This window comes from Streptomyces sp. NPDC087845 (assembly GCF_044742755.1).
Taxonomy (GTDB): Bacteria; Actinomycetota; Actinomycetes; order Streptomycetales; family Streptomycetaceae; genus Streptomyces.
In genome coordinates, this window is sequence record NZ_JBIUVC010000002.1 from 113,830 (window position 1) to 170,098 (window position 56,269).

Annotated in this window: 54 protein-coding genes, 1 tRNA gene and 1 pseudogene (2 of these 56 running past the window's edge); 20 read left to right on the top strand and 36 right to left on the bottom strand. The window is 71.4% G+C overall.

Annotated features, from left to right (window positions below):
* Positions 1–9, top strand: a tRNA-Pro gene (locus tag ACIOMQ_RS06030) (it extends 65 nt beyond the left edge of the window).
* Positions 10–550: 541 nt separating this feature from the next.
* On the opposite strand, the gene ACIOMQ_RS06035 is transcribed toward ACIOMQ_RS06030, so the two are convergent.
* From ACIOMQ_RS06035 to ACIOMQ_RS06045, 3 genes are all read right to left on the bottom strand, one after another.
* Entirely contained in the window at positions 551–871 is a 321-nt protein-coding gene (locus ACIOMQ_RS06035) for a hypothetical protein (RefSeq protein WP_401262410.1), read from the bottom strand.
* Positions 862–1,131, bottom strand: a complete 270-nt coding sequence (locus tag ACIOMQ_RS06040; RefSeq protein WP_402188063.1) for a hypothetical protein — start codon at positions 1,129–1,131, stop codon at positions 862–864. The genes ACIOMQ_RS06035 and ACIOMQ_RS06040 overlap by 10 nt, the downstream gene beginning before the upstream one ends.
* A 118-nt stretch (positions 1,132–1,249) precedes the next feature.
* On the bottom strand, positions 1,250–1,498 hold the full coding sequence (locus ACIOMQ_RS06045) for a hypothetical protein (protein ID WP_362193308.1): 249 nt from the start codon (positions 1,496–1,498) through the stop codon (positions 1,250–1,252).
* Between the two features lie 73 nt (positions 1,499–1,571).
* Between ACIOMQ_RS06045 and ACIOMQ_RS06050 the strand changes: the two genes are divergently transcribed.
* Entirely contained in the window at positions 1,572–3,341 is a 1,770-nt protein-coding gene (locus tag ACIOMQ_RS06050; protein ID WP_402188065.1) for a TIGR02679 family protein, read from the top strand.
* Positions 3,342–3,566: 225 nt separating this feature from the next.
* Here the strand turns inward: ACIOMQ_RS06050 and ACIOMQ_RS06055 are convergent, their stop codons facing one another.
* The gene (locus tag ACIOMQ_RS06055; protein ID WP_362193303.1) at positions 3,567–3,806 is read right to left on the bottom strand and encodes a hypothetical protein; all 240 of its coding nucleotides are present in this window, start codon (positions 3,804–3,806) and stop codon (positions 3,567–3,569) included.
* A gap of 65 nt (positions 3,807–3,871) precedes the next feature.
* Between ACIOMQ_RS06055 and ACIOMQ_RS06060 the strand changes: the two genes are divergently transcribed.
* Entirely contained in the window at positions 3,872–4,030 is a 159-nt protein-coding gene (locus tag ACIOMQ_RS06060; RefSeq protein WP_362193300.1) for a hypothetical protein, read from the top strand.
* Positions 4,031–4,095: 65 nt separating this feature from the next.
* Here the strand turns inward: ACIOMQ_RS06060 and ACIOMQ_RS06065 are convergent, their stop codons facing one another.
* Positions 4,096–4,599 (bottom strand): FBP domain-containing protein, encoded by a 504-nt coding sequence (locus ACIOMQ_RS06065; RefSeq protein WP_362193297.1) that lies wholly within the window; start codon positions 4,597–4,599, stop codon positions 4,096–4,098.
* Between the two features lie 352 nt (positions 4,600–4,951).
* Between ACIOMQ_RS06065 and ACIOMQ_RS06070 the strand changes: the two genes are divergently transcribed.
* On the top strand, positions 4,952–5,125 hold the full coding sequence (locus ACIOMQ_RS06070; protein WP_401942305.1) for a hypothetical protein: 174 nt from the start codon (positions 4,952–4,954) through the stop codon (positions 5,123–5,125).
* A gap of 597 nt (positions 5,126–5,722) precedes the next feature.
* On the top strand, positions 5,723–6,529 hold the full coding sequence (locus ACIOMQ_RS06075; RefSeq protein WP_362193291.1) for an SGNH/GDSL hydrolase family protein: 807 nt from the start codon (positions 5,723–5,725) through the stop codon (positions 6,527–6,529).
* 331 nt (positions 6,530–6,860) lie between these two features.
* On the opposite strand, the gene ACIOMQ_RS06080 is transcribed toward ACIOMQ_RS06075, so the two are convergent.
* Positions 6,861–7,250, bottom strand: coding sequence for a nuclear transport factor 2 family protein (locus tag ACIOMQ_RS06080; RefSeq protein WP_401262399.1), 390 nt, complete (start codon positions 7,248–7,250; stop codon positions 6,861–6,863).
* A 53-nt stretch (positions 7,251–7,303) separates the two neighbouring features.
* Complete coding sequence (locus tag ACIOMQ_RS06085) at positions 7,304–8,140, bottom strand: class I SAM-dependent methyltransferase (protein WP_402188068.1); 837 nt, start codon at positions 8,138–8,140, stop codon at positions 7,304–7,306.
* Between the two features lie 71 nt (positions 8,141–8,211).
* Here ACIOMQ_RS06085 and ACIOMQ_RS06090 point away from each other — a divergent pair, with 71 nt between their 5' ends.
* Both ACIOMQ_RS06090 and ACIOMQ_RS06095 read left to right on the top strand, forming a co-directional pair.
* Positions 8,212–10,161: a S9 family peptidase gene (locus ACIOMQ_RS06090; RefSeq protein ID WP_402188070.1), complete on the top strand. Its 1,950-nt coding sequence runs from the start codon at positions 8,212–8,214 to the stop codon at positions 10,159–10,161.
* A gap of 94 nt (positions 10,162–10,255) precedes the next feature.
* Positions 10,256–11,122: an SURF1 family protein gene (locus ACIOMQ_RS06095; protein WP_401942297.1), complete on the top strand. Its 867-nt coding sequence runs from the start codon at positions 10,256–10,258 to the stop codon at positions 11,120–11,122.
* A gap of 171 nt (positions 11,123–11,293) precedes the next feature.
* Here the strand turns inward: ACIOMQ_RS06095 and ACIOMQ_RS06100 are convergent, their stop codons facing one another.
* The 9 genes from ACIOMQ_RS06100 to ACIOMQ_RS06140 form a co-directional block, all read right to left on the bottom strand.
* Positions 11,294–12,475, bottom strand: coding sequence for a hypothetical protein (locus ACIOMQ_RS06100; protein ID WP_362193278.1), 1,182 nt, complete (start codon positions 12,473–12,475; stop codon positions 11,294–11,296).
* A 107-nt stretch (positions 12,476–12,582) separates the two neighbouring features.
* Complete coding sequence (locus ACIOMQ_RS06105) at positions 12,583–13,158, bottom strand: SigE family RNA polymerase sigma factor (protein WP_362193749.1); 576 nt, start codon at positions 13,156–13,158, stop codon at positions 12,583–12,585.
* A gap of 359 nt (positions 13,159–13,517) precedes the next feature.
* Complete coding sequence (locus ACIOMQ_RS06110; protein WP_362193275.1) at positions 13,518–14,582, bottom strand: aspartate-semialdehyde dehydrogenase; 1,065 nt, start codon at positions 14,580–14,582, stop codon at positions 13,518–13,520.
* Complete coding sequence (locus tag ACIOMQ_RS06115) at positions 14,579–15,850, bottom strand: aspartate kinase (RefSeq protein WP_362193272.1); 1,272 nt, start codon at positions 15,848–15,850, stop codon at positions 14,579–14,581. The genes ACIOMQ_RS06110 and ACIOMQ_RS06115 overlap by 4 nt, the downstream gene beginning before the upstream one ends.
* A gap of 212 nt (positions 15,851–16,062) precedes the next feature.
* Positions 16,063–16,239, bottom strand: a complete 177-nt coding sequence (locus tag ACIOMQ_RS06120; RefSeq protein WP_401986095.1) for a hypothetical protein — start codon at positions 16,237–16,239, stop codon at positions 16,063–16,065.
* A gap of 35 nt (positions 16,240–16,274) precedes the next feature.
* Entirely contained in the window at positions 16,275–18,392 is a 2,118-nt protein-coding gene (locus tag ACIOMQ_RS06125; protein WP_402188072.1) for a LamG-like jellyroll fold domain-containing protein, read from the bottom strand.
* Positions 18,393–18,559: 167 nt separating this feature from the next.
* Positions 18,560–19,219, bottom strand: coding sequence for a DUF5063 domain-containing protein (locus ACIOMQ_RS06130; protein WP_401757245.1), 660 nt, complete (start codon positions 19,217–19,219; stop codon positions 18,560–18,562).
* 140 nt (positions 19,220–19,359) lie between these two features.
* Positions 19,360–19,959, bottom strand: a complete 600-nt coding sequence (gene recR / locus ACIOMQ_RS06135) for a recombination mediator RecR (RefSeq protein ID WP_362193263.1) — start codon at positions 19,957–19,959, stop codon at positions 19,360–19,362.
* A 75-nt stretch (positions 19,960–20,034) separates the two neighbouring features.
* Entirely contained in the window at positions 20,035–20,370 is a 336-nt protein-coding gene (locus ACIOMQ_RS06140) for a YbaB/EbfC family nucleoid-associated protein (protein WP_351086067.1), read from the bottom strand.
* Between the two features lie 371 nt (positions 20,371–20,741).
* Between ACIOMQ_RS06140 and ACIOMQ_RS06145 the strand changes: the two genes are divergently transcribed.
* A complete protein-coding gene (locus ACIOMQ_RS06145; protein WP_401262670.1) occupies positions 20,742–21,530 on the top strand; it encodes an SLATT domain-containing protein in 789 nt (262 codons plus the stop codon).
* A 147-nt stretch (positions 21,531–21,677) separates the two neighbouring features.
* On the opposite strand, the gene ACIOMQ_RS06150 is transcribed toward ACIOMQ_RS06145, so the two are convergent.
* From ACIOMQ_RS06150 to ACIOMQ_RS06160, 3 genes are all read right to left on the bottom strand, one after another.
* A complete protein-coding gene (locus ACIOMQ_RS06150; protein WP_401262385.1) occupies positions 21,678–22,328 on the bottom strand; it encodes a hypothetical protein in 651 nt (216 codons plus the stop codon).
* A gap of 165 nt (positions 22,329–22,493) precedes the next feature.
* A complete protein-coding gene (locus ACIOMQ_RS06155) occupies positions 22,494–23,243 on the bottom strand; it encodes a GntR family transcriptional regulator (protein ID WP_362193253.1) in 750 nt (249 codons plus the stop codon).
* A gap of 123 nt (positions 23,244–23,366) precedes the next feature.
* A complete protein-coding gene (locus ACIOMQ_RS06160) occupies positions 23,367–24,740 on the bottom strand; it encodes an aspartate aminotransferase family protein (RefSeq protein WP_362193250.1) in 1,374 nt (457 codons plus the stop codon).
* Positions 24,741–24,928: 188 nt separating this feature from the next.
* On the opposite strand from ACIOMQ_RS06160, the gene ACIOMQ_RS06165 reads away from it, so the two are divergent.
* The 5 genes and pseudogenes from ACIOMQ_RS06165 to ACIOMQ_RS06185 form a co-directional block, all read left to right on the top strand.
* Positions 24,929–25,522 carry a type 1 glutamine amidotransferase family protein gene (locus ACIOMQ_RS06165; RefSeq protein ID WP_401262381.1) on the top strand — a complete coding sequence of 198 codons (594 nt, stop codon included), beginning with the start codon at positions 24,929–24,931 and terminating at the stop codon, positions 25,520–25,522.
* A complete protein-coding gene (locus ACIOMQ_RS06170) occupies positions 25,519–25,980 on the top strand; it encodes a MarR family transcriptional regulator (RefSeq protein ID WP_362193244.1) in 462 nt (153 codons plus the stop codon). The genes ACIOMQ_RS06165 and ACIOMQ_RS06170 overlap by 4 nt, the downstream gene beginning before the upstream one ends.
* A gap of 131 nt (positions 25,981–26,111) precedes the next feature.
* Positions 26,112–28,010, top strand: a complete 1,899-nt coding sequence (locus ACIOMQ_RS06175; RefSeq protein ID WP_402188074.1) for a serine/threonine-protein kinase — start codon at positions 26,112–26,114, stop codon at positions 28,008–28,010.
* Between the two features lie 749 nt (positions 28,011–28,759).
* Entirely contained in the window at positions 28,760–29,452 is a 693-nt protein-coding gene (locus ACIOMQ_RS06180; RefSeq protein WP_401262690.1) for a TetR/AcrR family transcriptional regulator, read from the top strand.
* 136 nt (positions 29,453–29,588) lie between these two features.
* A pseudogene (locus ACIOMQ_RS06185) lies at positions 29,589–30,076 on the top strand (pyridoxamine 5'-phosphate oxidase family protein); the annotation flags it as partial.
* Positions 30,077–30,138: 62 nt separating this feature from the next.
* Here ACIOMQ_RS06185 and dnaN read toward each other — a convergent pair.
* Positions 30,139–31,266 (bottom strand): DNA polymerase III subunit beta, encoded by a 1,128-nt coding sequence (dnaN, locus tag ACIOMQ_RS06190; protein WP_402188076.1) that lies wholly within the window; start codon positions 31,264–31,266, stop codon positions 30,139–30,141.
* Positions 31,267–31,645: 379 nt separating this feature from the next.
* Here dnaN and ACIOMQ_RS06195 point away from each other — a divergent pair, with 379 nt between their 5' ends.
* Entirely contained in the window at positions 31,646–33,124 is a 1,479-nt protein-coding gene (locus tag ACIOMQ_RS06195) for a helix-turn-helix domain-containing protein (RefSeq protein WP_402188391.1), read from the top strand.
* Between the two features lie 84 nt (positions 33,125–33,208).
* Here ACIOMQ_RS06195 and ACIOMQ_RS06200 read toward each other — a convergent pair whose 3' ends face one another.
* Positions 33,209–34,093 carry a glycoside hydrolase family 19 protein gene (locus tag ACIOMQ_RS06200; RefSeq protein WP_362193232.1) on the bottom strand — a complete coding sequence of 295 codons (885 nt, stop codon included), beginning with the start codon at positions 34,091–34,093 and terminating at the stop codon, positions 33,209–33,211.
* A 324-nt stretch (positions 34,094–34,417) separates the two neighbouring features.
* A complete protein-coding gene (locus tag ACIOMQ_RS06205; RefSeq protein WP_401262373.1) occupies positions 34,418–35,011 on the bottom strand; it encodes a TetR/AcrR family transcriptional regulator in 594 nt (197 codons plus the stop codon).
* 96 nt (positions 35,012–35,107) lie between these two features.
* Between ACIOMQ_RS06205 and ACIOMQ_RS06210 the strand changes: the two genes are divergently transcribed.
* Complete coding sequence (locus ACIOMQ_RS06210) at positions 35,108–35,929, top strand: SDR family oxidoreductase (RefSeq protein ID WP_402188078.1); 822 nt, start codon at positions 35,108–35,110, stop codon at positions 35,927–35,929.
* A gap of 110 nt (positions 35,930–36,039) precedes the next feature.
* Here ACIOMQ_RS06210 and ACIOMQ_RS06215 read toward each other — a convergent pair whose 3' ends face one another.
* From ACIOMQ_RS06215 to ACIOMQ_RS06235, 5 genes are all read right to left on the bottom strand, one after another.
* Complete coding sequence (locus ACIOMQ_RS06215) at positions 36,040–36,957, bottom strand: glycoside hydrolase family 19 protein (protein ID WP_402188393.1); 918 nt, start codon at positions 36,955–36,957, stop codon at positions 36,040–36,042.
* A gap of 157 nt (positions 36,958–37,114) precedes the next feature.
* Entirely contained in the window at positions 37,115–37,579 is a 465-nt protein-coding gene (locus ACIOMQ_RS06220; protein ID WP_402188080.1) for a hypothetical protein, read from the bottom strand.
* Between the two features lie 128 nt (positions 37,580–37,707).
* Complete coding sequence (locus ACIOMQ_RS06225) at positions 37,708–39,129, bottom strand: ATP-binding protein (RefSeq protein WP_402188082.1); 1,422 nt, start codon at positions 39,127–39,129, stop codon at positions 37,708–37,710.
* 6 nt (positions 39,130–39,135) lie between these two features.
* Positions 39,136–39,921, bottom strand: coding sequence for a response regulator transcription factor (locus ACIOMQ_RS06230; RefSeq protein WP_362193220.1), 786 nt, complete (start codon positions 39,919–39,921; stop codon positions 39,136–39,138).
* A gap of 364 nt (positions 39,922–40,285) precedes the next feature.
* Positions 40,286–41,569, bottom strand: coding sequence for an adenylosuccinate synthase (locus tag ACIOMQ_RS06235; protein ID WP_362193217.1), 1,284 nt, complete (start codon positions 41,567–41,569; stop codon positions 40,286–40,288).
* 186 nt (positions 41,570–41,755) lie between these two features.
* Between ACIOMQ_RS06235 and ACIOMQ_RS06240 the strand changes: the two genes are divergently transcribed.
* A complete protein-coding gene (locus ACIOMQ_RS06240; protein WP_402188084.1) occupies positions 41,756–42,613 on the top strand; it encodes a diacylglycerol kinase in 858 nt (285 codons plus the stop codon).
* Positions 42,614–42,672: 59 nt separating this feature from the next.
* A complete protein-coding gene (locus tag ACIOMQ_RS06245; RefSeq protein WP_402188086.1) occupies positions 42,673–44,385 on the top strand; it encodes a hypothetical protein in 1,713 nt (570 codons plus the stop codon).
* A 21-nt stretch (positions 44,386–44,406) separates the two neighbouring features.
* On the opposite strand, the gene ACIOMQ_RS06250 is transcribed toward ACIOMQ_RS06245, so the two are convergent.
* Complete coding sequence (locus ACIOMQ_RS06250; protein WP_362193208.1) at positions 44,407–44,943, bottom strand: MarR family transcriptional regulator; 537 nt, start codon at positions 44,941–44,943, stop codon at positions 44,407–44,409.
* Positions 44,944–45,044: 101 nt separating this feature from the next.
* On the opposite strand from ACIOMQ_RS06250, the gene ACIOMQ_RS06255 reads away from it, so the two are divergent.
* The 3 genes from ACIOMQ_RS06255 (at position 45,045) to ACIOMQ_RS06265 (ending at position 48,053) form a co-directional block, all read left to right on the top strand.
* Positions 45,045–46,004 (top strand): ATP-binding cassette domain-containing protein, encoded by a 960-nt coding sequence (locus ACIOMQ_RS06255; protein ID WP_402188088.1) that lies wholly within the window; start codon positions 45,045–45,047, stop codon positions 46,002–46,004.
* The gene (locus ACIOMQ_RS06260; protein ID WP_402188090.1) at positions 46,001–47,641 is read left to right on the top strand and encodes an ABC transporter permease; all 1,641 of its coding nucleotides are present in this window, start codon (positions 46,001–46,003) and stop codon (positions 47,639–47,641) included. The genes ACIOMQ_RS06255 and ACIOMQ_RS06260 overlap by 4 nt, the downstream gene beginning before the upstream one ends.
* A gap of 82 nt (positions 47,642–47,723) precedes the next feature.
* On the top strand, positions 47,724–48,053 hold the full coding sequence (locus ACIOMQ_RS06265; RefSeq protein WP_401262354.1) for a hypothetical protein: 330 nt from the start codon (positions 47,724–47,726) through the stop codon (positions 48,051–48,053).
* A 132-nt stretch (positions 48,054–48,185) separates the two neighbouring features.
* Here the strand turns inward: ACIOMQ_RS06265 and ACIOMQ_RS06270 are convergent, their stop codons facing one another.
* From ACIOMQ_RS06270 to ACIOMQ_RS06305, 8 genes are all read right to left on the bottom strand, one after another.
* Entirely contained in the window at positions 48,186–49,424 is a 1,239-nt protein-coding gene (locus ACIOMQ_RS06270; RefSeq protein ID WP_401262351.1) for a cytochrome P450, read from the bottom strand.
* A gap of 242 nt (positions 49,425–49,666) precedes the next feature.
* Entirely contained in the window at positions 49,667–50,368 is a 702-nt protein-coding gene (locus tag ACIOMQ_RS06275; protein ID WP_402188093.1) for a response regulator, read from the bottom strand.
* Positions 50,365–51,702 carry a histidine kinase gene (locus ACIOMQ_RS06280; RefSeq protein ID WP_362193190.1) on the bottom strand — a complete coding sequence of 446 codons (1,338 nt, stop codon included), beginning with the start codon at positions 51,700–51,702 and terminating at the stop codon, positions 50,365–50,367. The genes ACIOMQ_RS06275 and ACIOMQ_RS06280 overlap by 4 nt, the downstream gene beginning before the upstream one ends.
* A gap of 105 nt (positions 51,703–51,807) precedes the next feature.
* Entirely contained in the window at positions 51,808–52,683 is an 876-nt protein-coding gene (locus ACIOMQ_RS06285; RefSeq protein ID WP_362193187.1) for an alpha/beta hydrolase, read from the bottom strand.
* A 194-nt stretch (positions 52,684–52,877) separates the two neighbouring features.
* Entirely contained in the window at positions 52,878–54,134 is a 1,257-nt protein-coding gene (kynU, locus tag ACIOMQ_RS06290) for a kynureninase (RefSeq protein ID WP_402188095.1), read from the bottom strand.
* The gene (locus ACIOMQ_RS06295; protein WP_401757223.1) at positions 54,127–54,975 is read right to left on the bottom strand and encodes a tryptophan 2,3-dioxygenase family protein; all 849 of its coding nucleotides are present in this window, start codon (positions 54,973–54,975) and stop codon (positions 54,127–54,129) included. The genes kynU and ACIOMQ_RS06295 overlap by 8 nt, the downstream gene beginning before the upstream one ends.
* Positions 54,976–55,195: 220 nt before the next feature.
* Positions 55,196–55,609, bottom strand: a complete 414-nt coding sequence (locus ACIOMQ_RS06300) for a DUF3151 domain-containing protein (protein WP_351084151.1) — start codon at positions 55,607–55,609, stop codon at positions 55,196–55,198.
* Positions 55,610–55,844: 235 nt separating this feature from the next.
* A protein-coding gene (locus ACIOMQ_RS06305) for a DHA2 family efflux MFS transporter permease subunit (RefSeq protein ID WP_362193177.1) crosses the window boundary here: on the bottom strand, positions 55,845–56,269 show its 3' end. Its footprint extends 1,093 nt past the window's final position; the window shows 425 of its 1,518 coding nt (coding positions 1,094–1,518); its start codon lies beyond the right edge, outside the window; its stop codon occupies positions 55,845–55,847.

A 56,269-nucleotide genomic window follows, 5' to 3' on the forward strand; every position in this document is an offset into this window, starting at 1 on the left:
CCACCCCGACAGCTGAAACACCAGGTCAGGGGCCTGATCCACTCAGTGGATCAGGCCCCTGAGTGGTTCCTGGAGATTGTTTGGGAGAAATCTGGGAGAAGATCTTGGTCGGCTTCTCCCGGCACGCGATCACCGCGTCATCATGGTGATCGTCGCTCATCACATCTCACACCTGCGCGTTTGCGAATCCGGACGCCGTTTGCCTGCGGCGCGGTGACGGACTACTGGCGGGTCGGTGACTGAGCCGTACTTTCCGTCCTCGATCTTGTAACGGCCACGCCAGTAGCCGGCACACTTCTCCGCGTACTCCGCGGGTACCTCTCTTCTGTCGTGTGGGGTGCGCTGGGCAGCTGGAGCGCATTGCGACGTGAGCAGCCGGTGTGGCGGCCATCGCCGACGCCGTGGCAAGACAGGCCACGTCTCCCAGGACTGCCACCCCCCGCGCAGGAGCAATTTCGTACGCCGGCACCGTTCTTCGTCGCCTCGTCGCTCCGTCGCTTCGTCGCTCCGTCGCTTCGTCGCTCCGTCCGAGATTCGGGGTCTCACTCAGTCATCGTGACGGTTGCGGCTGCTCGACGGAGGGAGCGGAACGGTCGGGATCCAATGCCTTGGCTTCCTGCGGATGCGCCATCTCGGTGGTGGCCGTGTTCTCGTCGGCGTGGAGGCGGATGGTTGAGCCAAGTGGCAAGCACAGCACGAGGATTCCGCCGGCCATGGCCAGTGCGAAGCTCCACAACCCCATCATGAGTGCGATGAAGAGGTGGAAAAGGAGACCGGCGCCCGGGGTCCACCAACGCAACCGCTGTGGAAGCAGCAGGGAGACCGCCAGCGAGCCTTCGATCACGAGGGGAAGCCAGGTCATCAGTGCCACGCCGAGCGCGCTGGTGATGCCTGGTCCGACGAGCGTGTCGAGCCATGGTGCGGGGCCGAAGCCGAGGGCAGTTTGGCGACGGCGGCCCGGAAATAGACGACGACCATCTGCAGGCGCAGCATGATCAGACCGCTGGTGCCGATGAGTGCGAGCAGCCGAGCCGTGAGTGTCTCCGGTATCTGCTCCTGGGGTTGTTCCCAGTGCCAACGGCGCTTGTCTCCGAGCGCCGGCAACACGAAGAGTGCCGAGAGAAGACGCATGGGAAGGGGGCCCTTGACTGGTCGGCGAAGCGCGGGCGCCGTATGCGGAAGCAGGGACGAAGGGCGGCGGGCCGGCCACCAGGCGCCATGGGGCACGGCCCACCGTTTCGAAACGCGATCAGGCCGCGAGGACCTGCGTCAGCTCGGCGATCTGCTCGTCCCGGGTCAGAGGACTCTCGCCCGCTGCGGAGGAGGACCAGAAGTCGAGCGCGTTAACCACGTTGCCGGCCGCCTGAATGTTGACCGCCACCGAGACATTGACCGCGCCGCCCAGGTTCACGGCGACGAGTACGTTGACGGCGAGTACGACGGTGGCGCACTTGCCCGTTCCGATGCCGATGTCGGCGGCCCGCGAACAGAACGCCAAGCAACGCATCGCGAACGCCGCCGGCGCCATCCCAGCAGCAGAACGCGTCCACAGCGAACTCCGCGATCTGCGCGTGCGTGCGGAAGAAGAAGAGAAGCGCCTGCGCGAGGAGCTGGCGGACCAGGAGACGACCGTCATCGACACCGGTCGCACCCTCCGCGAGGCTCTCGACCGCCCGGAGGTCCTCAACGGGGCGGGACTGGACCGGTCCTCTCTGCCCGACCACGTCTCGGACAACCCCGGTTCGGACGTCCGCGACCGCCTGCGCGCGCTGCGCTCACTGGCCGGCACAGTGGAGCAGGCCCTCGGCCGTTCGAGGGGCGAGGTGTCGGACGACACCCTGCTCAAGCGGCACACGGCGCTGCGCGACCAACTGGCGGGCGGATACGACGCGCAGCTTGAGGAACGCGACGGCATCAAGGTGTGCCGCCTGCTCGACGACCACGGTTCCCACGATGTCGCTGTCGTGGGCGAGCGGATCGCCACACAGTCCGCAGAGGCGAGGGGGCGGCTCACCGAGCGCGAGAGCGAGGTGTTCCAGCGGTTCCTGACCGGCGAGCTCGGCGATCATCTCTCCGGACTTCCACCCGCCACACGCGACTGGCTGGCAGGCCCCGGTCTCGCCCGGCTCTGGAGCGCGGTACGCAAACGTCTGGAAGGCAACGGTGTGCAGTCCACCGGCTCCCTCCGGCTGACTGCGGTGAGCGCGCAGGAACGGAACGACCTGTCACTCCTGCTGGGAAAACCCCTCACAGGTACGGCCGTGACCGTGCGGCTCGACGCGCTCGACGCACGCCTGCGCACCTCGGCCGCGGAACTCGGGCTCAGGGAGGTTCTGGAGGAACTCGGCCCGCCCCTCGTCGACCGCCGCGCGGCCCGCGAGGACGACGCGGCACAACGCCGGCACGTGTGGGCTTCGCTCGCCTCGTCTCTCGACGCCTCTCCGCTCGCCGGGCAGGAGTGGACCCGGCAGTGGTACGACGTGCTGCGCCGCACCGGCGTTCCGAGAGGGGTGACGCCCGAAGCGGCAGTGCGGACGCTTCAGCAGGCGGTCCAGGTCCTCACCGTGCTGCTCGATCCGGAACGCACCGGTACGCGGGGCCGAGGAGAGCTCGCCGCGACGGCGACCGGTTCGGCGCACGGCCTGGACGACGGCGCCTGGCTCGCCCGGCTCGTCCACCGCGGCGTCGCCCTGGCCCATGACACCGACCTCCCCACCAACGCGGCCGGCCGGCGTGCGTTGTGGCGGCTGGTCTCCGTCACACCGGACGAGATCTCCAGCACGGTGCTCACCTACGGTCTGCGGCCCACCGGCGAGGGCTGGCGCGAGCAGTCACTGCGAGAGCGGGCTGCCCATCACGCCGAAACCCACCTGACACCGCGCGATCTGCTCGACCTGTCTCTCCAACTGCCCGCCGGAACCACCATCCACATCTGCGAGAACCCGCGCGTGGTGGAAGCCGCAGCCGATGCAGCGTGCGCCAAGCCCCTGGTCTGCACCTCCGGCAGCGCCGCCACAGTGGTCCTCACACTCCTCGACGCCCTCGCCGCCACAGGCTGCCGTTTCGCCTACCACGGCGACTTCGACCGGCCGGGCATCGCGCTGGCCAACCGAATCATCCGTCGCTACGAAGCACTGCCGTGGCGCATGGGCGCCGAGGACTACGAACGCCTCGCCGCTGCCGGCAAGGCGGAAGGCGTGCCTCAACTCCCCCTCGACGGCCGCCCTGTCGACGCGGACTGGGACCAGGGGCTCGCCCCTGCCATGACCGCGCTCGGCGTCGCGCTCCACGAGGAGGCCACGCTCGACCTATTGGTGGGGGACCTGTCGGTTTGGACATAGGAAGCTCTAGGACATGCGACAGCGGCTCTCTGTACGGGCCTGGGTTCTGGGAGCCGACCCGGTGCCTGTGCCCCTGGCCAGCTACGCGAGGCGAACCGCGTCCCTGCTTCTGGCCCTGTGGAAGCGTTCTCGCGGCCGGCGAGATCACCAATCGAGCCTCGGCCTCGTCAGATCGGTCCGATGTGTTGCCGCGCCTGTCGGCGCCGGCCTCGTAAGGCGCGGTCGCTACCTCGGATGGCGGCAGATCCGCGGGAGCCGCGATGACTCGACAGGCCTATCGAGCGACGGGGCCACGTCATGGTGGAGGGCTGGCCCTGATGCATCAGGCATGAGCCGGCGCAGGGCACGGGTTGCGATGTCGGCGAGCGTAGCTCCGATGTCCCCGCCCATGTCGATAGGCAACGTGCCGATGAGGTTGACCTCACGATCGTCCCACTCGTCGACGTGTTCCATGACGAAGTCCACCGCCACAGTCTGCCGACGAGCAAGAAGCAGCAGCTCGCAGGCGCGCACGGCGTCGCGTAGACCGGATGCTTCACACCTGGGTGGCCTTCGCCGCCTCGGGCAGGACGAGCCGGCCGGTCTTCCGCGGTGAGCACGGATACACGCAGACCCTGTCCTCCCGAGCCTGGAAGCGCGCGGACTTCGCGACCGACCACCACTACGCCTTCTGGAAGAACCTTCGGTGATCCGGTGAATGGGCCCGGCCCATGCACCGAATGCAGCCGGGACCCCTCTCGGTCACAGCCGGGGCTCACACCTCGGTGACCTTGGCCACGAAAGCATCCAGGTTGTCCGACATGCGCGCGAGGCGTTCGTCCAGGCTCAGGGACTCCTCGTACCGCCCGGAAGGCAGCTTCGGCTGCCGCTTGCCGCGCACGTACAGGGGGCAGGCGAGGTCTCCGCAGAGGTAGATACCGACCGTGTTGCCCTCGCGACCCCGGGCACCCGCCAGGGGGGCGGCGAGCAGCGAGACCCCGGAGGAGGCGTGGCCCGTCAGGCAGACCTGGCACATGCTGGACCTCATGGCGCTGGTGCGCTTCACGGAGGGTACCCGCAGGGAGACCCCCAGCGGGCCCTGCACCCGGGGCAGCACGAGGTGTGCCCTCAGCGGCGCTCCCGGATCCACCCAGCCCAGGAAGTCCAGGTCGTCCCAGGGCAGTTCTGCGAAGTCGAGCGGCAGTCGAAGCCGCGCCGCATCGCCCTTGGTGCAGTTCACGAAGGATGAGCGGATCTGTTTCTCACTGAGCGGGTCCACGGGCGTCGACGCTACGTCCGCCCCGGACGGCCCGCATCTCAATATTCGCTTGGTACGTCGGTCAGGGCCCGCCCCAGCCCCCCGCCTGAGCGGCCACCACGCCCGGCGGACCGCGGGTCGGGGTACGCCCCGGGGTCGGCCCGTACGCCCCGCGGTGCCCGCCACCCTTGTCATGCACGGCACCGAGGGCCGGGGGCGCGGCCCGCCCCCTGGCGGGAGCCGACGTAAGTGTTCCTGGCAGCAACCACCCGAAATGCACCCTTTGCACGCACATGTGAATCTGGAAGTGGTCCATCGTCCTTGCAGTACCAGATCCGCCAGATCCGCCAGATCCTCTAGAGGAGGCACGATCGTGGGCAAGAAACAGAGTCGGCAGAACCGGGGGGCCCGTACGGGCGGCCACGAACGCAGCGCCGCTCCGGAGACGAAGGAACAGAAGCAGCAGCCACCAGCCGACCCGAACCCGGTGCACTCGATCTCGGAGCAGGTCTCCCACCGGAAGCAGCGGAGGTTCGGCCACAACTGATCCCGTAGATCCACGAAAACCGCCCTCTGCGGTGGCATCCCCGAGCCGGATGCCACCGCAGAGGGCGGTTTTCGTTGCGCGCAACGGCGCGTGTCCGACCAGGGGGAAGGCCACGCGCGCACCCGAGGACGCACCCGCACGCCCGTAGCGAATCGCCTTCGACCACCAGACCGACGCGCGGGGCACTCAGGCCGGGACGGCCGACACCCAGGCCGAAGTGTGCACAGGGAGCGGGCCGGGACAGCCGACGCCCAAGCCGAAGTGCACAGGACCCAGGCCGGGATGGCCGACGCTCAGACCCATGACGGCATGACGCCCATGCATGCACGCCCATGACGGCATGAGACCCGGACGTGCGCGCCCACGAGGGCATGACACCCGGACCTGCGTGCACGCATGCGCACCTGCACGCGCCTCGTGCAGATCCAGGGGCAACCAGAGGTTTATCTACGCGCGGAGCCATGTCGCCCGAACGATCATTCGGGCATATCAGACCGGTTCTTCCGCGGCTATTACCGGCGAGTACCAGTAGCTGCTAGAAACGTGGCGCTCAACCAACCCCCCACCCACCCCCCACACTTCGGAGGGCTGACAGCCATGTCAGTACGGAGATTCTGGGCGTCCGCATCCACTCTGGTCCTCGCCGCCGCGGCCGCTCTGGGCATCGCCCAGCCGGCCTCGGCAAGCTCCTCGGCCGCCGCCGGCGGGTACGTCGCTCTCGGCGACTCGTACTCGTCCGGTGTCGGCGCCGGGAGTTACCTCTCCGACAGCGGCGACTGCCGCCGCAGCACCAATGCCTATCCCTACCTCTGGGCAGCTGCGAACTCACCTTCCTCCTTCGCGTTCGTCGCCTGCTCGGGCGCCACGACGAGTTCGGTGGCCGGCACCCAGCTGGGCGCGCTGAACTCGTCCACCGGCCTGGTCAGCGTCACCGCGGGCGGCAACGATGTGGGCTTCGCCGATGTCATGCAGGACTGCGTACTGTCCAGCGAGGCCACCTGCCTGGGCAGCGTGAACACGGCCGTGTCGCAGATGCAGAACTCGCTGCCGTCCGGCCTCGGTTCGCTCTACGGTTCCATTCGGTCGCGGGCCCCGCAGGCACACGTCGTGGTGCTGGGCTACCCGCGCTTCTACCAGCTGAGCGGCAGTTGCATCGCCGGCCTCTCGGAGAAGGAGCGGTCGGCCATCAACAACGCGTCCGACGTCCTGAACGGGGTCATCGCCAAGCAGGCGGCCAATGCCGGGTTCACGTTCTCCAGCGTGGTGGACAAGTTCACCGGACATGAGCTGTGCTCCGGCGACGCGTGGCTCCACAGCGTGTCGATCCCGGTCTACAACTCGTACCACCCCAAGGCCGCCGGACAGTCGGGCGGCTACCTCCCGGCCCTCCGCTCGGCCGTGTAGGACGCGGACGACGGAGGTGCAGGGGTGCGGCGGACTGCCGGGGATGCTCCGGCGGCCCGCCGCACCTCTGTCGCGTTCAGCCTCCGCCGGCGGCGCCCGGTCCGCGCAGGGTGAGGGCGGTCGCGGCGGCGAGTACGGCAGTGGCCGCGGCAGCCCACCCAGCGGTCCGGTGGCCGCGGCGGCCCACCAGCCGTACCGGTAGCCTCGGCAGCCCACCAGCCGTACCGGGAGTCGTATCGAGCGCCACGGCCCACCGGGCCATCCCCTCGGCCTCCCGTATCCCCGGGCACCCCCGCCCCCTTCGGCCCTTCCGCCCTTCCGCCCTTCCGCCTCAGTACCGCTCCACGAGGTGCTCACGGCCCGCCGGGGGCTCGTACGGCTCTGGCCAGAAGTCGGTGATCCCGCCTATCCGCCCCTCCGTGTCGAACGTGAAGAAGTGAACGGCGTGCAACTCCTGCAGACCGACCGTGAAGAGCGTCCGGACAGCGACCTGCCGCCCCTCCCGGTCGGCCACGACGCGTTCGACCCGGACGCGCCAGTCCCCCGGGTACTCCCGGTTGAACCGCACGTACCGCTCCTTCCCGCGGATGCGTTCGCGCGTCTGCGGCAGGTCGTACAGCACGTCGTCGGCGAGGGTCGCGGCGAAGGCGTCCCAGTCGCGGTGGTCGGCCGCGGTCCAGTACGTCTCCACCGCGGCGCGCAGATCAGCAGTCGTGGTCATGGTTCGAGTCTGAACCCCACCGCTGACAACGGGCCTTGAGTGCCGGCTTCCGGTCAGACGCCGGCCGGCCGCGACGCCTTGATCGAGTACATCAGCGGGATGCGCGGACGGTCGGTGGGGAAGCGGTAGAAGCCGTCGCCCTGCCGTTGCAGCGACGAGAAACGGGCGAAGAGCGAGAAGTCGTGCTCGTGCAGGAACTCGATGCGCAGTCCGGCGGCGGCCAGCGCCGACACCACGTCGCCGATCGGGTGCTGCCATTCGACGCTGCGGTTGTGGACGGTCGGTGCGTCGAAGTCGGCGTACGTGCCCGGTGTCTCGTCCACCCACGCGTCGCGGCTGAAGTAGTCGTGCACGACCTTCGCACCGGTCGAGTCGTCGAGGCAGTCCGTGATCGGGTGGAACTCCGCGAGGTAGAGGAAACCCCCGGGCGCCACGAGCGAAGCCGCCGTCTCGGCCCAGCGCCGGGTGTCGGGCAGCCAGTTCAGCGCGCCGACACCGGTGTAGACGATGTCGTACGACGCGTCGGGGACGGCCTCCACGGCGTCGTGGACATCGGCGGCGACGAACGCCGCCCGGTCCTGGGCGAACCCGAGCTCGCGGGCCAGGCCGCGCGCCGTCCCGACGGCTGGTTCGGAGAAGTCCAGGCCGACGACGCGCGCGGCGCCGTGCCGGGCCCAGGAGAGGGTGTCGACCCCGATGTGGCACTGCAGATGCAGCAGGGACTTGCCCGTGACGTCCCCGACCTCGACGAGTTCGAAGTCGCGCAGGGCGTCCTTGCCCGCGCGGAAGGACTCAAGGTCGTAGAAGTCGCTCACGGCGTGGATGGGCACCCGCTCGTCCCAGCGCGCCCGGTTGGCCTCGTGCCAGTCGGCAGGGGTCGGTGCATACATGCCCGGGAGGTTATCCACAGGCTGAGGGCGATGCGAACGAATTGTCGGCGTTCCGGCGCAGAATGGACGGCATGACTGAGATCACTGGTTCGACGTCCCCCACCGCACCTGCGGCCCTTTCCGCACCGGAGACGGCATCCGAAGCGGCGTCCGGGACGGCACCTGAAGCCGCACCGGAGGCGGCTTCCGCACCGACCGCGACCACTTCCGCACCGAAGTGGGAGCAGCGCTTCCGCGCGCCCCGGGTGTCCTTGCCCGACTGGGCGGAGGACGCGCCGGACCGCTCCCTGTTCGTCTCCAACGCCACGGGCACGTACGAGCTGTACGCGTGGGACCGCGCCACCGGCGAGCAGCGTCAGGTGACCGACCGGCCGAACGGCACGACGGACGGCGTGCTGACACCGGACGGCGATTCGATCTGGTGGTTCAGCGACACCGACGGGGACGAGTTCGGGGTGTGGATGCGTCAGCCGTTCCACGGCGGCGGGGGTGACGAGGCGGTGGACGAGCCGGCGGCCCCCGGCCTCGGTGCCTCGTACCCGGCCGGGCTCGCGATCGGGCGCGACGGTACGGCGGTGATCGGCCGTTCGACCGACGAGGACGGGACGACGATCCATGTCGTACGGCCCGGGACCGCGCCCGTCGAGATCTACCGGCACCGTGAGTCGGCGGGCGTCGGTGACCTCTCGTACGACGGGACGCTGATCGCCCTGGAGCACACCGAGCACGGCGACGCGATGCACTCCGCGCTGCGTGTGGTGCGGCCGGACGGGTCGACGGTCGCCGAGCTGGACGACACCGCGGGCGGTACGAAGGAGCTGGGCCTGTCCGTGCTGGGCTTCGCGCCCGTGGCCGGGGACACCAGGCTGCTGGTCGGGCATCAGCGGCGGGGCCGCTGGGAGCCGATGATCTGGGATCCGATGACGGGCACGGAGACGGATCTCGCAATCGATCTGCCAGGGGATTTGGGCGCCGAGTGGTATCCGGACGCCTCCGCGCTGCTGATCGTGCACGGCTTCGAGGCCCGCAGCGACCTGTGGCGGTACGAGCCGGGGGCCGGCGGTGCTCCCGTCCGGGTGGAGACTCCCGCCGGTTCGGTGTCGGGCGCCACGGCCCGGCCGGACGGCACGGTGGAGTACCTGTGGTCGTCGGCCGCGCAGCCGCCCGTCATCCGGTCCACCTCGGGTGCGGTGGTGCTCGATCCGCCCGGCTTGAAGGCTCCGGCGTCCGTGCCCGTGGAGGACGTGTGGGTGGACGGGCCCGGAGGCCGCGTCCACGCGCTCGTACAGCGGCCCGCCGCCCCGGCCGAGGGGCCGTTCCCCACCGTCTTCGAGATCCACGGCGGCCCGACCTGGCACGACAGCGACGCCTTCGCCTCCGGCCCCGCCGCCTGGGTGGACCACGGCTACGCGGTGGTCCGGGTCAACTACCGCGGCTCCACCGGATACGGCCGTGCCTGGACGGACGCGCTCAAGCACCGGGTCGGCCTGATCGAGCTGGAGGACATCGCCGCGGTACGGGAGTGGGCGGTGAAGTCCGGGCTCGCGGACCCGGCGAGGCTGGTCCTGGCCGGTGGCTCCTGGGGCGGCTACCTGACCCTGCTCGGCCTCGGTACGCAGCCGGACGACTGGGCCCTGGGCCTGGCGGCGGTCCCGGTCGCCGACTACGTCACGGCGTATCACGACGAGATGGAGGCCCTGAAGGCGATGGACCGCACGCTGCTGGGCGGCACGCCGGAGGAGGTTCCCGCACGCTTCGAGGCCTCGTCCCCGCTGACGTACGTCGACGCCGTCCGGGCACCGGTCTACATCTCGGCGGGCGTCAACGACCCGCGCTGCCCGATCCGCCAGGTCGAGAACTACGTGGACCGGCTGAAGGCCCGTGACGCGGTGCACGAGGTCTACCGGTACGACGCGGGGCACGGTTCGCTCGTCGTGGAGGAGCGGATCAAGCAGGTCCGCCTGGAACTCGACTTCGCCCGACGCCATCTGTCCCCGCAGCCTGGCCCGTCCGGCGAGTAGGGATGCCGGTTCCCGGCCCGCCCGGACCAACGCCGCCGGACATCTGTCGGCACCCCGCGCCGGGCGGCCGGAGCGGGGACCGTACCGTGGAGGGGTGTACCGGTTTCTGCTGACCCCACGATGGTGGGGGATCAACCTCTTCGTCGTGCTGGCCATCCCGTTCTGCGTCTTCATGGGTACCTGGCAGCTCGGCCGCTTCGAGGACCGCGTGCAGACGCACGAGGCCGCCGAGAAGCAGCCCGCCCCGGGCACGCGGGCCGCCAAGCCGATCGACGACCTCCTGCCCGTCGACACCGTGACCTCCGGCCGCCCCGCGACCGCCACCGGCCGGTACGCCGACCAGTTCCTGGTGCCCGGCCGGGAGTTGGACGACAAGCGGGGCTTCTACGTCCTGAACCTGCTCCGTACGGACAGTGGCAAGGCCCTGCCGGTCGTGCGCGGCTGGCTGCCCGGAGAGCCCGGCCGCACCACCGTGCCCGCCGCGCCGACCGGCGAGGTCACGGTCACCGGCGATCTCCAGGCGTCCGAGAACGCCGGCACCGCGGGCGCCGACCCGGCGGGCGGGCTCCCCGACGGCCAGCTCGGCATAATCAGCGCCGCGTCCCTGGTCAACCTCGTCCCGTACGACGTCTACGACGCATGGGTGACGCTCCAGGCCAGCGGCGCCACCGGCGCGCTTCGTCCCGTGCCGGCCGCCGCGCCGCAGGGCACCGGACTCGATCTGAAGGCCTTCCAGAACCTCGGCTACACCGGCGAGTGGTTCGTCTTCGCGGGGTTCGTGCTCTTCATGTGGTTCCGGCTGGTCCGCCGCGAGGCCGAAGCGGCGCGCGACCTGAAGCTGGGCCTCGTCTCGGACGCGGACGCGGGGACGGATGCGGGAACGGATGCGGGCGCGGACCGGGCTGCGGACACCCGCCCCGCCGACCCCGACGACCCCGCCGTGAGGGTCGGCACCGTCTAGGCCGTACACATGTGAAGGGGTCCGCCCGCCGAATCGGCCGACGGACCCCCTCAGTCATGCGTCCTGCGTCATACGCCATGCGTCCTGTGCCATGCGCCGTACACGCACACCTCGTCCGGCGTCACGTCACGTCACGTCACGTCACGTCACGTCACGTCACGTCACGTCACGTCACGTCACGGGAGCCAGTACCCCGGTCCGGTAGATCGTGCCCGCGCAGGCGTTGGCGATCTTCGTCTCCGCGACCGGCGCTCCCGCTTCCGGCGTGTGTGTGACGGCGACGCTGCCGTCCAGCGTCCCACCGCCGTCCTCGCTGCCGAGCTGCGGACTCGTGTCAGTGACCCCGTCCGAGGTACCCGCACCCGGGCCGGCGGCCGTGGCGCCACCCGCGCTGTCCGTACCGCCCGTCGGGGTCGGGCTCGGTGAACCTCCGGAGGTCGGGCAGGTGTCCTTCGGTACCCAGGCGAACTTCACCTCGTACGCCATGGAGGGCTTCAGCAGCACCGTCGCCTGCTCCTGCGAGGGGTCGGGCAGCCCGGCCGCGGCGTCGCCCGCCGTGTGCTGGACGACCGTGATCCTGGACGGGTCGGCCGCGCCCATCGCCTGGAATCCCACACTGCCGCCGCTGCTCACCGAGCAGCCCGTGCCGGAGACGTTGGCGATCCGGAAGGTGCCGTACACCGTGCCGTCGGCGCCGGCCGCGCCCGTCTCGGCCGAGGCGACCGAGAGCTGTCCCGGGCCGCAGTTCGGCAGGGCCGCCGCTGCGGAGTCGGCCGGATCGGAGACCCCACCGGCCAGGCCGCCGTCGGTGCCCTGGCCGCGGCTGTCGGACGGGCTGCTCGTGCTCGCGGGGTGGTCCGGGCCGCCGTCGGCCTGTCCGTCGGTGTTGCCGCCGTCGCCCTTCCCGCCGGCCGCCGAGCCGCTCTCGGTGCCGTTGCCGCCCTGCGCCTGCTCGCCGTGCCCGGCTATCGCGGGGTTGGCGGCGTCCGAACCGTCGGAGTTCGCGACATGGACGAAGGCGGGGACGGCCGTGCCGATGAGCAGCGCCGCCGCTGCCATGCCGACGACGGCCTGCCGCCGCCTGGCACGACGGGCGGGCACCGCGCGCTGCAGCCGGTCGAGGGTGCCGTCACCCGGCTCGATGTGCTGGACCGCCCCGCGCAGCATGCGGCGGAGCGCGACCTCGTCCAGATCCGCACCCCCGCCCGGGGCCGCACCCCCGCCCGCGTCCGAGTGCGCACCCGGGTCCGCAGCCGCATTCACCTGCGAGACGCGCTCCGGCCCGCCGTTCCCCGGCCCGCCATTCCCCGGCTCGTAGTTCTCCGGCCCGTCGCGTTCCGGCCCGTCGTTCACAATTCCGTTTCCAGTCCGGTCAATCCGGGGCTCACGCTCGCGGCCGGTCCCGTTCCCGTGGTCGCGGCCGCGCTCGCGGCTGTTCTCGTTCCCGTGGTCGCGCCGGCTCATCCCTGCGCCTCCATCACGACGCGCAGCGCCGCGATCCCACGCGAGCCGTAGGCCTTGACCGAACCCAGGGATATGCCCAGGGTCTCGGCCACCTGGGCCTCCGTCATGTCCGCGAAGTAACGCAGCACCAGCACCTCCCGCTGGCGCCGTTGCAGCCCCCGCATCGCCTTGATCAGCGCGTCCCGCTCCAACTGGTCGTACGCGCCCTCCTCCGCGCTCGCCATGTCCGGCATGGGCTTGGAGAGCAGCTTCAGCCCGAGGATGCGGCGGCGCAGCGCGGAGCGCGACAGGTTGACGACGGTCTGGCGCAGATACGCGAGTGTCTTCTCGGGTTCCCGTACCCGGTTGCGCGCCGAGTGCACACGGATGAACGCCTCCTGCACCACGTCCTCACACGAGGCGGTGTCGTCCAGGAGCAGCGCCGCGAGGCCGAGCAGCGAACGGTAGTGGGCACGGTAGGTCTCGGTGAGATGGTCGACCGTGGTTCCGGCAGCCACGCTCTCCTCAGCGCCCTCGCGCTGCGACGGCAGGCGTGCGGGACGCGCAGCGGGCATGGGCGCGATCACCGGCATGCCGCCGGGCGCGCGGGGCCTTCTGAGCGGTCGCACCGAAGCGCCGCGCAGGGGGCCCACCACTGTGATATCGAGAACCTCTGCCACGCCAGTTGGACACGTTTCCCCCCGTCAGGGTTGTACGCGCGCAGCACCGCGTTTGACGCGGTGCGACATGCCCTCATACGTACCTGCTCTTCCCCGAATGCCCCGAATGCGCGCCCCGCCGCGCAAGAGGTGACCGCATAGACGCGCGCTTTCCGGCCAGCGGTTGCACCGGGCCGGAAGGTCATCGTCGGACACCCCGACACCCCAGCTCAAGAGGTTCAGACCTTCAACTTGCTCACAGGGCATTCACAGAGAGTACAAAACAGGTTCGATCAGGACCGGGGGAATTCGGCGGCCACCGATTCGGCGATCTGCGCCACGTTCAGCGCCGCTCCCTTGCGGAGGTTGTCGCCGCAGACGAACAGCTCCAGACCCCGGGGATCGTCCAGCGACCTGCGCACTCGCCCGACCCAGGTCGGATCGGTGCCGACCACGTCGGACGGTGTCGGGAAGTCCCCCGCCGCCGGGCTGTCGTACAGCACGACGCCCGGTGCCGTCGCCAGGATCTCGTGGGCCCGTTCGACCGCGATCTCGTTCTCGAACCGCGCGTGCACGGACATCGAGTGCGTCGCGACGACGGGTACGTACACACAGGTCGCCGCCACCCGCAGGCCCGGCTGGTCCAGAATCTTGCGGCACTCCTCGCGGATCGCCAGTTCCTCCGACGACCAGCCGCCCCCGGCCTCGGTCCCGGCCCAGGGCACCACGTTGAGGGCCACCGGTGCGGCGAAAGGGCTGCCCTCCGTGTCACCCACGGCCCGGCGCACGTCCCCGGGCTTCGTGCCCAGTTCCGTACCGGCCACCAGCGACAGCTGTTCGCGCAGCGCGGCGACGCCGTCGCGGCCCGCTCCGCTCACCGCCTGGTACGAGGAGACGACCAGTTCCCGCACACCGAATTCGGCGTGCAGCGCACCGACCGCGACGATCAACGAGAGCGTCGTGCAGTTCGGGCTCGCGACGATGCCGCGCGGCCTGATCCGTACGGCATGCGGATTGATCTCGGGCACGACCAGCGGAACGTCCGCGTCCAGCCGGAACGCGGCGGAGTCGTCGATGACGACCGTGCCCTTCGCGGCGGCGATCGGCGCCCACTGCGCGGAGACGTCGTCGGGCACCAGGAACAGCGCCACGTCGACATCGTCGAAGACGTCCTCGGTGAGTTCGAGGACTTCGCTCTCCTCGCCGCGCACGACCAGCTTGCGGCCGGCCGAACGCGGCGAGGCGATCAGCTTCACCTCGCCCCAGACATCCGCGTGCTGCGAAAGGATCTGGAGCATGACGCCGCCGATCGCCCCGGTCGCTCCGACGACCGCGAGCGAAGGACGGCGGGCGGTCATCGGCCGGTGCCCCCGTAGACGACGGCCTCGTCGGAGTCGCTGTCGAGACCGAAGGCGGTGTGCACGGCGCGCACGGCCTCGATGACGTCGTCGGCACGGGTGACCACCGAGATGCGGATCTCGGATGTCGAGATCAGCTCGATGTTCACCCCGGCGTCCGACAGCGCCTCGAAGAAGCCCGCCGTGACGCCCGGGTTGGTCTTCATGCCGGCGCCGACCAGAGAGATCTTCGCGATCTGGTCGTCGTAGCGCAGCGACTCGAAGCCGATCGTGCCGCGGGTCCGCTCCAGGGCGTCGATGGCCTTGCGGCCCTCGGACTTCGGCAGCGTGAACGAGATGTCGGTCAGGCCGGTCGACGCGGCGGAGACGTTCTGCACCACCATGTCGATGTTGACCTCCGCGTTCGCGATGGCGCGGAAGATCGCGGCGGCCTCGCCCGGCTTGTCGGGCACACCGACGACGGTGATCTTGGCCTCGGAGACGTCATGGGCGACTCCGGAGATGATCGCGTGCTCCACCTTCTGGTCCCCTTGCGGCTCGTTGCTGACCCAGGTTCCGCGCAGTCCGGAGAAGGACGAGCGGACGTGGATCGGGATGTTGTAGCGGCGTGCGTACTCCACGCACCGGTGCAGCAGCACCTTGGAGCCGGACGCGGCCAGCTCCAGCATGTCCTCGAAGGAGATCCAGTCGATCTTCCGGGCCTTCTTCACGACCCGGGGGTCGGCGGTGAAGACACCGTCCACATCGGTGTAGATCTCACAGACCTCGGCATCCAGCGCGGCCGCGAGCGCGACAGCGGTGGTGTCGGACCCACCGCGGCCGAGGGTGGTGATGTCCTTCTTGTCCTGGGACACTCCCTGGAACCCCGCGACGATCGCGATGTTCCCCTCGTCCAGCGCCGTACGGATACGGCCCGGCGTCACATCGATGATGCGCGCTTTGTTGTGGACCGAGTCGGTGATGACGCCTGCCTGGCTGCCCGTGAACGACTGGGCCTCGTGGCCCAGGTTTTTGATCGCCATCGCCAGCAGGGCCATGGAGATCCGCTCTCCGGCGGTCAGCAGCATGTCGAACTCACGCCCGGCAGGGATCGGGGATACCTGCCCGGCGAGATCGATCAGCTCGTCCGTCGTGTCGCCCATCGCTGACACCACGACAACCACCTGGTTGCCGTTCTTCTTGGCGTCGACGATTCGCTTGGCGACACGCTTGATGCCTTCGGCATCGGCTACGGAGGAGCCTCCGTACTTCTGCACGACAAGGCCCACGTGCGCTCCTCGCTCAGTCCATTACTGCGGTCGACTCAGTTTAACGAGCAGTCCGGAAACGCCCCGCTGATACCACATGGTGAGATGTCCCGCTCAGCACGTGATCATCGGCGTGTCGTCCCGAACTGCTCGTACGGGGCTGCTGCCCGCCGATCGGGCCCGCACTCCCGTATGTGGTCCAGCACACACGCGTGACGGCCCGGTTCCACGATTCACCGGCCCTCCGTCTCCAGCGTGGACCGGAACCCGACCGTCCGCCCTTCGGAGGCCCCGCCCTGCGCAAGCCGCTGCGCGTGCCGCCCCTGCTGCTCGCCCTCACCGCGCTCCCCCTGGCCGCGTCCCCCGCCCACGCGGGCGGCACAGAGCGGGGCGCGCCGCGCGGAACCCATGCCCCGGCGCGCCCCCTCACCTCACCTGGCGCCCGCTACCACAGGGCGCTGACCTCACTGCCGGTGAGCGCGCCGGAGAAGGCCCGGACCTGGTCGACGGCCCCGTGCAGGTACTCGCCCCACCCGTCGTCCGTACGTCCCCGGCCCACCTGGAGACCGCCGCCGCTCGTCCAGCTGTCACGGAACTCGGCTATACCCGCGGTCTCGGCGTAGCCGTCCACGAAGAGCGTGATCCGGTCCGTCGCGTCGTCGTGGACGACAGCGATCCGGTGCCCCGCGCCCTGACCGCCGTCCGGCTGCTCGAACCGGGCGACCACCGTCTCGGCGGCTCCCGGCTCGTCCGCGTGGGACATCACCAGTTCCCAGCTGTACGTGGACGGCTCGTAGCGGACCTTGAAGGCGTCGCCGTGCACTCCTCCCTGGGAGAGGACGGTCATCGGGTGGTCCGGCTCCTGGTCGGCCAGCCGCACCGTCGCGCTCACCGTGAAGCTGTCACCGGTGTCGACGACCGGCTTCTCCGTGGCCGCGTAGCCCGAGACGCCGTCCAGGTTCAGATGGCCCTCGTCCGCGAGGGGCCAGTCCCCGGGGTTGCAATCGGGGTCCAGCGGATCGCAGGTGTCGCCCATCCGGAAGATCGAGGCGCCCGGACCGAGCTTCAGCGGCTGCCCGCCGTTCGACTCGGCGCTGATGCCGCCGGGAGCCGTCTCCAGCGCCCAGTGGCCGAGCAGTCGCGCCTTGCGGATGCCGAGTTCCGCGACCTCGTCCGGCACCGCCACACGGTCGTACACCCGCACGTCGCCGACCTCGCCCTGCCAGCGGTCCCGGTACCCGGCCGCACCCTGCGCCCGGCCGATCTGGAAGCTCCCGTCACCCGCCACCGGGGTCACGGTCCGCTCGTCACCCACCGCGCTGCCGTTGACGTACAGCCGGGCCTTGCCCGTCCGGGCGTCGTACCGCCCGAGCACGTACGCCCACTCACCCGTCCCGGGCACGCCCCCGGTCAGCTGCGTACCGCCGACGGCGAACGACCAGACCGGCTTGCCGTCGGCCTGCCGGAGGCCCAGCGTGAACGCGGGCCCCTGACCGGTGTCCTGGCTGACGACGGTCCGGGTTCCGTCCACTGCGGCGGGCCGCACCCAGGCACCCACCGAGAACGTGCTGTCCGCCGCGACAACCGGGGTGTTAGGCGTCACGAAGCCGTGCCCCGTCCCGTCCAGACTCACCGAGGAGGTGACGTCCGTGCCGGACGGAGCGTCCGCGCCGAACACGGCTCCCGCTCCGACGCGGGCCGCCGGACCGGCCTCCGCGGCCGCCGTGCGCGAACCCGCCGCATCGGCCAGCTTCCAGCGCGCGGCCGGTGCCCGGCCGGAGCCCACCCGGAACTGGTAGTTCGTGGGTGTGCTGCCGTTGCCCGCACGGTCGAAGGCCCGGACCTCCAGGACATGAAGCCCCGGCGACTCCGGGAGGTAGTCGATGTCCGCCGCACGGTCCGGGCCCGACGCCTGGACGGTCAGCTGCCGCTTGCCCGGAAAGGTGTACTGGTAGAACTCGACGTCCTCGGACGGCGAAGCGATGTGGAAGGTCCCGTGAACACCGACGCCGTCCGTCCAGGCGTCGCCGTCCGGATAGTCGCCCGACGACACCACGGGCTTGTCGGGGGCGTCCTTGTCGTACACGAATTCGCAGACCGTGCCCGCTCCGTCGGAGCTCCATGGCGACACTGCTTCGCCGTCGTCGGCACGCACCCGCCACGAGATCACGGTGTCCGCGGGGACGCTGTCCGGCAGCTCCCAGGAGAACGACCCGCCCTGCCGCAGTGCGTCGGTGGTGAACGTCAGCCGCTGCCCGGTGCCGTCGGCGTCCTGCCACCACGCCTCGAACTCGCCCTTGACCCTGCTCGTCCCGCCCGGCCCGCCGTCCGGGTCGTACAGCACGGCGGTCAGCTCCGGCGCGGATCGCACGTACGGCCTGTCCTCCCCCGCAGCGCAGCCCCGGCCCGAATTCGTCAGATCCGAGACCGACGGCTGGTACGGAGGCAGGTTTCCGGCCGCGACCGCCGTGCCCGGTGTCGCCAGCATCGCCCCCACGACCGCCGACGACACCCCCAGCCACCTGGCTCTTCGCCGCCCCGCCGCACCTCTGGTCACTCGCATGTGCCCTCCCCTTCACCGGCCGTGATCGTCACAGGCCGAGGGGAGGTCAACAACGCACACCGGCAACGTCGTGGGGTTTATGCGCGGTCACCGCCGCACTGCTCCGGCGGTGGTCAGCGCTGTACCGCTCCGGCGGCGGTCACCGCCGCCCATTGCGCCGGCCGTGCCTACTGCACCGGCCGCAGGCCCAGTGGTCCCGCGATCTCCTCGGCCATCACCCGGCCCGCCTCCTCGGCCAGGTCGTCGTCGACGGCCTCCGAGTCCGTGTCCAGGCCGTCCAGTTCCTGGAGGGGCTGGTTGAGGCGGATGTGGGCGATCAGGGACTGGAGGGCGCGCAGGGCGGCGGAGGCGGTGGAGCCCCAGTTGGAGAAGTAGGAGAACTGCCACCACCACAGGGCCTCGGTCGTGCGGTCCTCTTCGTAGTGGGCCAGACCGTGGCGCAGGTCGGTGACCAGGTCGGCCAGGTCGTCGGAGATACGGGCCGGGACCGGGGCCTTGCGGGGCTCGTACGGGTCGAAGACCTCGGAGTAGACGTCGATCGGCTCCAGCAGGGCGGCGAACCGCTCGCGCAGGCCGTCGGCGTCCGGCTCCGCGCCCAGGTCCGGCTCGTAGCGCTCGTCGGGGACGATGTCCTCGTACGCGCCGAGCCTGCCGCCCGCCAGCAGTAGCTGGGAGACCTGGAGCAGCAGGACGGGAACGGCCTCCTCGGGCTCCTCGACCCTGGACACCTCGGTGACCGCGACGATGAACGTCTTGATCTGGTCGGCGATCTGGACGGCGAAATCGTCGGGGTCCTGCGTGACGGAGTTCAGCGTGGCGTCAGACATCGAAGGGACCTCCCGTGGGCACGGTCGCGAACGGTGAGTAGAACATAGCGTCGCTGAACGTAAAGCTGTCGTGAGTCGCCGCAAGAACATCGGATGACGTCATGGCCGTGAGGACGCCGGGCGTCGTGACCGCGAAGGCATCAGACATCGAGCAGCCGCCTCCCCTCGAAGGCGCGGCCCAGGGTGACCTCGTCCGCGTACTCCAGGTCGCCGCCCACCGGCAGGCCGCTGGCCAGCCTGGTGACCCGCAGGCCCATCGGCTTGATCATCCGTGCCAGGTACGTCGCGGTGGCCTCGCCCTCCAGGTTGGGGTCGGTCGCCAGGATCAGCTCCGTGATCGAGCCGTCGGCGAGACGGGCGAGCAGCTCGCGGATACGCAGGTCGTCGGGGCCGACGCCCTCGATCGGGCTGATCGCGCCTCCGAGCACGTGGTACCGGCCCCGGAACTCACGGGTCCGCTCGATCGCGACGACATCCTTCGGCTCCTCGACCACACAGATGACCGTCTGGTCGCGGCGCGCGTCCCGGCAAATGGTGCACTGCTCCTGCTGCGCGACATTGCCGCAGACCGAACAGAACCGGACCTTGTCCTTGACCTCCAGGAGGGCATGGGCAAGACGGCGCACATCGGTCGGCTCCGCCTGCAGGATGTGGAAAGCGATCCGTTGCGCGCTTTTGGGACCGACGCCGGGCAGCCTGCCCAGCTCGTCGATGAGGTCCTGAACCACGCCTTCGTACAACGGGAACGCCTTCCTGGTCCTGAGCTATGCATACAACTTGAGCTATGCATACAACTTACGAGTTCGGGCCGCAGGTCAGAAGGGGAGGCCGGGCATTCCGCCCAGGCCCTGGGCCAGCGGGCCCAGTTTCTGCTGCTGAAGCTGCTGCGCGTTCTCGTTCGCCGCCTGGACCGCGGCGACGACGAGGTCCGCGAGCGTCTCGGTGTCCTCCGGGTCGACGGCCTTCGGATCGATCACCAGAGCACGGAGCTCGCCGGAGCCGGTCACGGTCGCCTTCACCAGACCGCCACCCGCCTGCCCCTCGACCTCGGTCCTGGCCAACTCCTCCTGGGCCGTGGCGAGATCCTGCTGCATCTTCTGAGCCTGCTGCAGCAACTGCTGCATATTGGGCTGACCACCACCGGGAATCACGGTCACTCCTGGCAATTCGACGACAAAATGTTTCGGTACGCCGAGCCTACGTGGTCACCACGCAGCGCGCCCCACCCACTGGCGAGCAACTCTTTCGGGTGAGGTTCAGGCAACGTCGGCGTGACTCCTATACCTGATCACAGGCCCCTTACACCCGGGAATACCGCGATTTCGACCCCACGGCCCACCATTCGGCGGTAGGAAGAGCATGCGCATCAGACACACAGGCACACCGCCCGTCACGCAAGGTTACGTACGCGGGACAGTCGGCCACGCCGGAGAGCAGTGATCAGCCCACCGTCGAACACACCGCCACACATCAGGCGTCGCTACGCAGAATGCAGAGGAGTACCCCGGTGAGTCAGCCGGAGATGCAGCCCGAAGGGCCGCCCCGCAACGAGCCCGGTTCGGCCGGCTCGGCCGGTTCCTCCGGTTCGGGCTCCGGCGCACGCGGCCGGGGCAGGCGGGGCGGGCGGGGCCGGGATCTGACCGCCACGCCGTTCCCGCTCGGCGACTGGGGCGAGCCCGCCGAACGTCTCGACGAGCTGTACCGCTGGGTCGAGGCCGATGCGCTGCGCACCGCCGACTGGTACCTGAGCGACCGGGTGGGGAAGCGGCGCGGGGCCAGGGCGCTGCGGATCGGCACGGCGGCCGGGGCGGTCGCGGGCGCCGCGCTGCCGTTGCTCGATCTCACCGGCGCGCTGAGCGGGGCGGCGGGGTGGGGCTTTCTGTCGCTGCTGCTGGGCGCCGCGTGCATGGCCTGCGACCGGTACTTCGGCCTGACCTCGGGCTGGATAAGGAACCTCGCCACCGCTCAGGCCGTGCAGCGGCGTCTCCAGGTGCTGCAGTTCGACTGGGCGTCGGAGTGCGTGCGGGAGGTGCTCGGCCCGACCGAGGGCACGGCCAGCGAGGCCGCCGAGCGGTGCCTGGGGGTGCTGCGGCGGTTCTCGGAGGACATCACGGAACTCGTACGGACCGAGACCGCGGACTGGATGGTGGAGTTCCGGGCCGGGCCCGCGCCGATGGGGATGCAGGCGCTGTCGTCGGGCAGCGGCGGCGGGGGGCGGACAGACCACGGGGCGCAGCCGGGACGGTTCCCGATGCAGACGATGACCCGGCCGAACATGCCGCGGCAGCGGCCTCCGGAGTCCCCGCGGTGATTCCGCCGCGGGGACCCCAAAGACGCGTGGCCGTCTCCGCTCGCCCCGGATCCGGTCCATCCGGATCCGGCTCCGGCTCCGGCCCCTTGTTCCGGTTGTTCCGGCCTTTGCTGCGCCCCTTGCTGCGCCCCTTGCTCCGGCCCGGCCTCAGCTGAAGATGATCATGGAGCCTTGGGCGAGGCTGCGCGTGGCTGCCGCGTGCAGGCCCAGCCAGACGTGCCGCTCGCGGGCGAACAGACTGTTGTCGTACGGAATCGGGGCCGCCGGTTCCTCCAGGGACGTCGGTGCGGCGGGCGGCAGCGGGGCGGCCGGCGGGTTCGCCGGGTCGATGCCGATGGACGGGGCGACGAACTCCAGCTCCCTCAGCAGCCCGTGCGCGGAACCGAGCGGGCCGCCGCCCTCCAGCAGGTCGTCGTCGGAGAGCGGGACGGCGAAGTCCAGCGGGACGTACGCCCCCGCATGGTCGTAGTGCCAGACCAGGTGGGACTGCCGGGCCGTCGCCTCGAACATCTCCAGCAACTGCTCGTAGTCCCCGCCCAGTTCGTCGACGGGCGTGACGGCGAGTCCGCTGAGCTGGAGCAGGTAGGCGCGGCGCAGGAAGTGCAGGGCGTCGTAGTCGAAGCCCGCGACCGGGGCGACGTCGCCGGTCAGACCCGGCATGTAGGCGTACACCGGGACGGGCGGCAGTCCGGCCTCGCCCAGTGCCTTGTCATAGGCGGCTATCTCTTCGGCGAACGGATTGTCGGGGCTGTGGCACAGCACATCGACGAGGGGGACCAGCCACAGGTCACAGGCCACGAAGTCTCGCTCTCCCACGGGTGCGCATCGGCGCCATCTGTTCATCGGGTTCAACGGGTTCAACGGAATATTCACAGCGGTCGGGCCAGCGTAATGCGGTGGGCTCGTCGCGCACAGTGGCCGGCGGTCGCGGATGCGGGCCGGCCGCGGTCCGCTGTCGCTCGGTCAGCGCGGTTCCGGCGCACCGGCGGACGGGGCCTGTGGGCCGTGGCCCGGATGTGCGGGATTTCCGGCCGCGAGCCGGTCCGCCCAGTTCAGCGCGTGGGTGTTGTAGTCGTCCATCACCGCGCGCACCGCGTCGTGGTCGCCGAGCGTGAGCGCCGCGACGAGTTCCGGATGACCGTGCCAGAGCCATTCCCGGGCACCCACGTCGTGGCGCAGATACGGCACCGCGAACACCCATGCCTGGACACGCAGCCGGTGCAGGAAATCGGTGATGTACGCGTTGCTCACGAGCACGCCGAGTTCGCGCCAGAAACGCAGGTCGTAGCCGATGAGGATGTCGAGGTCGCCGCCCTGGGCGGCCCGCGCGGCCTCCTGGGCCCTGCGGCGTACGGAGACCAGACAGTCCCGGTGCCCCGCCGGGTGCGCGTCCGCCGGCGGGGGCCCGCTGAACAGGCCGCGGATGACTCCTTCGGTGACCAGGGCGCGGGCCTCGACCATCGACCGGTAGTCGGCGACGGTGAACTCTCGCACCCGGAAACCGCGGTGCTGATCCGATTCGAGCAGGCCGTGCGCGGAAAGATCGAAGAGCGCCTCGCGCACCGGAGTGGCGGAGACGCCGTACTGTTCGGCGATCTGCTTGACGGTGAATTCCCGTCCCGGCTGCAAACGCCCGGCAAGCACTTCGTCACGCAGCGCGTCCGCGATCTGCTGCCGCAGCGTACTGCGGGTCACAGCTCCGCTCGCGCACATGGCGCCCCTCCCCTTTTCGGCTTTCGATCACCTTAAGCCAGGGTCGCTCTGCCCGGATCCGGGCAGAGGAGGGGAGAGTGTGGAGGAGGGGCGCCGTATGGGCGGGCCGTGCGGGCCCCGCCGCTACACGGTGTACTCGTCCGCGACCGACAGCGCCGTGTCGAGAGCCGCGAGGCCCTCCTTGGCCTCGGCCTCGGTGACGTTGCAGGCCGGAACGGCGTGGGTGCGGTTCATGTTGATGAAGGGCCACAGCCCGTTCTTCTTCGCCGCCGCGCCGAAGGCCGCCATCGCCGCGTTGGCCTCGCCCGCCGCGTTGTACGGAACCAGCGGCTCGCGGGTCTCCTTGTCGCGGACCAGGTCCAGCGCCCAGAACGCGCCGAGGCCGCGGACCTCGCCGACCGAGGGGTGGCGCTCGGCGAGTTCGCGCAGGCCGGGGCCGAGGACCGTCTCGCCGATGTGGGCGGCGTTCTCGATGACCTTCTCGTCCTCCATCACATGGATGGTGGCGACCGCGGCCGCGCAGGCCAGCGGGTGGCCGGAGTAGGTCAGTCCGCCCGGGTAGGCGCGGGTTTCGAAGGTGGCGGCGATCTCGGCGGAAATGGCGACACCGCCGAGCGGTACGTAACCGGAATTGACGCCCTTGGCGAAGGTCATCAGGTCCGGCACCACGTCGAAGTGGTCGGCGGCGAACCACTTGCCCGTACGTCCGAATCCGGCCATCACCTCGTCGAGGACGAAGACGATCCCGTACCGGTCGCAGATCTCGCGCACGCCCGCGAGATAGCCGGGCGGCGGCGTCATGATGCCCGCCGTGCCGGGGATCGTCTCCAGGATGATCGCGGCGATGGTGCCGGCGCCCTCGAAGGCGAGGGTGTCCTCCAGGTGCTGGAGCGCGCGGGCGCACTCCTCGGCCTCGGTCTCCGCGTGGAACGGCGAGCGGTAGAGGAACGGAGCCCAGAAGCGGACGACGCCCGCCGAGCCGTTGTCGGACGGCCAGCGGCGCGGGTCGCCGGTCAGGTTGATCGCGGTGGACGTGGCGCCGTGGTACGAGCGGTAGGCGGAGAGCACCTTCGTACGGCCGGTGTGCAGCCGGGCCATCCGGACGGCGTTCTCGACGGCCTCCGCGCCGCCATTGGTGAAGAAGATCTTGTCCAGGTCGCCGGGGGTGCGCTCGGCGATGAGGCGGGCGGCCTCGGAACGCGCCTCGATCGCGAACGCGGGTGCGAAGGTGGCGAGTTTGCCTGCCTGCTCCTGGATGGCGGCCACGACGGTGGGGTGCTGGTAGCCGATGTTGGTGTAGACGAGGCCGCTGGTGAAGTCCAGGTACCGGTTGCCGTCGTAGTCCCAGAAGTACGCCCCCTCGGCGCCGGCGACGGCGAGCGGGTCGATCAGGCCCTGGGCGGACCAGGAGTGGAACACGTGCGCGCGGTCGGCGGCCTTCACGGCCGCACCGGCAGCGGGGTCGACATGCGGGGCATGAGGGGCATGAGGGGTCATGCGGTGAGCGTAGGTCGCGCCGGGGACGGCTCGACATGGCCACCTTGTATGGCCCGGGGCCCTTTGGTGGGCAGGGTGTCGGGTCGGTGTCGGGTCGGTGCGACCCATTCACCTTTGACAGCACATTGTCGTAATGACAGCATGTTGTCATTGTGGTTTCGGCAGTTCACCCCTCTCCAGGAGGCGCCATGCCCCGCAGGACCGCGCATCTGGCCGTGTACGACACCTACGCCGACTGGGAGACCGGGCACACCACCGCTCATCTCTCCCGGGCCGGATTCACGGTGCGGACGGTCGGGCCCACCACCGACACCGTGACCACTCTGGGCGGGCTGCGCGTCCAGCCCGATCTCGCACTCGCCGAGTTGCGCCCCGAGGACAGCGCGCTCCTGATCCTCACCGGCGCCGACCTCTGGGACTCCGGCGACGAGCTCGCCCCCTTCGCCCGGACGGCCCGCGACTTCCTGGACGCGGGGGTGCCGGTCGCCGCGATCTGCGGTGCCACGGCGGGGCTGGCCCGCGAGGGTCTGCTCGACGACCGCGCGCACACGAGTGCGGTCTCCTTCTATCTGGCGGCCACCGGGTACAAGGGCGGTGAGCGGTATGTCGACGCGGACGCGGTGACCGACGGCGACCTCATCACGGCCGGGCCGACCGAGCCGGTCGCGTTCGCCCGTGAGGTCTTCGCGCGGCTCGGGGTGTACGAGGGCGAGAAGCTCGACGCCTGGTACCGGCTCTTCCACGACTCGGACGCGAGCGCGTACGAGGTGTTGCAGGGATGAGCCGCGCGCAGCAGGACGCGCTCAGCAGGACCGCGCTCGGCGTCTTCCGGCTGAACGGCCAATTCCTCGCGGTGGCCGAGCAGTTGGCCCGCCCGGCCGGGCTGACCGCGGCGTGGTGGCAGGTCCTCGGGGCCGTACTGACCGAGCCGTTGCCCGTGTCCGGGATCGCCCGCGCCATGGGGATCACGCGGCAGAGCGTGCAGCGGATCGCGGACTTGCTGGTGGGAAAAGGGCTCGCGGAGTACGTACCGAATCCGGCCCACCGCCGCGCGAAGCTGCTGCGTCCCACGGAGGAGGGCCGGGCCGCGGTGTCCCGGATCGGCCCCGGCCACGCGGAGTTCGCCGAACGACTGGCGGAGGAGCTGGGAGAGGCGGAGTTCGCGGAGACGGTACGGGTGCTGGCTCGATTGTCGGCCGCGCTGGAGGCGGTGGACGTACCCAGCCCGTCCGGCGATTGAGGACGGAACCGGAGCGGCAAACCCCGAGCGCCTCGCGGGCAGGCGTGGAATTCCGGCCCCGCCGAGGCACACCCCGCGCGGCTATCCTCGACGCGTTCCGGCGTATCGCCGTACGGGGGAGGACGCACACCGTGGAAAAGCTCGGGCTCACCGACCCACAACGCATCGGCGCCTACCGCCTGCTGGGCCGGCTCGGCTCAGGCGGCATGGGTCAGGTCTACCTGGCCCGGTCCGACCGCGGCCGCACCGTCGCGATCAAGCTGGTGCGCGGCGAGCTCGCCGAGCAGCAGGAGTTCCGCGACCGCTTCCGTCAGGAAGTGCGGGCCGCCCGCCAGGTCGGCTCCGCCTGGACCGCCCCCGTGCTGGACGCCGACACCGAGGCCGCCGTGCCCTGGGTCGCCACCGGATACGTCGCCGGGCCCTCCCTCCATTCCACCGTCTCCGGCCGTGCGGGCGCCCGCACGGGGGCGGCTTCCGGTGCGTACGGCCCCCTGCCCGAGCGTTCGGTCCACATCCTGGGTTCCGGCCTCGCCCATGCCCTCCAGGCCATCCATGCCGCCGGGCTCATCCATCGCGACCTCAAGCCCTCCAACGTCCTGCTGACGATCGACGGACCGCGCGTCATCGACTTCGGCATAGCCCGGGCACTCGACACCGTCGCCGACGGCGGCCTCACCCGCACCGGGGCCCTGGTCGGTTCGCCCGGTTTCATGTCGCCCGAGCAGGTACGGGGCGAGCGCGTGACCCCGGCGTGCGATGTGTTCTGCCTCGGCTCGGTACTGGCGTACGCGTCGACCGGCCGGCTTCCGTTCGGGACCTCCAGCAGCGGCGTGCACGCGCAGATGTTCCGGATCGTGCAGGAGGCCCCGGACCTCACCGGTGTCCCCGTGGACCTCGTCGAACTGGTCAGGGACTGCCTGCACAAGGACCCGGCCGCCCGTCCGACGACGGACGCGATCCTGGAACGCCTGGCCGACGACGACACGGCGGAACCCTGGCTCCCGGGTGCACTCATCGCCCAACTCGGGCGCCATGCCGTCGAACTGCTGGACTCCGAGGATCCGGAGGAAGCAGCCGGGCCGGACCCCGTCCCGGACAAGGCACCCCCAGCGCCCCCAGCACCTGCGGCGGCCCCCACGCCCCCAGTGCCCGCGGCACCCCCGGCGTCCTCAGCGCCTGCACCGGCCACACCACCCACACCGCCGCCCACCGGGCGTCCCACCCCCGAGCCGCCACCCGACGCCGTCCACGCGCTCCCCCCGATGGCCGGTGCGCCCATACCCGCTCCGCCCCTCGGGCCGGTGTCCTCCCCCGCGTACGGCTATCCGCAGCAGCCGCCCGCCCAGCAGAGCTACGCCGGTTACGGATATCCGCAGCAGCAGTCGCCGACGCAACAGCCGGGCTTCGGTGCCACGCCCCCGTACGGCCCCCTCTACCCCACCGCCCCGCAGCCCGGCCCCGAACCCACCCGCCGCGGGAGGGGGGCGACCATCGCCCTTGTCGCGATCGCCGTGCTCGTCGCCATCGGCGCGGGCGGGTCCGTCTACGCGCTCATGAACGACAAGGGCCCGAAGCCCAAGCCGTCCCCTTCTTCCTCCTCGGACTCCCCCGTCACCGACGATCCGTCGTCCCCGGATCCGTCCCCCTCCGACGGAAAGAGGAACAGCGACGGCCCGATCCCGGCCGGCTACCTCGGCGCCTGGGCCGGCTCCATCGACAACGCCGCAGGCCACTCCACGCGGGATCTCGTCATCAAGCAAGGCACGGTCGGCGAGACCGTCCTCACCCTCACCGCGGACGGCCCCTTGGACGGCGGCGGCTCCTACCACTGCGTCTTCCAGGCAAACCTGACCGCAAAACCGTCCCCGAACGGACCCGTCGAAGTCGGCACCTCCACAGTCGCCATCGGCGAACCCATGTCATCCTGCACCGCAGGCAAACCCACCACACTCACCCTGCTCCCCGACGGCTCCCTGCGCCGCGAAAACACAGACACCGGCGAACAGCTCACCTACACCAAGTCCCACTGATCAGCCCAACAACGCCGACACCGCACTCAGCAACAACAGGGCACCGACAAACCCGCCGGGCGCGGCCGGTCAGGGCGGGGACCGGCACGCAACTGATCCGGCCCGCCGCCACGTTCAGCAGATCCACCCCACCCAGCCAGGACTCGCGTACGGCGCTCCCAGCCGGACCACGAAGTACACCGCCCGCCACCCATACGCCTCAGTGACAACGGGCCCCGACCCGCCACCCGTAATCCCCTCCACCAGGAAGGCAAGCCTCCACCCTTCATCACCAACCACGCACACGGCATCAAAGTGGCCTCCAACGGGCGCAAATCCTCGTACAGCCAGCAGCGACAGCGGTGGCCAGCGCACCGAGATCGCCACCCGCCCCCGTACCGTCCACGCCCGGGACTCCAAGGCGCCCGACGAGCCCACCCTTCACGGCCACCTCCAACGCCAGGCCGTCGCTCCACACATGGGCAAACAGACGGTACGCGGGTCGGCACGACGTCGACCGGTGCGCCCGCCCGGTCCTACCACCGGCCCACCCGCAGCAGTACCTCATCCATACAACGTGACACCCACCCCCACACCCGTCACGTTCATTCCGCAGACCCTGCCGCCAAGCCCATCCCCCGCCGCACCGGCAACCCCTCCATACAACGTGACACCCACCCCCACACCCGTCACGTTGTGTAACAACCCCTATGAGTGGGAGCGCAGCGAAGCCGCCCGACCAGGGCAGGTTTCTGCACCAGGCTCACCCCATGCGTCCACGTTCTTCGTACAAAGCACCACCGCCACAGAGCCTGATCTACTCCGCCGTGGTGCAGAGCATGGCCGAACACGGGCCCCGCAAAATGAACATGGCCCTCGCAGCACGCATCGCCGAAACCGATCGCCAACTCCTCTACCGCAACTGGCCCGATCGCCACGTGCTCGTCCGCGAGGCCGCCGAAGGCGAGTTGCAGCGTGTCCTGTTCGCCGCGGGTGATCTGCTCTCCGAGCAGGAGGACGTGTGCCGGGTGATCGAGAAGATCGTGCGGGCTGCCCGCATGGTGCGCGAGCACCCCGTGACCCGGACGACCGCACGTACCGACCCGGACCTGCTGCGGAGCGCCCTGCTCGACATGGACACCCGGTTGCACGGGCAGGCCAGGTACTGGCTGGAAAGCCTGTTCCCGGAACCGCTGGCCAGGACGCTTCCGCGCATGTACTGGCTACGGGACGTCCTGCTCACCATCGCGGCTCCCTTCGCGCTCACACCGCCGGAGGATCCCCACACGGGCTCCGAACGACCGGACTCCGGATGCTCAAGCTCCGAGCGCTCGGGCTCCGATTCCTCAGGCTCCGATTGCCCGGACCCCTCACGCTCGTACCTCGACCAGCGACTCCGCATCACGCTGCACGTGTGCCTCGGCGCCGCTCCGGACTGCCCCTGCACCCTCATCTCGTCGTGACCCCTGCACCACCCTCGCCGTGACCGGGCCATCTCCGACCTCATCGGCGCCCGACGACTCACGCGGTCGGCCAGGACCCGGCCCCGTGACCGACCCCGTGACCGGAACCGGGAGCGTCCCGCCCCATGACCGGCGATTGCCGGAGACCGCACGCACCCGCCACCGCCGTCTCCGTGAGCAGGGCAGCCCCGACCGCGACGTACTCGACGCGATCCTCGGGGCCGGTTTCCTCTGCCATCTCGGTGTCACCGTCGACGGAAACCTCCTGGTGGTACCCACTGTGTACGGCACCGACGGCACCACCTCTACTTCCACAGCTCCGTCGCCAGCCGCAGCCTGATCGCCTCCCCCGAAGCGACGGTCTGCGTCACCGTCACTCACGTCGACGGTCTCGTCCTGGCCCGGTCGGTCTTCGAGCACGGCGTCAACTACCGCAGTGCCATGGTCTTCGGCATCCCCCGCCCGGTCACCGACCCGGACGAGAAGCTCGCGGGCCTGCGCTGCCTGACCGAGCAGGCGACACCCGGTCAGTGGGACTACGCCCGCCGCCCCAGCCGCAAAGAGCTCGCCGCCACGTCCCTGCTCGCTCTGTCACTGGACGAGGCATCGGTGAAGATACGCACGATGAACCGAGCCGGGCAGGACGCTCACCGGGCAGCCGAGCACCCGGACGCGCCCGGGTCGCGCTAGACCAATGGCCTGGCCGACATCAGCAGATGCTGGTGGGTGGGGCGCGCCGCCTCGTCCGCCGCATCCTCCCGGGACTCCCATCCGGTGACCATCGCACGTTGCCCGGGGCCCATGAGCTCGAACCTGATCACGGGGGCGTCGAAGGAAGCCAGGGCGTCCATCAGGTACGAGGGGTTGAAGGCGACCGTCAGCCCGTCGGAGCCCTCGAGTGCGGCGGGCAGGCGTTGGGAGGCGACATCGTCCTCGTAACCCGCCTGCAGCAGCACCGAATCGCCGGAGAAGGCCAGTTGGAGCGGGCTGCCGCCCTCCGCGACCACGGCGACGCGCTTGACGGCCTCGACCAGAGGGGCCCGATCGGTGATCGCGCGGACGGCGTGCGGCATCGCGAACAGCTTGTCGTGGCGTGGCAGTCGGCCGCCGAGCAGACGCACCGTGGTGCGCATCCCGGCCAGTTCGAAACCGACCGAGCCGGCGTCCAGCGCGAGTCGGACCATTCCGGCCCGGCCGAAGGAGCGGGCGATCTCGGTCAGCCTGCGGGCGGACACCACGACATCGGCCGAGACGCCGTCCTGTCCGGGTTTCCACGTGAGCGCGCGCACCGCGAACCGGTAGCGGTCCGTCGCGGCGAGGGTCATCGTGTCGCCGTCGAGCGCCAGCCCGATACCGGTCAGGGTCGGCAGAGTGTCGTCCCGGCCCGCCGCCACCGCGACATGGGCGACGGCCGCGGCGAACTCCTCCGCGTCCACAACGCCGAGCACCTCCGGCAGTGACGGGAGCGCCGGATAGTCGTCGAACGGAAGCACCGAGAGCCCGAATCGGGCACCGCCACTCGTCAGCGAGAACCGTGAGCCCTCGACCGCGCACTCCACCGCACCCTCGGGCAGCACCCGACAGACATCGAGGAGTCGGCGGCCCATGACCAGCACCTTCCCGGCCCGTACGGTCTCCGCCTCCACCTCGATGCACGCGGACGCCTCGTAATCGAGGCCCGAGATGCGCAGCCGCCCGTCGGCCGCCTCCAACAGCAGCCCGCCCAGCACGGGAACGGGCGAGCGCGTGGGCAGCACCCGGGCCGCCCAGGCCACGGCGTCGGTCAGTGCGCTGCGCTCGATGCGGAACTCCATGGCGGCGGCTTCTCCCGGTCGTCTCGGATCGTGATCGTGAACGTGGTCCTGATCGTGATCCGACACTAGGGGCTGCCACTGACAGCGGGAGAAGAAGAGATCCGGTTGCGGCCGGCGGGCGCGGCCACCCCCGTGAGCCGCTGCCGCCGTCCCCGTTGCCCCTCCCCCGAAGGGCCCCGCAACCGTGTGGGGACTCTAGAACGTCGGGTACTCGACAGGAAGATTCAGTTCGCACTGCGTGAGCCGTCGGGGGTATCAGTCCGCACAGCCAAATCGGTACGATGCACTCCGGTTTTTCGGGCAGGGCTTGTGCGGAGCGCAGGAGCGCGGAAGCGGAGGGTGCGTGCGCGCGCGGGAACGGGCCGACGACGTACTGCGGATGTACCGGCTGGCCCGATCCGGCGGCACGCAGGAGCTGCTGCGCTGGGTGTCCGGCCGGGCGGAGGGCTGGGCCGGGCTGCTCGACGGAGACGGCACGGTCCTGCGCGGCGTGGCGAGGACCTCGGACCGTACGGGCGCCGATGCCGCCGCTCTGGCCGCCGAGGGCGTCAGGGAGCTGGCATCGCTCGGCGCACGCTCCTTCTCGTTCGACCGGGGTCCGCACACCGCGCTGCTGTTCCCTCTGGACGGGCCGCCCGACGCCGCTCCCCCGGTCCTGGCCGTCGTCGCCCCGCGCCCGCTGCCGGACGGACTCGGCGCGCTGCTCGCCGATGCCGCGATGCCGCTCGCCATGTGCTGGACGGCGGAGACCGTGGAACGCAAGCGCCGCCGCGTCGACCTGGCGGAGTCGCGCAACCGGGAAGCGGTGCTGCATCTGCTCATCACCGGCCAGCTGTCCATCGCGCACCAGGTGGCGGGGGCGCTGAAACCCACGCTGCCCGACCCCGTCCGGGTGTGCGTCGTGGAGTGCCCGGCCGGCCGCCGCGACGAGGTGGCACGGATCTGCACGAAGCTCTCCGGCGGCCGGTCCTGGATCGTGCGGTGCCCGGTGTACGCACGCCATCTGATCCTCGTCGTACCGGCCGATCCGAACGCGGCCGGACAGCCGCTCGGCCGCCGGGTCGCCGACGTGGTGGACGAGTGCGTCGTGGGGGCGAGCGAGGACGTACCACTGTCCGACACGGCGACCGGGTACCGGCAGGCGTTCCACGCCCTGGCCGTGGCCCGCGGACTGCCGGCCCGGCACGCCGGGTTCGGCTCGGCGCCGGAGGCCGCCCTGATCGTCGGCGCGGCCGGCGCGCGGTGGGCGGACGCGCTGCTGAACCCGTTGCTCACGTACCTGCCGCGGCGCAGCCACGACCCGGGCAGCCAGGAACTCGCGGCGACCCTGACCTCCTGGCTCGCGTTCTCCTCGCACGCGACCCAGCACCTGAAGATCCACCGGAACACCCTGACGGCACGGCTCCGGCTGATCGGCGAACTGCTCGGCCTCGATCTGCACCGGGTCGCCGACCAGGCCGCCCTCGACCTGGCCCTGCGCATCCGTGCCGCGCCCACCGTGCCCCGGGCGGTCCGTCCGGGCGAGGCGGTGCCCGAACCGCCCCGGCGGCTGGACGACATCCTGCGCGGACCGGCCGTCCAGGAGTGGGCGGCCCAGCAGGTGCACCCGCTCACCGCGCAGGACGCCTCCGGGAGCACCGCCGACCCGCGGGCGACGCTCCGCACCTGGCTGGACTGCGAGGCCCGACTTGGCCCGACGGCCGCCGCGTTGGGCATTTCGGTGCCGGGGGCCCGCAAGCGCCTCACGCGCCTCGAATCGACGCTTCAGCGCTCGCTTCTGCGGGCACCGAGCGCGCGTTACGACCTGTGGCTGGCCTTCCGTGCCCTGGATGTCGCGGGAGCCGGCGCCGCCCGCTGAACCGGAACGGGGGCGTGTCCGGCCGGGCCGGGCACGCCCCCGTCGGGTGGGGGTTCTTCGGGCAGCGGGTCTACGGGCTGCCCGTCAGCAGCTCAGGTTGGAGCCGGGAGTGGTGCCGAGGATCTGGACGAATGCCTGGTAGCGGTCGATACGGCTCTGGACCTGGGCGGGGTTCCCGCCGTTGCACTCCAGGCTGCCGTTGATGGAGCGGATGGTCTCGCCGAAACCCGCACCGTTCACCATGGCGTTGTGGGCGGTCATCGTGCCCGGACCGTTCTGGGTGTTCCAGTACCAGAGGCCGGTCTTCCAGGCGACCGAGGCGTTCTGCTCGACCAGGTACGGGTTGCCCAGCAGGTCGATGCCGAGCGCGTCACCGGCGGCCTTGTAGTTGAAGTTCCAGCTGAGCTGGATCGGGCCGCGGCCGTAGTACGCGGCCTGTCCGGCCGGGCAGCCATAGGGCTGGCTGCTGTCGCAGTAGTGCGGGTAGTTGGCCGTGTTCTGCTCGACCACGTACACCAGGCCGCCCGTCTCGTGGCTGACGTTGGCGAGGAACGCCGCAGCCTCCTGGCGCTTGACGGTGTCGCTGCCGGTGTTCGCGAAGCCCGGGTAGGCGCTCAGGGCCGCGGTCAGTCCGTCGTACGTGTAGAACGGGTTCCGGTTCGGGAACATCTGGTTGAACTGCGCCTCGCTGACGACGAAGCCGGACGGGGTGCCCGGGTCCGTACCGCCACCGCCACAACTGCCCTGGTCCGCCCAGACGTCGGAGCTGCCCGGGGTCTCGTTCTGGGTCCACCACTTGGCGGTCCAGTTGTGCCCGTTGTAGGAGGCCGAGCCGCCGCCGGTGTAGACGGAGGAGGAGTTCCAGGGCGCCGCGCAGTCGGCTGCCGCGGCGGTGGTGGCGGGGAGCATGACGACCATCGCGACGACCGCACCCAGTGCGGTCAGCAGGCCCATGATGCGTCTGATCATGTGTCACTCCTTCGGTGCGGCGCACCGAGCCGGGCGGTGCGCCGCCATGGGGGGTTGACGGCCACTCAAGCGTCGCTGGTCTGAACCTGTCAAGGTCTAGACCAACGCGAGAGGGTTCCCTGAATGAGTGCCCATGGGTGGGGCCACAACACCTCCGTGCCGCCGGACCCGCCCCCAACAGGGTGAACGGCGGGAGGAGTTCATCCGGATCATGGACCGCGCAACAGCGCGGGCCCGAAGGAAAACTTCGGGCCCGTCCAGCATGCGGAACGTCGGACTGATCGGCCGGTCAGCGGCCGGCGGCGCGCGGCCCCGACGGTCGCGTCAGGTCAGCGCGTCGAGCCCGCGGACGAGGCGGGCCCCCTCACGGGTCATGATCTCCGGGTCGCGCAGGGCATTGGAGAGCAGCGACATGCCCTGGTAGGCGCCGACGAACGTCAGCGAGAGCCCCTCGGGGTCGGCCACCTCCATCTCGCGGAACTGCCGCTCCACCCAGTCCAGGAGCCGGCGGACGACATGCCCCACCGCGAGGTCGAGACCCCCCTCGGCACTCTTGCCGAGCTCGACGGCGAGGGTGCCGGTCGGGCAGCCGTAACGGGCCGCGGTGTCGCGCTGCCCGACCCACGCATCCACCAGGCCCTTCAGCCGCTCGCGCGGATCGGGAAGCCGGTCGAGGCGGTCGGTGAGGACTTCCAGGTGGCGGGTGTGCTCGGAGAGGGCGGCCTCGACCAGCTCGTCCTTGGTCTTGAAGTAGTAGTACACGTTGCCCGCCGGGACATCGGCGGCTCGGGCGATGTCGGCGATGGTCGTGCGCTCCACGCCCTGCTCGTGCAGGACCCGGGCGGCGGCGGCCGTCAGCCGCTGCCGCTTGTCGGCGGCCTTCGTCCGGGGGCGCCGGGAATCCATTGAGTCAGTCACCCGACTGACTATAGACGGCACCCCGGCCGACTGTGCTAGCGTCCCGTCCACGAAGTCAGTTAGTTGGCTGACTAATTCGAAATGAGGGGGACCGGCATGATCGTGGCGACAGGTGCGACCGGGAACGTAGGGCGGGCGCTGGTACGGATGCTCACCGAGGCCCGGGTTCCGGTCACGGCGGTGGCCCGGCACATCACCGACGCCGATGTGCCGCCGGGCGTGCGCGCGACGGCCGCCGACCTGGCAGAGCCGGCCGGACTGTGGGGCGCGTTCGACGGCGCGGAGGCGCTGTTCCTGCTGGTGGCGGGCGACGACCCGCACGGCATTCTGGAGATGGCGAAGGCCGCCGGGGTGCGCAGAGTGGTGCTGCTGTCCTCGCAGGGTGCGGGGACCCGCCCGGAGGCGTACCGGCATCCGCGTCTGTTCGAGGCGGCCGTGCGGGAGTCCGGTCTCGACTGGACGGTCCTGCGGTCGGGTGGAATGGCCACCAACGCCCTCGCCTGGGCGGAGTCGGTCCGTACGCGGCGGGCGGCGGCAGCGCCGTTCGGTGACATCGGCCTGCCCTTCGTCGACCCGGTCGACGTGGCCGCGGTCGCCGCCGCCGCCCTGCGCGAGGACACGCACGCGGGTGCCACCTACACCCTGACCGGCCCCGCGCCGACGACCCCGCGCGAACGGGCGGCGGCGATCGCGGCCGCGCTGGGCGAACCGGTCCGGTTCACCGAGCAGACCCGCGAGGAGGCCCGCACGCTGATGGCAGGCTTCATGCCGCTCCCCGTGGTCGACGGAACGCTGGCCATCCTGGGCGAACCCACCGAGGAGGAGCGGCGGGCGAGCCCCGATGTCGAACGCGTCCTGGGCCGGACTCCGGGCACCTTCGCCGCCTGGGCCGCACGCAACGCGGCGGCCTTCCGCTGACACTCCGGCCTTCCGCTGAACACTCCCGCCTTCCGCTGAACGGTCCGGCCGGGGCCCTGCCCACCGGGCAGAACGGACCCGGGCGGCGAAGGTGCGGCGGTGTCCGGCCGTCAGCAGGACAGCCGGGAGCCCGGCGCCGTACCGAGGACGGCGGTGATCCGCTCGTACGTGGCGACCCGGGCCGCGACCGAGCCGGGGTTGCCGCCGTCGCACTCCAGGGCGCCGTTGAGCGAGCGGATCGTCTCACCGAAGCCCGCGCCGCCGACCATGGCGTCGTGCGAGGTCATGGTGCCGGGGCCGTTCTGGGTGTTCCAATACCAAAGGGCCGTCTGCCAGGCGACGGACGGATCCTGTTCCACCAGCCAGGGGTTGTCGAGGAGATCGAGGCCGAGCGCGTCGCCCGCGGTCTTGTAGTTGAAGTTCCAGCTGAACATGATCGGGCCGCGGCCGTAGTAGGCCGTCTGTCCGGCCGGGCAGCCGTAGGGCCGGCTGTAGTCGCACTTGCGCCAGTAGTTGGCCTCGTTGATCTCCTTCACGTACCGCAGCCCGACCGACTCGAAGTCGGCGTGGGTCAGGAACGCGGCGGCCTCCCGGGCCCGCGTGGCGGGCGTTCCGGTGTTCGCGAAGCGCGGGTAGGCGTGCAGGGCGTCGATCAGTCCCTGATACGTGTAGAAGGGGTTCCGGTCAGGAAAGAGCGCGTCGAACTGCGCCTCGCTGACGACGAAGTCCGAAACCCCGCCCGTACAGGCGCCCCGGTCGGCCCAGACGGTGGCGGCACCCGGATTCTCGTTCTGCGTCCACCACTTGGCCGCCCAGTTGCGGCCGTGGTGCGAGACGGTGCCGCCCGCCGAGTACGCGGTCGAGGAACTCCACACGGGCGCGCACGGAGCGGGCTCGGCGGCGGAGACGGCCGACACAGAAGCGGGGCTCGGCGCGGAGGCGGCGGAGGCAGCGGAGGCGGTCGGCAGTAACGCGGCCGTCGCGACGACGGCGCTCAGGACGGTCAGAAGACCCTTGATGCGGTACAGCGCTGCTCACTCCTTCGGCAGGGCGCGACGACCACGTCAGCGGGCCGTCCGGACGTCCCGCCACTCAAGCCCTGATGGTCTGGACCTGTCAAGGTCTAGACCATCAGGGCTTGGTGCTCCTCCAGAGGAGGTCCGAAGGATTCCGAAGGAATGGGGGTCAGGTCACGTTCACGTGGACGATGGGCGACATGGTCTTGCCGTGGACCACGCGCAGCTGCTGGGCTCCCTTGTGGCTGAGCTTGACGTGCACGGCGTAGACGCCATGCTTCTTGACGGTGCCACTGGCGTGCAGCGCGGTCCATTTGCCACTGCTGTTGAGATGGCTCACGGTGAGCTTGCTGCCGGTCTTGATGTCCTTCACTTTGCCGCTGATGATGACGCTCGAACCGGATTTGACCGACGTGTGGTTGGCGTGAGCGGTTATGGATGCGTGCATCACCGGCGTCGCCGCGGCCACCGTCGCCGGATGGGTGGTGGGTGCGGTGAGCGGTGCGGCTGTCGCGGCCCCGGCTCCGCCCGCGAGCATGGCCGCGCACACGGCGCCGACGGCCGCCGCCCGCATCCGGAGGCCCTTCCCGGTCTTCTTCGTCGTCCCGGTCTTCTTCGTGGCCTTCTCATTCATGAACGTTCACCTCGCACGGGTGCCTTGCCGGTATCGATGGCTCCATGGTGCGAAACCGTCAATGAGGGGACCGTGTACGCCGGATGTGAGCACTGACATGTCCGGCCGGGGTGCGCCGTACGGACCGCTCAGAGCCGGGTGGCTCCCGGTGCGAGCGGGATCTCCAGCCGCACCCGGGCGCCGCCGCCCGGCGCGTTGTCCGCCGTGGCGCTGCCGCCGTGCGCCTGCGCGATGGAACGCACGATGGCCAGGCCCAGGCCGGCGCCGCCCCCGTGCCGGCTGCGGGCGGCGTCGGCGCGCCGGAACCGTTCGAAGGCCAGCGGCAGGAACGTGCGCGGGAAACCGGGGCCGTGGTCGCGCACCTCGATCACCGCGCGGCCGTCCGCCCCCACACCGCGGACGGTGAGCGAGACATCGATGCCGCTGCCCTCGGGTGCGTAACGCAGGGCGTTGTCGAGCAGGTTGTCGACGGCCTGCCGCAACCGGTCGGGGTCGGCGACCATGCGTACGCCGTCCCCGTCGGTGTGCAGCCGCACCCGCACGTTCCGGGGTGCCGCGAGGGGCGACGCGGCCCGCACGGCGGTGGCCAGCAATTCGGCGGGGGCCACCGGCTCCGGCCGCACGACGGGCCTCCCCTCGTCGGTCCTGCTCAGCAGCAGCAGGTCCTCGGACAGCCGGATCAGCCGATCGGTGTCCTGGGCGGCGGCGGCCACCGCGGCGGCGAGTTCTTCCCGGGTGCGCCGGGGCTGCCCGGCCAGTTCCAGTTCGGCCTTCAGGGCGGTCAGCGGGGTACGCAGTTCATGGCCCGCGTCCGCGGCGAATCCGCGCTGGCGGGCCAGGGCGTCGGCGAGCCGGTCGAGTACGTCGTTCATGGTGACCGCGAGGGTCGCGATCTCGTCGCGGGTGGCGGGTGTCTCAAGACGGGAGCCGGTGTCCTGCTCGGTGATCTCCGCGAGCCGTCTGCGCATCCGGTCCACCGGGCGCAGGGCGGAGCCGGCCAGCCAGTACGCGCCGAGCCCGGCTGCGATCACGGCGGGTGGGCCGCCCAGCAGCAGGGCGTTGCGGGTGTGCGCGGTCGCGGCGTCCGCGAGCCGGGTGCCGGCCCCCACCACCACGACGACCGGACGGTCGTCGTTGGAGGCCGGGACGGCGAGCATCCGGTAGTCCTGGCCGTCCACCGAGGCGGTGAAGCGGACCTCCCGCCGGGTCGCCGTCCGCACCTGCTCGTGGTCGGCCAGTGGTCGCCTGCCCGCACCGTCGGTGAAGGCCAGGAGCCTGCCGTCGGGCGCGAGCACCTGGGCCACCCGTTCGGCGGCGGCGCCGGCTCCGAGTCGGCCGTCGGGATCGTGCGCGGACGGGGGTGGCAGGGGCGGCAGCGGGCCCATGGCGACCAGCCGGACCACCTCGGCGTCGGCCTGGGCGCGCAGGATCCCCTCCAGGGACGAGTCGAGGGCCGCCGTCAGCCGTTCCAGGAAGAGGAGCCCGGCGACCGCGATCACCAGGGCGGTACCAAGGGCGAAGATCAGTGCCAGGCGCCACCGCAGAGGCATGGCCGCTCATCCGCCCTGCGCGGGCCCGGCGTCGCGCGACGCCTGCCGGAGGGACGGGGGCCCGGGGGCCGACGGACCGTGAGCCGGCGAAGGCCCGGAGACCGGCGGAGGCCGGGCGGTGTCGGGGGCGCGCAGCCGGTAGCCGGCGCCGCGGACGGTCTCCAGATGGGACCGTTCGCCCGGCCGGTCGACCTTGCGCCGCAGGTAGGCCACGTACTGGTCGACGACGTTGGACACCCCGTCGCAGGGGTAGTCCCACACGTGTTCCAGAATCCGGGTGCGGGTCAGCAGATCGCCCGGGTGCCGCAGGAACAGCTCCAGCAGGGCGAACTCCTTCGGCGACAGCTGAAGCTCCGCCTCCCCGCGCCACACCCGCCGGCTCGCCGGATCCATCCGCAGATCGCCCGCGGTGACGAGTGCCGGTCTCGCGTGGGAGCCGCGGCGCACCAGGGCCCGCAGCCTGGCGAACAGCTCGGCGAAGCTGAACGGTTTGGCCAGGTAGTCGTCGGCGCCGGCGTCCAGGCCGTGCACCCGTTCGCCGACCGAGCCCAGAGCGGTCAGCACCAGAACGGGGACCCAGCAGCCGTCGGCCCGCAGCCTCCGGCACACCTCCAGGCCGTCGAAGCCCGGCAGCATCACGTCCAGGACGATCAGGTCGTAGGACACTTCGGAAGCCTGCCAGACGGCGTCCGGGCCGTCCGCGGCCACATCGACCGCGTACCCCTCCTCCGTGAGCCCGCGCCGCAACAGCTCCGCCGTGCGGACTTCGTCCTCGACCACCAGCACCCGCATGGTTCCACGGTAGGAGCATCGCGGGGGCACCACATGTCGTGATGTCCCCACGCCCCGGGAAGTACGGGAAGGGAGTGACGAGAAGGAAGTGCGGGGGCTCCCCCACCACCGTGGACGCGCAGGACGGCGACGCCGGAATACGGGAACCGGCCGGCCGGGGAGCGGACCGCAGAACCGGATCGCCGGATCGCCGTCGCGCTCTTCCGCCTCGTCGTCGACGACCGCGTACCGCTGAGGAACCTGACCCCCGCCGGCATCCGGAAGACCTGCCGGGGCGACAGCCGCGACGGGAAGCACGCGGCGCCGGAGGAAACGCGGAGAGGGCCGGAACACACCGTCCCGGCCCTCCGCGCGTCCGCCGCTCCTAGAGGAAGGAGTTGATCTCGATGGTCTCGGTGCGGCCGGGGCCGACACCGATCGCGGAGATCGGGGCGCCGGACATCTCCTCCAGCGCCTTCACGTACGCCTGCGCGTTCTTCGGCAGATCGGCGAAGGTCTTGGCCTTCGTGATGTCCTCGGACCAGCCCGGCAGCATCTCGTAGACCGGCTTCGCGTGGTGGAAGTCGGTCTGGCTGTACGGGAGTTCCTCGACGCGCTTGCCGTCGATCTCGTACGCGACGCACACCGGGATCTGCTCCCAGCCGGTCAGCACGTCCAGCTTGGTGAGGAAGAAGTCGGTGAGGCCGTTGACGCGGGTCGCGTACCGCGCGATGACCGCGTCGAACCAGCCGCAGCGACGGTCACGGCCGGTGGTGACACCGCGCTCGCCGCCGATCCGGCGCAGCGCCTCGCCGTCCTCGTCGAGCAGCTCCGTCGGGAACGGGCCCGCGCCGACACGGGTGGTGTAGGCCTTGAGGATGCCGATGACCCGGCTGATCTTCGTCGGGCCCACTCCGGCACCGGTGCAGGCGCCGCCCGCAGTCGGGTTGGAGGAGGTGACGAAGGGGTACGTGCCGTGGTCGACGTCGAGCAGCGTGCCCTGACCGCCCTCGAAGAGGACGACCTTGCCCGCGTCGATGGCGTTGTTCAGGACGAGCGTCGTGTCGGCGACGTACGGCTTGATCTGCTCCGCGTACTGGAGCATCTCCTCGACGATCTTGCCGGACTCGATGGCGCGCCGGTTGAAGACCTTGGCGAGAAGCTGGTTCTTCTGCTCCAGGGCCGCCTCGACCTTCTGCTCCAGGATCGACTCGTCGTAGAGGTCCTGGACGCGGATGCCCACACGGTTGATCTTGTCGGCGTACGTCGGGCCGATGCCGCGGCCCGTCGTACCGATCTTGCGCTTCCCGAGGAACCGTTCCGTCACCTTGTCGACGGTCACGTTGTACGGGGTGATCAAATGGGCATTGCCGCTGATCAGCAGCTTGGACGTGTCCACGCCGCGGTCGTTCAGCCCACTCAGCTCGGAGAGCAGGACGGCCGGGTCGACGACGACACCGTTTCCGATGACCGGGGTACACCCCGGCGAAAGGATTCCGGAGGGGAGGAGATGAAGTGCGTACTTCTGGTCACCGACGACCACCGTGTGGCCGGCGTTGTTGCCGCCTTGGTAGCGCACCACATAATCCACGGATCCACCGAGGAGGTCGGTGGCCTTTCCCTTGCCCTCGTCACCCCACTGAGCACCGAGCAGCACAAGTGCGGGCACAGGCGTACACCCCTTCTGGGCGGGGCATGTCCAAGGTCAGGGGGCGTACGTAAACGTCGTACATGCCGTACGACGATGTACGACAAGGCCTGAACCGTCGAACCGGGTGCCCCGGAATAGACGAAGCCCCTGGCGCAATAGCGCAAGGGGCTCTTGCACCAAGATGCTACCCGAGGAAGGACCGAGGTGTCGGCTGCCCAGCCCCCCGGCGACGGTGCGCACCAGCTGCTGGTGGTCATCGACCCGGTAGCCCGCCGGACCGACGGCGAATCCGTCCGCATCGCGAAGGACGTGCTCAGTGCCGGTTCGCACGCCAAGATCTGCCTGCCCGACGGCCCCGAGGAATTCGCGCGGGTCTTGTCCCGCCGGGGCAGTCGGCGGCCGGTGGTGGTCGGCGACGACCGGGCGCTGCGGCGGGCGGTGGCCCTGCTGCACCGGGAGCGGGAGCCGGCCGAGAGCGCGCTCGCGCTGATCCCGGTCGGCGCCCCGGCCGCGCTGGAACTCGCCCATGCGCTCGGCGTGCCCCGGGGCGCGGTGGCGGCGGCGCGCACCGCGCTGGACGGGGCCGTACGCAGGCTCGACCTGCTGGTCGACGACAGCGACGGCGTCGTCCTGGGTGCGCTGCACATCCCGGCCCTGAGCACGCTGCCCGGCGCGGCGGCGGCCCGTACGGGGGCCACGACGGTCTGGGACACCTGCCGCACCCTGGTCCGCACCCTGGTGCACCCCGCCCCGCCGCCGTCCTCCGCCCCACCGCGCACCCACCGGCTGCGGGTCGAGGCGGACGGCGTCCTGCTCAACGATCTGGACTGCCCGGTCGAGTCGGTGACGGTGACCTCGCAGGGCGGCGACGGGGGCCTCGCGGAGGTGGTGATCCGCCTTCCGTCCGGCGAACCGGTGACGGCGGAGGCGAAGGCCGTCACGGTCTCGGGCGCGGACTTCCGCTACCGGGCGGACATACACATCGGCGGTCCGGTCCGGACGAGGACCTGGACGGTACGGGCCGGGGCCTGGGGACTGATGCTGCCGGCGGCCGAGGGGTAGCCTCCGGCGCGGGGCCGGGGGCAGACCGGGCGGGGACGGGCAGAAGGGTGGGGCCGGAGATGCCGGACGGTTCAGAGGGCGCGGACAGACCGGGGGCGGGCGGACCGGGGGCCGACGCGAAGGACTCGGGGGCGACGACGGACCCGGGTGGGACGGCAGAGGCAAGGGAGGCGGCGGACGCGGGGGCGGGCGGGGCGGCCCCGGCCGCGCTGGACCTGCCGGGGACGGCGGGTGCGCTGGAACGGTATCGGGCCTCGGCCCGGCGCTGGTTCGGCGGCGGCGCGGCGGGGGTGTGCTCGGCGGTGTTCCTCGCGGTGTCCGTCGGTGGGTGGTCCGTGATTCCGACGCTCGGCGGACTCGGCGGGGCGCTGCTGGTGGGCGGCGCCGTGGTGGGGCGCCGGGCCCGGCGGATGCGCCGGGCGCTCGGCGCCGGACCATGGGTTGCCCACGCGTCGGTCGCCCTGCAGCGCGGCAGCAGCGGGGCCGTCGTGGTGCTGGGCGGGCCAGGGCAGGGTGAGCTGCTTCCGCTGGCGCCGTCCACCGCTCAGTGGCGCTTCCACCTGCTGAACGGCCCCGGCGGGGTGCTGTGGTGGTGCGGCGATCCCCGCAGAGGAGGTGTGCTGGCGCCGCCCGGCGGCACGGAGCTGATCTGGGCCAAGCCGGTACGGGACCGCCGGGCCCGTACGATCGCGGCCCGCCCGGAGGCCGGTGGCCTCCACACCCGCCCGGCCCCACGCCAGCCGCAGATCGCACCTGGCGATACGACCGGGGCAGGGGCCGGGGCAGGGGCTCGGGCACGGGCAGGGGCAGGGGCCTTCGGCGGTGTGGTCCGGCACGGCGTACGGGGGCGAGGGACGAGGGGCGGGAGGCCGTCGTCGTACCCGCTGCCCGACCGGCCGTGGGTGCGTGGGGGACGACCGGGCGCCGGACCGGGCGCCGAGCTGGACGGCGGACCGGACGGCGAGCTGGACAGAGGACCGGACGGTGGACCTGGCAGCGGACCGGACAGCCGGGCCGTCACGGAGTCCGTGCCGCCCCGCGCGGAGTCCACGCACCTCACCTACGCCGCGTTCGCCGCCGTGGCGGAACGCCAGGCCTGGCTGCGCGGCCCGGACCCGGTCAGGCCACGGGCGGCGGGCCCTGTACGGGTGGGGCAGGAGGTGACGTGGTGGCGGGTACCCATGCTGCGGTACGTCGCCGGAACCGCGGGGACCTCGTGGGCACTGGGATACGCAGGCGTCATCGCCGGGTTGTGCTGGGTCGTGGACGCCGGTGCGGTCCCGGACTTCTTCCGGGGGCTCGCCGTGCTGAGTGGGCTCCTGGGGCTCTACGGCGCCTGGCGGATGTTCCGTTCGGGCATCCCGCTCGCGCGCCGGCTGGCCCGTGCCGCTGTCGCTCCGGAACCACGGGCCCGGCGGTACGCCCTGCTGTGCGACGCGGACAACGCAAGTGCCGCACCCCTGCTCGTGCTCTTCCCGGAGAAGACGGCGGGCAAGGGGACGGACGGAGGAACGGCCGGGGGTGCCGACGGCGACGCCGCTCCGGAGGGGCTGCTGCGGCTTCTGCCGCCGGGGCCGGACAAGTGCCCCTGGGCGGGGCTGCCCGCGCCGACCGGCACGGCGGAACTGCGCTGCCGGCCCGACGGGCCGCCCCTGGTCGTCGCCTGGATCGAGGGGCGCCCGTACTGGCCGCAGGACGTGTACACGGACATCGATCCGTCCGACCCCCGCGCCCTCGACGCGCTTTCGGACCTGGTCCCCGGCCCGGTGTGACGGGCGTCGGCCCGCACTTCTTCAGGCGCTCGTGACCCGGCGCCCGTCGGCCGTCGGAAGGTCGAGCGTCTTGCGGTGCTCGCGCCAGCGGTCCATCAATCCGCCCAGCTCCTCCTGCAGGAACTCGAAGAAAGCCGCCGTCTCGGCGAGCCGGGCGCCGGCCGGGGTGTGCTCGCCCAGGGTGCGGGCGCCTTCCTTGAGGGTGCTCTCCCAGCGGGTGAGCACCCGGTCGCGGCTGGCGAAGGTGGTGTACCAGACCTCGTCGTGCAGGCGGTAGCGGTCCCGGCGCGATCCCGGGTCGCGTTCGCGGCCGACCATGCTGACCTGGGTGAGGTAATTGACCGCGCCGGACACGGCTGCCGGGCTGATCTGCAGCGCCATGGCGAGCTCCGCGGAGGTCATGGACCCGTCGTCGTCCGCGAGGAGCGCGGCGAAGACGCGGGACGCCATCCGCTGCATCCCCGCCTCGGTCATCTCGGACGCGAACCGCTCCACGAACCGCGACACGGCCTCCGCGTCACGCCCGTCACGCGTGTTCTGTTCGGTTCCGCTGGTCATCGCCCGATCGTCTCCCCTGATTCCACGGCCTCTGCCGCGCCCCCAACTTTATACGCTTCCTTAGCTTCACAAATTTGTGAACGTAGCGTACCTTCAGAAACATGACGAAGGCAATCACGGTGGCCGGGCTGCACAAGTCGTTCGGTCGGACGCACGCGCTGGACGGTCTCGACCTCATGGTCGAGACCGGTGAGGTCCACGGCTTCCTCGGACCCAACGGCTCCGGGAAGTCCACCACCATCCGGGTGCTGCTGGGTCTGCTGCGGGCCGACTCCGGCGCGGCCCGGCTGCTCGGCCGCGATCCGTGGAACGACGCGGTGGAGCTCCACAGACGCGTCGCGTACGTCCCGGGTGACGTCACTCTGTGGCGCAACCTCTCCGGCGGCGAGGTGATCGACCTGTACGGGCGGCTGCGCGGCGGCCTGGACCCGGCCCGGCGCGCCGACCTCGTCGAGCGGTTCGAGCTCGACCCGACGAAGAAGGGGCGTACGTACTCCAAGGGCAACCGGCAGAAGGTCGCCCTCGTCGCCGCGTTCGCCTCCGATGTCGATCTGCTGATCCTCGACGAGCCGACGAGCGGGCTCGATCCGCTGATGGAGGAGGTCTTCCAGACCTGCGTCGCCGAGGAGCGTGCGCGCGGGCGGACGATCCTGCTGTCCAGCCACATCTTCAGTGAGGTCGAGTCACTCTGCGACCGGGTCAGCATCATCCGCCAGGGGCGGACGGTGGAGACCGGTTCGCTGGCGGACATGCGCCATCTGACGCGTACGAACATCAGCGCCGAGCTGGCCGGCGCACCCAACGGGCTCACGCGGCTGCCCGGCGTCCACGACCTCGACGTCCAGGGCCTGCGGGTCACGCTCCAGGTCGACACGGACAAGCTGGACGCCGTCCTCAAGTCGCTCTCCGCATCGGGGATACGGACCCTGACCAGCACCCCGCCCACCCTGGAGGAGCTCTTCCTGCGTCACTACGCGGCCGATGCGACCGACACGGCCGACGCGACCGACATGGCCGACGCGACGGACGGCGGCGAGGGCGCGGGGGTGGCCGCGCGATGACTGCCGTGACCACGCCCGCACCGGCCGGTGCGGGACACCGGACCGGTACCGGCACCGGGGCGGGACAGCTCGCCGGTACCTGGACCCTGCTGAGGCTCGCCCTGCGGCGCGACCGGATCATGTTGCCGATCTGGGTGATCGTGCTCGGCGGCTCCTTCTCCTCCGTCGGCAGGTCCTTCGCCTCGCTGTACGACACCGCCGCCCAGCGCGCCGGACTCGCCGCGTCGATGAACGGCAACAGCTCGCTGCGCGCGCTGTACGGGCCGGTCTTCAGCGACTCCGTCGGCGGGCTCGTCAGCTGGCGGATGGTCGGCTTCGGCGGAGCGCTGGCGGCCGTGATGAGCCTGATCGTCGTCATCCGGCACACCAGGGAGGAAGAGGAGACCGGCCGCCAGGAGATGCTCTCCTCCGCCATGGTGGGGCGCCGCGCCCCACTGACCGCCGCACTCCTCGCCGCGCTGATCGCCGACGGCGCGCTGGCGCTGGTGATCGCGGCCGGCATGGCCGGCTCCGGCGCGGGTGGTGCCGGAGCGGTGGCGCTCGCCCTGGCGGTGGCCGGGATCGGTGTGCTGTTCGCCTGCACCGCCGCGATCACCGCACAGTTCACCGAGAGCGCACGGCTCGCGAAGGGATTCACGGCGGCGGTGATCGGTGCCGCGTTCGTGCTGAAGGCGGCGGGCGACTCGGCGACGGACGACGGATCGTCCCTGCTGACCTGGCTCTCCCCCCTCGGCTGGGCGGAGAACGTGCGCGCGTACGCGGACGAACGCTGGTGGGTGCTGCTCGTCATCGCGGCCGCCGTCGCCGTCCAGGCGGCCCTCGCGTACACGCTGACCGGACGGCGCGATGTCGGCATGAGCTTTCTGGCGACCCGCCCGGGGCCCGCACGGGGGCGGATCTCCACGGCGTTCGGTCTGGCGCTGCGGCTCCAGCGCGGTGCGCTGATCGGCTGGACGCTGTCCTTCGCCGCGGCCGGTGTCGTCTTCGGCGGGCTGACCGGCGGAGCGGCGGACCTCGTCGGCGACAACGCGAAGACCCGGGAGATCTTCGAGCGGATGGGCGGACAGGCCGGTCTGACCGACGCGTTCCTCGCGGCGATGGTCTCCGTGCTCGGGATGGTCGCGGCGCTGTACATCGTCGCCTCGGTGCTGCGGCTGCACAGCGAGGAGACCGCCGGACGCGCCGAACCGGTGCTGGCGGGCGGGGTGAGCCGGATCGGGTGGGCGGCCGGCCATCTGGTCATCGCGTTCGGCGGCGCCGCCTTGATCATGGCGGTGGGCGGCCTCGGCCTGGCCGCCGGCTACGGACGTGAACTCCCCGCCGTGCTGGGCGCGTCGCTGGTGCAGCTGCCGGCGATCTGGCTGCTGGGCGGGATGACGGTCCTGCTGTACGGGGCGCTCCCGAAGGCCGCGGTGGCGTCCTGGGGCGTGGCCGGAATATGCCTGGCGCTGGGGTGGATCGGGCCCGCCATCCATATGCCGCAGCCGGTGATGGACGTATCCCCGTTCACGCATCTGCCGAAGCTGCCGGGGGGCACGGGGATGGAGTGGGGACCGGTGCTGGCGCTCACCGCGGCAGCTGTGGTGCTGGTGGGCGCCGGGGTGGCGGCGCTGCGGCGACGCGATGTCCTGACGTGATGGGGCGGGGAGGGCGCCCGGTGACGGCGGGCCCCTCCCGGGGTGTGCAACCTTCCCGTGGTGCGTTCGCGTCGACCAGATCATGGAGAACCGACGTGAAGCCATCCGCGGGGTCGCCGGATGTGCGGTCGCCGCCGCCGGTGGAGCCGCCGGGATGCTCGCCTGGGCCCCCTACGGTCGGCGCGGCCTCTTCGGCGGCTTCGAGGGCGCGATGGAGTGGGACGTGCTCCGGCTCGGGCTGCCGGTCATGACCCTGGGCGGCATCGCTGCCGGAATCGCCCTCTTCGCCCTCGTGCAGGGAAAGTGGCGGCAGGCGCTCGGGGCGGCGGTGCTCCTCACGGCCCTCGCGGGCTTCGGGGTCGCTTTCGACGTCCTGGAAGGCCCGCCGCCGATGTGCGGGCCGGGGTGCTGAGCCCCTGCTCCCGCCCCGTCCCGCCCAACGCCCGTCCCGCCCAACGCCCGTCCCGGTTAACGCCCGTCCCGCCCTTCCCCCGCCCCACCCCTTCCCTTCCGTTGCCCCTTCCCCGCTCCCCCGCTCACCCCGTCACAGTTCGACGCGCAGTTCCTTCAGGCCCCTGATCACGTAGCCCGGGTTCCACTCCGGCTCGGTCGTCAGCCGCAGGTTCGGGGCGCGACGCAGCAGCTCGCCGAAGGAAGCGGCCAGTTCGACCCGGGCCAGTGGGGCGCCCAGGCAGAAGTGGATGCCCGCGCCGAAGGTGATGTGCGGGTTCTCCCGGCGGGCCAGGTCCAGGGTGTCCGGGGCCGGGAAGCGGGCCGGGTCGCGGTTGGCGGAACCGAAGAGCAGGGCCACCTCGGAGCCGCGTGGAATGACCGTGCCGTCGATCTCGATGTCGTCGAGGACCCAGCGCTCGAACATCTGCAGCGGAGTGTCGTACCGCATCAGCTCCTCGACCGCCGTCGGCAGCAGCCCGTGGTCGGCGCGCAGGGCGGTTAGCTGCTCGGGATGGCGCAGCAGCGTCCACCAGCCGTTCACCGTGGTGTTGACGGTCGCCTCGTGGCCCGCGTTGAGCAGCAGCACACAGGTGGAGATCATCTCCTGTTCGCTCAGCCGCTCCCCCTCGTCGTGGGCGGCGATGAGCGCGGAGATCAGATCCGTGCCGGGGTTCTTGCGCCGCTCCTTGATCAGCTCGCGCAGATACGCGGAGAAGTCGAGCGAGGCACGGACCGCGGCACGGGCGGTTTCGTCGGAGGGGTTGAGCTCGAACATTCCGCAGATCGCCGCCGACCAGGGCCGCAGCGGGGCGCGGTCGGACTCCGGAATGCCGAGCATCTCGGCGATGACGGCCACCGGCAGCGGCTCGGCGACCGACGCGAGCAGATCACCGCCGCCCGCCTCGACGAACGAGTCGACCAGCCCGGCGGCCAGCCGTCGCACGGTCGGAACGAGCTGCTCGACGGTACGCGGGGTGAACGCCTTGGACACCAGGCGCCGGATCCGGGTGTGGTCGGGGGCCTCCAGGTCGAGGAGCCCCTGTCCGTTGAGGGTGTGGAAGGGCTCGTGCTCGGCGGGCGGCGGCGTGCGGCCGAACTCCTCATGGGTGAAGCGGTGCAGATAGGTACGGCCCAGGCGGCGGTCGCGCAGCAGGGCCGACACGTCGGAGTAGTGCGGTACGAGCCACTGGTCGGTGGGCTCGAAGTAATGCACCCGGCCGGCGGCACGCAGCCCGGCGTAGGCGGGGTACGGGTCGGCGACGAACGCCGGGGACCAGGGGTCGAAGGGCTCGCAGGAGCCGTCGGCCGCGGAATGTGAAGACGGATGCATGTACGGACGCTAACCGGACCGGACGGTCACCGGCCACACCCGCCCCGGTACGAGCCGGCCGACGTACACCCGCTCCCGGTACGGGCCACGCCGGCCACCCACCCCCGTCCCCCGTACCGGCCGCCCCGTCGGCCCCAACCGCCCCGACCCGCCCCCGGCCCGACCCCGGCCCCAGCCCCCAGCCGCCTCGGCTCGCCTCGGCTCAGGAAGGCGTGATCAGGCTCAGGAAGGCGTGATCAGGCTCAGGAGGGCGTGACCAGCCGGGCCTCGTATGCGAAGACGGCCGCCTGGGTGCGGTCGCGCAGCCCCAGTTTCACCAGGATGCGGCTCACATGCGTCTTGATGGTGGACTCGGCGACCACCAGATACGAGGCGATCTCCGCGTTGGACCGGCCCTGCGCGATGAGCACGAGCACCTCCGTCTCCCGCTCCGTGAGGTCGCCGATCCTGGCGAAGGCGGGCGGCCGCGGGCTCTCGGCGATCTTCGAGAACTCGCTGATCAGCCGCTTGGTGACGGTCGGGGCGAGCAGCGCCTCACCGGCGGCCACCACCCGTACACCGTCGGCGAGTTGCCGGGCGGAGGCGTCCTTGAGGAGGAAGCCGGACGCCCCGGCCCGCAGCGCCTGGTACACGTATTCGTCCAGGTCGAAGGTGGTCAGCACCAGCACCTTGGCGTCCGCGTCGGCGGCGACGATCTCGCGCGTGGCGTCGATGCCGTTGAGCTCCGGCATCCGGATGTCCATCAGCACCACGTCGGGACGCAGCGCCGCGACCTGCGCGATGGCCTGCCGGCCGTCGACGGCCTCGCCGACGACCTCGATCCCCGGCATGGCGTTGAGCAGCACCGAGAAGCCCTCGCGGACCATCATCTGGTCGTCGACGATCAGCACCCGGATGGGCTGGGCGGCGGAGGTGGAAGCGGAGGTGAAGGGCGACGTGGTCATACCTGCTCCACCTGCGTCTCCTGCTGCTCGTCCGTTCTGTCCGCGGACTGGACGGGGATGAACGCGGTGATCTCGTAACCGCCCTCCCTCGTCGGTTCGGCCGTCATGTCGCCGTTCAGCATCGCGACGCGCTCCCGCATCCCCGTGATCCCGTGACCGGCCCCCGGCGAGGCCTTCACCGGCCCGGTCGGCGGCCCGTTGACGACCCGCAGCCCGAGTCCGCCCAGCACGTAGCCGATCTCGACCTTGGCAGTGGCGCCCGGTGCGTGCCGCAGCGTGTTGCTGAGGGCTTCCTGAATGATCCGGTAGGCCGACAGCTCGACGCCCTGGGGCAGTTCACGTACCGCGCCGGTGGTCGTCCTCTCCGTCTCCAGGCCCGCCTCGCGCACATTGGCGAGCAGCCCGTCGAGCTGGGCGAGGGTGGGCTGCGGGGCGTCCGGCGCCTGGTAGTCCTCGGCCCGTACGACGCCGAGGACCCGGCGCAGTTCGGTGAGGGCGGAGACCGCGTTCTCCCGGATCGTGACGAAGGCCTGCTCCAGCTCCGGCGGCGGATTCTCCACCCGGTACGGGGCGGCCTCGGCCTGGATCGCGACGACCGACATGTGGTGGGCGACGACGTCGTGCAGCTCCCGGGCGATGGTGGTGCGCTCCTCCAGGAGTGTGCGCCGGTCGCGTTCGACGGCGGTCACGGTGCGCTGCACGGTCACCTGGCGCTCGGCGTCGCGACGGATCTGCACCACGGCCACCACCAGCAGCGCGAACGCGGAGACGACGGCGAAGGGGGAGGCGGTCGACGTGGGGTGCCCGCCGCGGCCGAAGTTCTCCAGCACGACGCCGAGCAGCAACGTGAAACCCCACATCCAGGCGGCGGTACGGGGCCGGGTCCGGGCGGCGACCACGATCAGCACCACCAGGTGCGAGAAGAAGGTGCTCGGTGCCCAGGGCCAGTAGCCACCGCCGGCGACCGCCGCGAACGGGATGAGCGCCATCGATATCCAGAACGCGCCGACCGGCCTGACCAGCGTCATCAGTACGGTCGCCGCCGGAAGCAGCGCGAGCACGACGGTATCGAACATGAAGCGCAGCGCGAAGGAGTCCGACGAGACGAGGCCCAGGAAGGCCGCGAACAGCGCGACTGCCCCGACCAGGGCGTGGGGTGTCCAGGCGGCACGCTCACGCATCCGCTGGGGCAGCTGCCGGACCAGCGGCCCGTCGGTCCGCATCCGCTCCAGCGGACGGTAGGCGAAGGCGTCACGGAAGAGGTCCTGCCGCAGGCCGCCCAACGCCCCGGCGGCCAATCGGTACTCGGGGCTTCTGTTCTTGGTCTCGGTCACGTTTCCAACGGTAGGGGCCGAACCGGCGCGGGTCGTCAGCAGTGCTGCGGATCCCGCGCCGTCCGTCGCAAGTACTACGGGCCCGCACCGCCGTCGGACCGCCGCTCACCAGGCCAGCTGGGCGAGCTCCTCCGCCACCACCGCGCACGCGTCGCTCGCCGGATCGATCAGCGGGTAGTGGCCGACGTCGGGCAGCAGGGTCAGGCCCACCGTCTCCCCCGCCTTCGCCGCCGCGTCGACGAAAGCCTCCGAGACGGCCTGCGGCACATCGAGGTCGGTGGTGCCCTGCACCACGGTCGTCGCGATGCCGGTGGGCAGCAGTGCGGCCGGGTCGGTGTGCGCGGCCCGTTCCCCGAAGTCCTCCTCGCGGCCGAGGAGCTGGCCGACCGCCCCCGAGCACACGTCCAGCTCGACGGCCGCGGCGAAATCGGCGATCGGCGCGAGAGCGACGACGCCCCGCAGCGGCGGCGGTGCGGGCAGCCGCCACGGCGAGCCCTCGGGCAGGACGTGCCGGGCGGCGGCCCACAGGGCGAGCTGTCCGCCGGCGGAGTGCCCGGTGAGGACGATCCGCCGGGTGTCGGCCGCCGGAAGTTCCCGGGCCAGCAGGTCCGGCAGCGCGTCCATCGCCGCGGCGACGTCGTCGAAGGTCTCCGGCCAGCGGCCCGCGACCGGACCGGCACCCCGCTGCTGCGGGATCTCGCCGCCCCGCCGGTACTCGACACTGGCCACGGCGAAACCGCGCCGGGCCAGGAAGTCCGCGAACGGCGACACGTGCTGCCGGTCGTACGGCGCCCGCCACGCCCCGCCGTGCAGGACGACCACGACCGGCGCACCGGCCCGGCCGTCGCGCGGGGCGTAGAAGTCGATCAGCTGGTCGGGGTGGTTGCCGTAGGCGGCGGACGCATCGGGGGCGACCGGTGGATGCGAGAGGGCCGACTCGGTCTCGGCTGCGTCACGATCACGCGCGGCAGAATCCGACATGCTGCTCCAACCGTCCTGTATCCGAGCTGTATTGATCCGTATCCGAACCCAACTGGGCTGACCTGCGGGGACGGTACCAGTACGGGAGGTTCCCGTACCCGTGGAAGGATCATGACAGGGGCGGACTCCACGAGGAGTCCGCCCCTGCCCCGGGTCCCGGGGCCGGTTCCCCGCTCCGGGTCGGCGCACCCGGGTCAGCGCCCCCGGCTCTCCGGCACCTCGCCCAGCGCCTCACCCGGCACCTCGCCCAGTACCTCACCCAGGACCCGCGCCGCCCGCTCCACGTCCGCGAAGCCCACGTACAGCGGGGTGAACCCGAACCGCAGCACGTCCGGCCGCCGCAGGTCCCCGACGACGCCCCGTGCGACGAGCGCGCCCATCACCGGCTCCGCCGCCTCGCACCGCAGCGCGACCTGGCTGCCGCGTTCCGCGTGCGCGGCGGGGGTGAGGGAGGTGACCCGGCCCTCGGGCGCGTACGCGGCGACGCACTCCAGGAAGAAGTCCGTCAGCGCCAGGGACTTGGCCCGTACCGCCTCGACCGGCACCCCGTTCCACACATCGAGTGACGCTTCGAGCGCCAGCATGGACAGGATGTCGGGGGTGCCGACGCGGCCCCGTACGGCACCGTCCGCCGGGGCGTATCCGGGGGTCATGCCGAACGGGTCGGCGTGCGACGTCCACCCCGGCAGGGGCGAGTCGAAGGCCGCCTGGTGGCGCTCGGCGACGTACAGGTAGGCGGGCGAACCGGGACCGCCGTTCAGGTACTTGTACGTGCAGCCGACCGCGAGATCCACGCCGTGCGCGTCGAGCCCGACGGGCAGGGCGCCCGCGCTGTGGCACAGGTCCCACACCGCGAGACCCCCCGCCGCATGCACGGCGGCGGTGAGTCCGGGCAGGTCGTGGAGTCTGCCGGTGCGGTAGTCGACATGGTTGAGCAGGACGGCGGCGGTACGCGGACCGAGGGCGTCCGGTACCTCGGCGGGGGTGACCGGGACGAGCCGGTGGCCGGTCATCCGGGCCGCGGACGCGGCGATGTACCCGTCGGTGGGGAACGTCGTCGCGTCGACGAGGATCTCGTCGCGCTCCCCGGGCGCCAGCCGGCTCGCGGCGACGACGGCCTTGAAGACGTTCACGCTGGTGGAGTCGCCGACGACGATCTGCCCGGCCGCGGCCCCGACGAGCGGCGCTATCCGGTCGCCGATCCGCTCCGGCGCGGTCCACCAGCCGCTCTCGTCCCAGGACCGGATGCGCAGCTCGCCCCACTCGCGGGTGAGGACCTCCTGCATCCGCGCGGGTACGTGCGCGGGCAGTGCGCCGAGCGAGTTGCCGTCGAGGTAGACGGTGTCGTCGAGGGTGAACAGCTCGCGCAGATCGGCGAGCCGGTCGGCGTCGTCGAGCGCCGCGGCCCGCGCGGCGAAGGCCCCGGACGCGGCGGCGAAGGTCTCAGACATGGCTGCGCGCCGACCACAGCTCGGGGAAGACGTTCTTCGTGGCCCGCTTCTCCAGCCACGCGACCCCGGCGGAACCGCCGGTTCCGGTCTTCGAGCCCATCGCGCGCCGGGTGGCGACGAGATGGTCGTTGCGCCAGCGCCACACCAGTTCGCCGACATCGGTCAGCGCCTCGCCGAGCCGGACCAGTTCGTCGTGCTGGTCGGGGTTGGCGTAGATCTCCGCCCAGACGGCCTCGACCTCGGGGGACGGTTCGTACTTCTGCGTGAGATCGCGGCCGAGGACGGCCTGCGGTACGGCGTGGCCGCGCCGGGCGAGCAGCGCGAGCGTCTCGTCGTACAGGCTCGGTTCGGCGAGCGCCTTCTCCAGCTCGGCGTGGACGCGGGGCGCGCCGCGGTGCGGCACGAGCATGGACGCGGACTTGTCGCCGAGCAGGAACTCCATCCGCCGGTACATCGCGGACTGGAAACCGGAGCCCTCGCCGAGGGCGCCGCGGTAGGAGTTGAACTGGGCGGGGGTGAGCTGGGCGAGCGGCGTCCAGGAGGCGTTGAGCGCCTCCAGTTCCCGCACCGACCGCTTGAGCGCGTCGCGGGCCACGGGCAGCCGGTCCTCGCGCAGGGCGTGTGCGGCGGTCTCCCACTCGTGGACGATGACGGTGAACCACAGCTCCATGACCTGGGTGGTGACCAGGAAGACCATTTCGCCCGGGTCGTCGGAGCGAAGGTGCTGGAGATGGGTCAGGACGTCCGCCTGGACATAGTCCTCGTACGGAGTCGTTCCCGCGAAGTCGAGGTGCGGGGTCTGCGCACCGGTGGCTTCGGGGTCGGGGTGGATCGTCGACATTGCTGTCTCCTCGACACGAGCTTCCGGGTAGCGGTCCGCCCCTTCCGCGAGGTGGTGGAGCTCCGGTCCCCTGTCGGCATCCTAGACGGGGCTCGCTGAGGAGCGCAGGCCCCGCGGACGTACGGCTGTCCGCGGGGTCCGGAATGCATGCGTCGGACGGGTACGTCCAGGGTCTTTCGTTTGGATCAGGCCGAGCCCGGCGTGATCCGAACGAGAGGCCCTAGCCGAGGGTCTCCGCGGCGGTCGGCGAGGAGTCGCGGAGGAACGTCGAGCAGCGCTCGTACTCCTCCTGCTCGCCGATCGCCTGGGCGGCCCGCGCCAGGGCGTGCAGGGCGCGCAGGAAGCCGCGGTTCGGCTCGTGCTCGAACGGTACGGGGCCGTGGCCCTTCCAGCCGGCCCTGCGCAGCGCGTCGAGGCCGCGGTGGTAGCCCGTGCGGGCGTAGGCGTACGACTCGACGACGCGGCCGCCCTCGAACGCCTCGTCGGCGAGCTGTGCCCAGGCCAGGGAGGAGGTCGGGTACTTCGCGGCGACGTCGGCGGGGGCCGTGCCGTTCGCGAGCAGCTCGCGCGGCTCCGGGTCGTCGGGCAGGTGGGTCGGGGGAGGTCCCCCGAGCAGGTTCTCGTGGATCGACATGGGTTCAAGTGTGCCTGGCACATGCGCGCCGGGGTACCCGAGCGCTGCACGGAGGGCTGGTTCACGCCGGGTGGTGCGGGAGCGCGCCGCGAGGAGCCCGTGCGCGCCTGACGTGCTTGCGCGCCTCACGTGCCCGCGCACCCCCACACCCCCGCGCCCCGGCACCCCGACCCCCCGACACCCCCGCACCCCCGCACCCCGGCACCCCGGCACCCCGGGCGCACGGCGCCGGCGGTCAGTCCGCGTCCTGGTCCCGTGTCTCCTCCTGCGCGGGTTCCAGCGGCGGGGCGGCGACGCCGCAGTGCACCGTGCACTCGGGGCGCTGCTTCTCCTCGTCCGTGACGGGAGGCTTCCTCACGGTCGCCCAGGCGATCAGCGAACCCAGCACGAGGAGCCCGGCGCACATCGGCATGGCCCGCCGGAACGTCGAGGCGAACTCGTCGGCGTTCCGGTAGGCCTCCGGGCCCATCCCGGCGAGCAGCGGCAGCGCGGCCACCGCGATCAGCCCGGCGGCGCGGGCGGCCGCGTTGTTGATGCCGCTGGCGAGGCCGGCCCGTGCGGTGTCGACCGAGGCCAGGACGGTCGCGGTGAGCGGGGCGACCACGGTGACGAGTCCGACGCCGAGTACCCCGACGGCGGGGAGCACATCGGTGAGGTAGC

What these genes read in the sequence shown, in the direction of transcription:
- ACIOMQ_RS06170 (WP_362193244.1), top strand. Translation starts at nt 25,519, where the DNA reads ATGAGCCGCGCGCAGCAGGACGCGCTCAGCAGGACCGCGCTCGGCGTC.
- ACIOMQ_RS06295 (WP_401757223.1), bottom strand. Translation starts at nt 54,975, where the DNA reads ATGTCGACGATCCACCCCGACCCCGAAGCCACCGGTGCGCAGACCCCG.
- ACIOMQ_RS06090 (WP_402188070.1), top strand. Translation starts at nt 8,212, where the DNA reads ATGACTGAGATCACTGGTTCGACGTCCCCCACCGCACCTGCGGCCCTT.
- ACIOMQ_RS06225 (WP_402188082.1), bottom strand. Translation starts at nt 39,129, where the DNA reads ATGCCTCTGCGGTGGCGCCTGGCACTGATCTTCGCCCTTGGTACCGCC.
- ACIOMQ_RS06145 (WP_401262670.1), top strand. Translation starts at nt 20,742, where the DNA reads ATGCAGCCCGAAGGGCCGCCCCGCAACGAGCCCGGTTCGGCCGGCTCG.
- ACIOMQ_RS06200 (WP_362193232.1), bottom strand. Translation starts at nt 34,093, where the DNA reads ATGATCAGACGCATCATGGGCCTGCTGACCGCACTGGGTGCGGTCGTC.
- ACIOMQ_RS06155 (WP_362193253.1), bottom strand. Translation starts at nt 23,243, where the DNA reads ATGTGCGCGAGCGGAGCTGTGACCCGCAGTACGCTGCGGCAGCAGATC.
- ACIOMQ_RS06130 (WP_401757245.1), bottom strand. Translation starts at nt 19,219, where the DNA reads ATGTCTGACGCCACGCTGAACTCCGTCACGCAGGACCCCGACGATTTC.
- ACIOMQ_RS06160 (WP_362193250.1), bottom strand. Translation starts at nt 24,740, where the DNA reads ATGACCCCTCATGCCCCTCATGCCCCGCATGTCGACCCCGCTGCCGGT.
- ACIOMQ_RS06080 (WP_401262399.1), bottom strand. Translation starts at nt 7,250, where the DNA reads ATGACCACGACTGCTGATCTGCGCGCCGCGGTGGAGACGTACTGGACC.
- ACIOMQ_RS06120 (WP_401986095.1), bottom strand. Translation starts at nt 16,239, where the DNA reads ATGGGTTCCGCGCGGCGCGCCCCGCTCTGTGCCGCCCGCGTGGGCGGG.
- ACIOMQ_RS06110 (WP_362193275.1), bottom strand. Translation starts at nt 14,582, where the DNA reads ATGACCGCCCGCCGTCCTTCGCTCGCGGTCGTCGGAGCGACCGGGGCG.
- kynU (WP_402188095.1), bottom strand. Translation starts at nt 54,134, where the DNA reads ATGTCTGAGACCTTCGCCGCCGCGTCCGGGGCCTTCGCCGCGCGGGCC.
- ACIOMQ_RS06285 (WP_362193187.1), bottom strand. Translation starts at nt 52,683, where the DNA reads ATGTCGGATTCTGCCGCGCGTGATCGTGACGCAGCCGAGACCGAGTCG.
- ACIOMQ_RS06230 (WP_362193220.1), bottom strand. Translation starts at nt 39,921, where the DNA reads ATGCGGGTGCTGGTGGTCGAGGACGAAGTCCGCACGGCGGAGCTGTTG.
- ACIOMQ_RS06125 (WP_402188072.1), bottom strand. Translation starts at nt 18,392, where the DNA reads ATGCGAGTGACCAGAGGTGCGGCGGGGCGGCGAAGAGCCAGGTGGCTG.
- ACIOMQ_RS06255 (WP_402188088.1), top strand. Translation starts at nt 45,045, where the DNA reads ATGACGAAGGCAATCACGGTGGCCGGGCTGCACAAGTCGTTCGGTCGG.
- ACIOMQ_RS06040 (WP_402188063.1), bottom strand. Translation starts at nt 1,131, where the DNA reads ATGCGTCTTCTCTCGGCACTCTTCGTGTTGCCGGCGCTCGGAGACAAG.
- ACIOMQ_RS06060 (WP_362193300.1), top strand. Translation starts at nt 3,872, where the DNA reads ATGCTTCACACCTGGGTGGCCTTCGCCGCCTCGGGCAGGACGAGCCGG.
- ACIOMQ_RS06085 (WP_402188068.1), bottom strand. Translation starts at nt 8,140, where the DNA reads ATGTATGCACCGACCCCTGCCGACTGGCACGAGGCCAACCGGGCGCGC.
- ACIOMQ_RS06270 (WP_401262351.1), bottom strand. Translation starts at nt 49,424, where the DNA reads ATGCATCCGTCTTCACATTCCGCGGCCGACGGCTCCTGCGAGCCCTTC.
- ACIOMQ_RS06275 (WP_402188093.1), bottom strand. Translation starts at nt 50,368, where the DNA reads ATGACCACGTCGCCCTTCACCTCCGCTTCCACCTCCGCCGCCCAGCCC.
- ACIOMQ_RS06260 (WP_402188090.1), top strand. Translation starts at nt 46,001, where the DNA reads ATGACTGCCGTGACCACGCCCGCACCGGCCGGTGCGGGACACCGGACC.
- dnaN (WP_402188076.1), bottom strand. Translation starts at nt 31,266, where the DNA reads ATGGAGTTCCGCATCGAGCGCAGCGCACTGACCGACGCCGTGGCCTGG.
- ACIOMQ_RS06165 (WP_401262381.1), top strand. Translation starts at nt 24,929, where the DNA reads ATGCCCCGCAGGACCGCGCATCTGGCCGTGTACGACACCTACGCCGAC.
- ACIOMQ_RS06250 (WP_362193208.1), bottom strand. Translation starts at nt 44,943, where the DNA reads ATGACCAGCGGAACCGAACAGAACACGCGTGACGGGCGTGACGCGGAG.
- ACIOMQ_RS06245 (WP_402188086.1), top strand. Translation starts at nt 42,673, where the DNA reads ATGCCGGACGGTTCAGAGGGCGCGGACAGACCGGGGGCGGGCGGACCG.
- ACIOMQ_RS06180 (WP_401262690.1), top strand. Translation starts at nt 28,760, where the DNA reads ATGCGTCCACGTTCTTCGTACAAAGCACCACCGCCACAGAGCCTGATC.
- ACIOMQ_RS06265 (WP_401262354.1), top strand. Translation starts at nt 47,724, where the DNA reads ATGGAGAACCGACGTGAAGCCATCCGCGGGGTCGCCGGATGTGCGGTC.
- ACIOMQ_RS06210 (WP_402188078.1), top strand. Translation starts at nt 35,108, where the DNA reads ATGATCGTGGCGACAGGTGCGACCGGGAACGTAGGGCGGGCGCTGGTA.
- ACIOMQ_RS06300 (WP_351084151.1), bottom strand. Translation starts at nt 55,609, where the DNA reads ATGTCGATCCACGAGAACCTGCTCGGGGGACCTCCCCCGACCCACCTG.
- ACIOMQ_RS06105 (WP_362193749.1), bottom strand. Translation starts at nt 13,158, where the DNA reads ATGCCGGTGATCGCGCCCATGCCCGCTGCGCGTCCCGCACGCCTGCCG.
- ACIOMQ_RS06195 (WP_402188391.1), top strand. Translation starts at nt 31,646, where the DNA reads ATGTACCGGCTGGCCCGATCCGGCGGCACGCAGGAGCTGCTGCGCTGG.
- ACIOMQ_RS06220 (WP_402188080.1), bottom strand. Translation starts at nt 37,579, where the DNA reads ATGAATGAGAAGGCCACGAAGAAGACCGGGACGACGAAGAAGACCGGG.
- ACIOMQ_RS06075 (WP_362193291.1), top strand. Translation starts at nt 5,723, where the DNA reads ATGTCAGTACGGAGATTCTGGGCGTCCGCATCCACTCTGGTCCTCGCC.